Consider the following 56,391-nt stretch of genomic DNA (forward strand, 5'->3'; position numbering starts at 1 on the left):
CGATGTCGGCCTCCATGGCCTCGACGATGCGCTGGTAGCGCGGCCCGCTCAGCTCCGAGATTGTAGGGGTCCAATCCATGCAATTTAGGCCCATATCCTTTGAATGTATGGATGCAAGATATTATTGTATGGATCAGCGAAAAGGAAGAGGTGCTGTCATGGCAACCGGTTCAGTCTCTCTCTCGAAGGCGATGTGGCGCGGCTTTTCGGGCAAGTGCCCGAATTGCGGCGAAGGACATATGTTCGGCCGTTTTCTTAAGGTCGCCGATAGTTGCGACCATTGCGGCGAGGAGCTTTTCCACCAGCGCGCCGATGACTTCCCGGCCTATCTCGTGATGGTCGTTGTCGGCCATCTCGTGGTGCCGGCGATCCTCGCGGTCGAGACCGCCTATGCGCCGGCCGTCTGGCTGCAATTGGCGGTGTGGCTGCCGGTGACGCTGTTCGCCTCGCTCGCGCTGCTGCAACCGACCAAGGGTGCCATCGTCGGCCTGCAATGGCAGATCGGCATGCACGGTTTTGAGGCGAGCAAGCTTCGGCGCGAGCCGGTTGAACTTGCGCCGGTGATGGTGAAGGCGGACAAGCGCGCCGCCTGAGCGGCGCCGGCGTTTACATCGCGCGACCGGCCGCTACACTCCATCGTACAAGCAAGAACGATGGAAACGCCGATGGCCGCAGTCTCGAAGACCTTTTTGCTCTGTCACGGCGCGTGGTCCGGCGGATGGGCCTGGAAGAAGATGCATCCGCTGATGGCGCAGGCCGGGCACCGCCTGGTCGCGCCGACCTATACCGGGCTCGGTGAGCGCGCGCATCTTGCGAATCCAGCGATCGATCTCGAAACGCATATCCAGGACATCCTCAACGTCATCAAATTCGAGGACCTCGACGACATCGTGCTGCTGGGCCACAGCTATGGCGGCATGGTCGCGACCGGCGTCGCCGATCGCGCGCGCGAGCGGGTGACGCAACTGATCTACATCGACGCCTTCGTGCCGCGTGACGGCCAATCGCTGTTCGACCTCAACGAGAGCGGGCGCGAGCCGATGCGCAAGGCGGCAGCTTCAGGCGACGGCTACCGCATCCCGCCCAATCCGCCGCCGCCGGATACGCCGCAGGCCGATCTTGACTGGCTCAACGCGCGCCGGGTCGCCATGCCGGTCAAGTGCTTCGAGACGAAGCTGAAGCTCGAACACGGCGAGCCGGCGATGCCGCGCAGCTACATCTATTGCAAGCGCATTCCGCCGGACGACGTGTTCGGGCAGTTTGCGACGCGCACGAAGAACGAGGCTGGCTGGCGCTATTTCGAGCTCGACGCCAGTCATGCGCCGAACGTGACGGCACCGGAGGCACTGATGACGGTGTTGGCGAAGATCGCAGGCTGATCCACGCTCGTCATTCCGGCTCAAATGGTGAGGGGTCCGATGCGTTAGCATCGAACCCCTCGTCACTTCCTTAGTAAGACGCGTTTTCTTGACGCGAACCGGAAAACCACTTCGCTCGAAAACGCTTTAGAATATCAGCCGGCCTGTAAGCCGGGTTCTGTAAGGCACCGTCCGCTTGCGCGAACGATACGCGACGGCCATTCCTCTGGGACCATGTTTGCACATGGCCTCGAGCAACCTACCCGGACGGCGGGCCTGACATCGCCCCGCGGCGTTATCGCTTTCGCGAACAGCCCGCTATGCCGTCCCTATTCGGTTTTGCTCCCGGTGGGGTTTACCATGCCGGCTCCGTTGCCGGAGCCGCGGTGCGCTCTTACCGCACCTTTTCACCCTTACCTGCCTGCGCAGCTTGCGCTGCGAAGGCGGGCGGTTCGTTCTCTGTGGCACTTTCCCTGAGGTCACCCTCGCCGGACGTTATCCGGCACCGCATGTCAAGGGAGCCCGGACTTTCCTCCCCGGCGGCCTTTCGGCGGTTGCTGGAGCGGCCGTCCGGCCGACTGACGGGGTACGCATGGGGCATTTGTGACGGTTTCGTCAAGCGAAGATCGCCGTGCACGCCGGGACGAAAATAATTATCCTGAAGATGTCGTTTGAGATGCGTTCCATTCGACTGGATGTCGGCGATCCAGCCGAGCCACAGGAGTTAAGCGATGCAATATCTATTGATGATCTACCAGAACGAGGTCGAATACGCGAAGAACGACGCGGCGACCAGCCAGAAGATGCTGGCTGAATACCAGACCTTCACGCAAGGCATCGTCCAGAGCGGCAATTTCAAGGCCGGCGACCGTTTGCAGCCGACCACGACCGCGACGACCGTGCGCGTGCGCGAGGGCAAGACGCTGACGACCGACGGCCCTTTTGCGGAGACGCGCGAGCAACTCGGCGGATATTATCTGGTCGAGGCGAAGGATCTCAACGCGGCTATCGAGATCGCGGCGCGGATCCCCAGCGCGCGGATCGGCTCGATCGAGGTGCGGCCGATCTGGGTGTACGAGAAGTGATGGCGTAGCCGCGCATCGCCGCATGACCCCTTCTGAGATCGAAACAATCTTCCGCGACGAGGCGGGGCGGGCGCTGGCCACGATGATCCGCCTCGTCGGCGATTTCGATCTCGCCGAGGACGCGCTCCAGGATGCCTTTGCCGTGGCGCTGGAGCGCTGGCCGGCATGCCAGGCCCCCGACAATCCGCGCGCGTGGCTGGTCAACGTCGCGCGCAACAAGGCGATCGACCGTATCAGGCGCCACGCCGTCTTCCGCGGCAAGCGGCAGGCGCTCGTGCACGAGCTCGAGCTGAATGCGCAAGCGCCTGACGAGCCGCCGGCCATGCTCGACGACGACATGCTGCGGCTGATCTTCACCTGCTGCCATCCTGCATTTGCGCCCGAAGTCCAGGTCGCGCTGACGTTGCGCACCGTCTGCGGTCTCTCCACCGCGCAGGTCGCGCGCGCCTTCCTTGTCGGTGAGGAGGCGATGGCGCAGCGCCTCCTCCGCGCCAAGCAGAAGATCCGGCTCGCCGGCATTCCCTACGAGGTGCCCGAACGCGCCGCGCTGGCGCCGCGGCTGGATGGCGTGCTCGCCGTGATCTATCTCGTCTTCACCGAAGGCTATGTGGCGACGTCGGGCGCCGATTTGATGCGGCCCGATCTTGCGGCCGAAGCGATCCGGCTCGGCCGCTTGCTCGACCGGCTGATGCCCGATCGGACCGGCATCAAGGGCCTGCTGGCCCTGATGCTGCTGCACGATGCGCGCCGCGCCGGGCGCGAGACCGCCGCCGGCGATATCGTGCTGCTGGAGGAGCAGGACCGTTCGCGGTGGGACCGCGCGCAGATCGAGGAAGGCCTTGTTCTGGTGGACGGTGCGCTACGCATGCCAGGCCGGCCGCAATCCTATGCAGTGCAAGCCGCGATCGCCGCGCTTCATGCGCGCGCGCCGAGCTATGAGCAGACAGACTGGCCGCAGATCGCCGGGCTCTATGAGGTGCTGCTGCGCATCACCCCGTCGCCGGTGGTCGAGCTCAACCATGCTGCGGCGGTGTCGATGGTCGACGGACCCGCACGTGCGCTCGATCTGGTGGATGCGACCGCCGCCCGCGGCGGGCTTGACGGCTACGAGCTGTTGCCCGCGGTGCGCGCGGACCTGCTGCGACGGCTCGGCCGCAAGGACGAGGCGATGGAGGCGTATGTTGCGGCGACGAAGGCGACGCAGCTCGCGCCGCTGCGACGACTTTATGCGCGAAGGATGAGGGAATTGACGTAGTTGCCAGAAACTCCGTCATTGCGAGGAGCCCTTGCGACGAAGCAATCCAGAATCTTTCCGCGGTGACAGTCTGGATCGCTTCGCTGCGCTCGCAATGACGGGCGAGCGTCACTTCGACGCAACGGCCGTCCCATCCGCCGGCAAGCTCGCCAGCAGCGCCTGCAGGGTCGTCAGCGTGGAGTGATCCGCAACACCATCCAGCCGTGCCGGGCGGAAGTGGCGCTGGAAGGCGGTGACGACTTCCATCGTCGCGGCATCGTATTTGCCGGTCAGCGGCACCCCATAGCCGTATCTGGCGAGCGCCTGCTGCAGGCTCAGCACCTCGTCGCTGATGGTGCCGAGCATCAGGCTCTCGCCGCGCACGACCGGTGCGGGCGTCACCCAGTGACCGACGCCGGAATTGGCCAGCGAATGCCAAGGAAATTTTTCGCCCGGATCCTTCTTGCGCGCCGGCGCAACGTCGGAATGGCCGAGCACCCGATGCGCGGGTACCTTGCGGCGCAGCATGATGCCGCGGCATAGCGCGATTACGGCGGCGATCTGGCGCAGCGGAAACTCCGGATAGCCCCAGTCGTGGCCGCGATTGACGATCTCGACCCCGATCGAGCAGGAGTTGATGTCATCCTCTCCGGCCCAGGACGAGACGCCGGCATGCCAGGCGCGCCTCGCCTCCGGCACGCATTGCACGATGCGGCCATCCTCCAGCACGACATAATGTGCCGACACCTCGGTGCCCGCGGAGCAGAGCCGCGCCAGCGCACCCTCGACGTCGGGCATTCCGGTGTAGTGCAGCAAGATCATGTCGGGCTGCCGGCCCTTGTTGCGGTCGCCATGGTTCGGCGAGGGGATGATGTCGGAGACGATCGACGAATCCGGCTCGAACGTCCGCATGTTCGCCGCGGCCTTGGGAACCGGGAGAACGCGTTGACGCTTCGAATCAGATCCAGACGGAGTGGACGAACCGGACGACATAAACAGCTCGAGACGGACAGAGAGCGGGCCAAGCCTTTTTCTTTACCATTCCTTTACCCTCGGCCGTGCGCAATCGCGCGGCGCGGTTAACGGATGCATTTTGGCCCGTGTGTGTGGATGAGGCACCACTGCGGCATCACCTTTTCGACTTGTAATGGGCCGATCAACGCTTTCTTAACGCTAAGGGCCGTTACTGAGAGATGAAGAGCCGACCCGCGTCCGGAGGCGGCCAAAGCGTATTTTGGCTCGAAATCCCATGGCTGCCCGACAAATTCCACTGGGAACACCGGGTTGGCGGCTCAGGGTGACCGGGCTCGGGTACCATGCTGGACGGGGGTTGGGTCGTGGAACCGCCGCGACGCGGAATCATTCGAGGCGTTATGGGCTCGCTCGTCCCCGATCTCACATCTGCGTTCGGCAGGCGTGGCGCATGAGCCCGGCTCCGCACGTCCCCGTTCTCGGCCGCGAGGCCATCGACCACCTCGCGCCGCGCGAGGGTGGTGTCTATGTCGACGCGACCTTCGGCGCAGGCGGCTACAGCCGCGCCATCCTCGACGTGCCGGGAACCCGGCTCATCGCGATCGACCGCGACCACACCGCCATTGTTGGCGGTGCCGAACTGGTCGAACGCTCCGCGGGCCGGCTGACGCTGGTCGAAGACCGCTTCTCCAATCTCGCCGAAGTCTGCGCGGCGCAAGGCGTCGATGCCGTCGACGGCGTCGTGATGGATGTCGGCGTATCCTCGATGCAGCTCGACCAGGCAGGCCGCGGCTTTTCCTTCCGCCTCGACGGTCCGCTCGACATGCGGATGGGGCAGGCGGGACCCACGGCGGCCGACATCGTCGCGCGCGCCTCGGAAAGCGATCTTGCCGACATCATTTATCTCTTTGGCGAGGAGCGGCATTCGCGCCGCGTTGCCCGCGCCATCGTCGCGGACCGGCAGGAAACACCGTTCACGACCACGCGCGCGCTCGCCGATCTCGTCGGCCGGGTGGTTCGTACCAAGCCCGGCGATATTCACCCGGCGACGCGGACGTTCCAGGCTTTGCGCATCTTCGTCAACGAAGAGCTCGAGGAACTCCAGACCGCGCTCGTTGCGGCCGAGCGTGTGCTCAAGCCCGGCGGCCGGCTCGTGGTCGTCTCGTTCCATTCGCTGGAAGACCGCATCGTCAAGAATTTTCTCGCCGAGCGCTCCAGGACCGGCGGCGGTTCGCGCCATCTGCCGGAAATGTCGCAAGCGGTGCCTAGCTTCGAGCTTCTGACGCGGCGGCCCGTCGTTGCAGGCGAGGACGAACTCGCGCACAATCCGCGGGCACGTTCCGCAAAGCTGCGCGCTGCCGAGCGCACCTCGGCGCCTGCGCATGACGATGGCGCGCAATCGTCCTGGCCAAGGCTCTCCGACGTGATGAGGGGCGGCTAGCGCATGCGCTTCATCCACCTCCTCGTCATCGGCGCGCTGATCTTCGCGGCAGCCTATGTCTACCGGATCAAGATGGACTCCACGGCGCGCACGGAGAAAGTGTTGCGGCTGCATGCGGAGATCCGCGAGCAGCGCGACGCGATCGCCTCGCTCCGCTCCGAATGGGCCAAGCTCGATGCGCCGCTGCGCCTGCAAGGCCTGTCCGACCGGCATCTGCAGCTCAAGCCGGTCAACGGCACGCAATATGATGCGCTGAAGAACCTGCCGGAACGACCGCCGCGGATGTTCAGGCCGGGCGAGCCGGATCCGATCGGGGCCATGCTCAACACCATCGAAGCTGCGAGCGATCCCGAGAATGTGACGGGCTCGGTGCCTCAGTCCGAGGACAAGCAATGAGTCCGGCGACGCCTGCAAAACCCACCGAAACTCCGACTGAGCCTTGGCGGCAGCGGCTGATCCGCAGCCTGCTCTACGGGCGCAACGTCGACCGCGCCGCGAAGGCGCGGGCGCGCGTCGGCCTCGCGATGCTCGCCTTTGCCTCGGTCTACGCCCTGATCGGCGGCCGGCTCGTGATGTTCGCGATCGGCGCCGACGCCCACGGCGCGCGCCGCGCCGCGGCGCAGGAGGTGGTCGCGACCGCGCGGCCCGACATCATCGATCGCAACGGCGCGATCCTGGCGACCGACGTCAAGGCGTCGAGCCTGTTCGGCGAGCCGCGCCGCATCATCGACAAGGACGAGGCGATCGAGCTTCTGACCGCCACGGTGCCTGACCTCGACGAGGCCGAAGTGCGCGAGCGCCTGTCGGCGCGCAAGGGCTTCGTCTGGCTCAAGCGCGAGATCACGGCGAAGCAGCAGCAGGACATCCACAAGCTCGGCATTCCCGGCATCGGCTTCCTGCGCGAGAACAAGCGCGTCTATCCGACCGGCAACGAGGTCGCCCACGTCATCGGTCTCGTCAACATCGACAACCAGGGCATCGCCGGGATGGAGAAGTGGCTCGACAATCAAGGGCTCGCCGATCTCCATCGCGCGGGCTTTGCCACCGACCGCCTGCAAAAGCCGATCGAGCTTTCGATCGATCTGCGCGTCGAGCACGCGCTGCGCGACGAACTCTTGAAGGCCAAGGAGAAGTTCCACACCAAGGCGGCATCCGGCATCGTCTCCAACGTCAAGACCGGCGAGATCGTGGCGATGGTCTCGCTTCCGGATTTCGATCCGAACAACCCGAAGGAAGCGCACGACCCCGACCGCATCAACCGCCTGACCACCGGCGTCTACGAGATGGGCTCGACCTTCAAGGCGTTCACGCTGGCGATGGCGCTCGATTCCGGAAAGATCAGCCTGAACTCGATGTGGGATGCGCGCGGAAACCTGCACTACGGCAAGTTCACCATCCACGACAGTCATTCGCTCGGACGTTTCATCAACACCAAGGAGGTGTTCACCTACTCGTCCAACATCGGCGCGGCGCGGATAGCGCTCGGCCAGGGCGTCGAGGCGCACAAGGCCTTCCTCGCCAAGATGGGCCAGCTGACGCGGCTGCGCACCGAACTGCCGGAGAGCGCGGCTCCGCTGGTCCCGCGCCGCTGGAGCGAGCTGAACACGGTCACCATCGCGTTCGGCCAGGGCATGTCGGTGGCGCCGTTGCAGGCGGTGATGGGCATCAACGCGCTGGTGAACGGCGGCTATTTGATTCCTCCGACCTTCATGAAGCGCAGCGAATCCGAAGCGGCGGCAATGGCCAAGCGCGTGATCAAGCCGGAGACCAGCGACAAGATACGGTTCCTGATGCGGCTCAATGCCGAAATCGGCACAGCCAAGACCGCCGACGTCAAGGGCTACTATGTCGGCGGCAAGACCGGCACCTCCGAGAAGGTCATCAACGGCCGCTATGCCAAGAAGCGCGTGCTCAACTCCTTCACCGCGATCATGCCCTGCGACGATCCGAAATATCAGATCCTGATCATGCTGGACGAGCCGCAGGCGATTCCCGAGACGAAGGGTTTCATCACCTCGGGCTGGAACGCGGTGCCGACCGGAGGCAAGGTGATCGAGCGGATCGCGCCGCTTTTGGGCGTCGAGCCGCGGTATGACCTGCCGCCGTCCGAGCGCCTTATTCTTGCAGCATCCAGGACAACCCAGTAATCAACCGGGTGGGCCGTTGCCGCTGCTGAGTCGGGATTTCCCAGGGATTCGGCTTTCCGGTACGGCATGTCGACTGGAAGACCATGAAGCTGCGCGACCTGCTAGGTCAGGATGTTCTGGGCACTGATGCCGCACTCGAGCCCGCTGTCGCGGGGCTCGAGGTGAGCGGCGTTGCCCTCGACAGCCGTGTGGTCCAGCCGGGCGATCTCTTCTTCGCACTTGCGGGCAGCAAGACCGATGGCGCGCGCTTCATCGATGCCGCGATTGCCGCGGGCGCCGTGGCTGTGGCCGGCGACCATGCTCCGGCAGCCGGCCGGGTGCCGTTCGTCACGGTGCCCAATCCGCGCCGCGCGCTGGCGCTGGCCGCTGCGAAATTCTACCCCGCCCAGCCGGCGACCATTGCCGCGGTCACCGGTACCAGCGGCAAGACCTCGGTGGCCGCGTTCACCCGCCAGATCTGGGAGCGGCTGGGGCATGCCTCCGCCAGCATCGGCACCATCGGGCTCGTCTCGCCGAAGCGCACCGTCTACGGTTCGCTGACGACGCCCGATCCGATCGCGCTGCACCGGCAGCTCGACGAGATCGCGCGCGAGGGCGTGACCCATCTCGCCTTCGAAGCCTCCTCGCACGGGCTCGACCAGTATCGCCTCGACGGTGTGCGCGTCTCCGCCGGCGGCTTCACCAATCTCTCACGCGACCACATGGATTACCATCCGACCGTCGCGCATTACCTTGCGGCAAAGCTGAGGCTGTTCCGCGAACTGGTCCTGCCCGATGGAGCCGCCGTGATTTCGGCGGACCACGACTGCTCGGCGGATGCGATCGCCGCGGCGAGGTCGCGCGGCCTGCGCGTGATGGCGGTCGGCCGCAACGGCGACGGGGCAGGCGAGGGCATTCGTCTCGCCGGTGCCGAGGTCGAAGGCTTCTCGCAAGTGCTCGCGCTCGAGCATCGCGGCAAACATCATTCGATCCGGCTGCCGCTGGTCGGCGAATTCCAGATCGAGAATGCGCTGGTGTCGGCCGGTCTTGCCATCGGCACCGGCAGCGACGCCGCAAACGTGTTCGCGAGCCTCGAACATCTCGAAGGCGCCAAGGGGCGGCTCGAGCGCGTCGGCGCGCACAACGGCGCGCCGATCTTCGTCGACTACGCGCACAAGCCGGATGCGCTGGCAAAGGCGCTGCAGGCTTTGCGTCCTTACGCGAGGCGCAGGCTGGTCGTCGTGTTCGGCGCCGGCGGCGATCGCGATGCCGGCAAGCGGCCGATCATGGGCGAGATCGCAGCTGACAACGCCGACGGAATCATCATCACGGACGATAATCCGCGCAGCGAGAAGCCGGAAGTCATTCGCGCCGAAATCCTCGCCACTGCGAAGGGCGCCCGCGAAATCGGCGACCGCGCCGCGGCGATCCGCGCCGCGATCGAGGAATTGCAGAATGGCGATGCGCTGCTCATTGCCGGCAAGGGCCACGAGACTGGACAGATCGTCGGCGGCCAGGTGCTGCCCTTCAGTGATCACGAGGCGGTTGCCGCCGCATTAGCGTCGAGGATTGCATGAGCGCGCCGATATGGACGGTGGCCGAAGTGGCGCGTGCGGTGGGCGCTGCCGGATCATTCCCGGACACGGGAATCGATTTCGTCACCCAGGACAGCCGGCTGGTGAAGCCGGGCAGCCTGTTCGTCGCGCTGAGCGGCACGCCGAGCGGCGGCTTCACCTCGAGCTTCGCCAGCGCGCGCGACGGCTGGGAATTCGCGGACAAGGCGGCGGCTTCGGGCGCGGTCGCGATGATCGTGCCGCACGAGATCGCGGGCATCGGCATTCCGCAGATCGTCGTGAAGGACACGCTGATCGATGGCCTCTGGGGCCTCGCGCGCGCCGCCCGGTCACGCTTCCACGGTCCGGTGATCGGCCTCACCGGCAGCGCGGGCAAGACCAGCACCAAGGAATTCCTGGCGGCCTATCCGAACGCCTATGCCAGCCCGTCGAGCTTCAACAATTTCTGGGGCGTGCCGCTGACGCTGTGCAACGCGAAGCCCGACGCCAGCCTCTGGGTCGTCGAGATGGGCATGAACCAGACCGGCGAGATCGCGCGGCTCAGCGAGCTCACGCGGCCGACGGTCGCGCTCGTCGTCAACGTCCAACCCGTGCATCTGGAGAAGCTCGGCTCGCTCGACGCCATCCGCCGCGAGAAGGTATCGATCGCGCTCGGCCTGCCCTCGGACGGTGTGCTGGTGCTGCCCGCCGGAATCAAGGCGCCGGACTGGAAGGGCAAGGTGTTGCGCTTCGGCGAGAAAGCCGAGGTGCACGAGGTCGCGCATGCGCCGCATGGCGAGAGCTGGCAGGTCGTGGCCGCGCTCGGCAAGAAGGAGATCGCCTTCCGCCTGACGCCGGGCGCGCCACACCGCGTGCAGAACGCGCTCGCCGCGCTCGCTTCGATTCGCGCCGCGAATCTCGATGCGGCGACGCTTGCGATCAAGCTCGACCGGGTCGGCATCATGAGCGGTCGCGGCGTCGAGCAGGCGGTCGGCGGCGTCACCGTGATCGACGACAGCTTCAATGGCAACCCGGCCAGCGTCGCTGCTGCGCTGCAAAGCCTCCAGGCGCGCAACGTGACCGGCGGCCGCCGCATTGCGGTTCTCGGCGACATGCTGGAACTGGGCGATGACGCACCGAGCTACCACACCGGACTCGCCATGCATCTCGACGGCATCGACGGCGTCTACTGTGTCGGCCCGCTGATGCGCCACCTGTTCGAGGCCCTTCCTGCCGGCAAGGGCCTTGGCTGGCACGACGATCCCGTCACGCTGAAGCCGGACGAGGTCGCGAACCTGCTGAGGGCAGGCGATGTCGTGGTTGTCAAGGGCAGCAAGAAGATGTTCTGGGTCAACAAGTTTGTGCCGGGCCTAGTGGCCGCCTTGCAGGCAAAGGCGTAAACTGCTTGGAAGGCGCTGTTCCCGAATCCCACCCTTTTTGCGGCGCGAACCCGACCGTTTTCCCAGAGGTCGCCCGACCCCATGATGAAGACCAGCGAATGCGCATGACGCAGGTTGACAAGGCCAAGATCAAGGCGCGTGCAAAGGCGCCATAGGACCGTCTGAATGTTTTACTGGCTGATCGAGCTCTCGAACACATTTCCGGGCTTTGGTGCCGTCCGCACCTTCCTGAACGTCTTCCGCTACATCACCTTCCGCACCGGCGGCGCGGTGGTCACCGGCGCGCTGTTCGTGTTCCTGTTCGGGCCCTGGATCATCGATCATCTGCGCATCCGCCAGGGCAAGGGCCAGCCGATCCGGACCGATGGCCCGCAATCGCATCTCGCCAAGAAAGGCACGCCCACCATGGGGGGGCTGATGATCCTGTCCGGCCTCACGGTCGGCACGGTGCTGTGGGCCAACCCGCTCAATCCCTACGTCTGGATCGTGCTGGCGGTGACGCTCGGTTTCGGTTTCGTCGGCTTCTATGACGATTACCTCAAGGTGACCAAGCAGACCACGACGGGCTTCGGAAGCAAGCTTCGCCTGCTGATCGAGGCGGTGATCGCGCTGGTCGCCTGCTACGCGCTGGTGCGGCTGAACCGCGATCCGGCGTCGACCGCGTTGACGATCCCGTTCCTCAAGGACACCGTGCTGCATTTCGGCTGGTTCTTCGTCGTGTTCGGCGCCTTCGTCATCGTCGGCGCCGGCAATGCGGTGAACCTCACCGACGGTCTCGACGGCCTCGCCATTGTGCCCGTGATGATCGCGACCGCGAGCTTTGCGATGATCGCCTACCTCGCCGGCAACGCGGTGTTCGCCGACTACCTCCAGATCAAATATGTCGCCGGCACCGGCGAACTCGCCGTGCTCTGCGGCGCGCTATTGGGCGCCGGCCTCGGCTTCCTCTGGTTCAACGCGCCGCCGGCGTCGATCTTCATGGGCGACACCGGTTCGCTCGCGCTCGGCGGCATGCTGGGTGCGATTGCGGTCGCGGTGAAGCACGAGATCGTGCTCGCGGTGATCGGCGGCCTGTTCGTGCTCGAGGCGGTCTCCGTCATCGTGCAGGTGGTGTCGTTCAAGCTCACGGGAAAACGCATCTTCCGGATGGCGCCGATCCACCACCATTTCGAGCAGCTCGGCTGGACCGAGCCGCAGATCGTGATCCGGTTCTGGATCATCTCGGTGATGCTGGCGTTGGCCGGCCTGTCGACCCTGAAGCTGCGGTGACCGGTCGATGATTCCCGTCACCTCCTTCGCCGGCAAGACGGTCGCGGTGTTCGGCCTCGGCGGCTCGGGGCTCGCCTCGTGCCACGCGCTGAAAGCGGGCGGCGCCGAGGTGATCGCCGCCGACGACAATGCCGAGAACGTGGCCAAGGCGGCGCAAGCAGGCTTCATCACGGCCGATTTGCGCAACGTCTCCTGGGTGAATTTCGCCGCGCTGGTGCTCGCGCCCGGCGTGCCGCTGACCCATCCGGTGCCGCACTGGAGCGTCTTGAAGGCGCGCGAGGCGGGCGTCGAGGTGATCGGCGACATCGAGCTGTTCTGCCGCGAGCGGCGGCGGCATGCACCGGATGCGCCGTTCGTCGCGATCACCGGCACCAACGGCAAGTCGACCACGACGGCTTTGATCGCGCATCTCACGAAGGTCGCCGGCTACGACACTCAGATGGGCGGAAATATCGGCACCGCGATCCTGTCGCTGGAGCAGCCAGGCACGGGCCGCGTCCACGTCGTCGAGATGTCGTCCTACCAGATCGACCTCACGCCCTCGCTCGATCCCTCCGTCGGCATTTTGCTCAACGTCAGCGAGGACCACATCGACCGTCACGGCACCATCGCGCATTACGCCGCGGTGAAGGAGCGCCTCGTCGCCGGCGTGCAATCCGGCGGCACATCGATCATCGGCGTCGACGACGGCTATTGCCGCGACATCGCCGACCGGCTCGACCGCGCCGGCAAGGACGTGGTGCGCATCTCCGTCAAGAATCCGCTGGCCTCCGGCATCCATGTCGAACATGGCACCATCGTGCGCACCGCGGGCGGTGCGCGCAGCGAGGTCGCCAAGCTCGGTGGCATCGGTTCGCTGCGCGGCCTGCACAATGCGCAGAATGCTGCCTGTGCCGCTGCCGCCGCGCTCGCGATGGGCATCAGCCTCGATGTGCTGCAGAACGGTCTGCGCAGCTTTCCCGGCCTCGCGCACCGCATGGAGCAGGTCGGCCGCCGTGGCAACGTGCTGTTCGTCAACGATTCCAAGGGCACCAACGCCGACGCCACCGCGCATGCACTGTCGTCCTTTTCGGACATCTTCTGGATCGCCGGCGGCAAGCCGAAGGCGGGCGGTATCACCGGTCTGACAGGCTACTTCCCGCGCATCCGCAAGGCCTATCTGATCGGCGAGGCCGCGCAGGAGTTTTCCGGCACGCTCGGGATGCAAGTGGCGCACGAGATCAGCCAGACCCTCGACGTCGCCGTCGAGCACGCCGCGCGCGATGCGGAAGCATCGGGGCTTGCGGACGCGGTCGTGCTGCTGTCGCCCGCCTGCGCCTCCTTCGACCAGTATCGCAACTTCGAAATCCGCGGCACCAGGTTCCGCGAGCTGGTGCAGGCGCTGCCGGGTGTGAAGCCGGTGGTGTGAGAATGGTGCGGCGACGCTGGATCGGAATCGCCGTGGTTGCTCTTGCTGTTCCGGTCGGTTTCCTTTTTGTTGTATTTTTTGACAAAGTCATGAGCGGTTTCGGCGCGTGCCGCATCGTTCGTCAGAGTGCGTTTGCCTCCCCAAGCGGCAGCAAGTTGGTTGTCGTGGTCTGGAAGGAGTGCGGAGCGACGGTACCCGACAGCACGCAGGCCAGCATCGTGGCTCGCGGTCGGACGTTCTCACCTGAAAGCACGCCGACCTTCGTCAGCGTGCGCGGGCATCTGGACGTGGTCGTCGCTTGGAGTAGTGAGCGGGCGGTCAGGATCGGCTTCATTCCCGGGGCAGACGAAGTCTACAAGCGCGATCAGCACGCGGGGGACATCACGATCAACTACGAATAAGGCCACGGGTCGGTCTATCGCTAAAGATATCCGCTTCCTTAACCCCCCGGTAACCAACCTCGGCGACCAATGGACCGACCTCTGTCCGAAAGCGGCCGCCATGCTCTCCCGTGAAGAACGCACCCCCTTTTCCGAGTGGTGGTGGACCGTCGACAAGCCGCTGATGGGCGCCATTCTGGCGCTGATGCTTTGCGGCGTGATCCTGTCGTTGGCGGCGAGCCCGCCGGTTGCGACCCGCATCGGGCTCGAGCCCTTCCACTTCTTCAGCCGCCATGTGATGTTCCTCGTGCCCTCCTGCCTGGTGCTGCTCGGGGTCTCCTTCCTGTCGCCGCGCGCGATCCGTCGCTCGGCCCTGATCATCTTCGCGGCCAGCATCATCCTGATCGTGCTGACGCTGGCGATCGGGCCTGAGGTGAAGGGCTCGCGGCGCTGGATCACGCTGCTCGGCGTCAACATCCAGGCCTCCGAGATCGCCAAGCCGTCGTTCGTCGTCATCGCCGCCTGGCTGTTCGCCGAATCCACCAAGCGGCCGGAGATGCCGGCGACTTCGATGGCGCTGGTGCTGCTATTGATGCTGGTGACGCTGCTGGTGATGGAGCCGGATTTCGGCCAGACCATGCTGATCCTGATGGTGTGGGGCTCGCTGTTCTTCATCGCAGGCATGCGCATGATCTGGGTGTTCGGACTCGCCGGCCTAGGCGCCGCCGGCCTGTTCAGCGCCTATCTGTTCGTCCCGCACGTCGCAGGCCGCATCAAGCGTTTCATGAACCCGGCTTCCGGCGACACCTTCCAGGTCGATACCGCCATGGAAGCTTTCTACAACGGCGGATGGTTCGGGCTCGGGCCAGGTGAGGGCATCGCCAAACGCAGCCTGCCCGACAGCCACACCGACTTCGTGTTCGCGGTCGCCGCCGAAGAGTTCGGCATCATCCTGTGCCTTGCGATGCTGGCGCTGTACGCCTTCGTCGTCATCCGCACACTGTCGCGGGCCTATGCCAACGAGGACATGTTCTCGCGCTTTGCGGCATCCGGACTTGCGATCCTGTTCGGCGTGCAGGCCGCGATCAACATGTCGGTGAACCTCCAGCTCATCCCCGCCAAGGGCATGACACTGCCCTTCATCTCCTACGGCGGCTCCTCGATCGTGTCGCTGGCCTATGGCGTCGGCATGATGCTGGCCCTGACGCGGCTGCGCCCGCGCACCGAGGTCGAGGCAAGCGGCCGCGCCGAGGCGATGCGCAGCTACGCTTAAGCCGTCATTGCGAGGAGCGGAGCGACGAAGCATTCCAGAGTGTCTCCGCGGAGTGCCCCTGGATTGCTTCGCTACGCTCGCAATGACGGCGGAGGCCCTGTAAAAGGGCAATTATGGACAATTCCCCCCTGATTCTGCTCGCCGCGGGTGGCACCGGCGGCCATCTGTTTCCGGCCGAGGCGCTCGGCGTCGAGTTGATCCGGCGCGGCTTTCGCGTCCGCCTCGTCACCGACGAGCGCGCGCTGCGCTACAGCGGGCTGTTCACCAAGGACATGATCGACGTCGTCTCGAGCGAGACTGCGCGCGGCCGCAATCCGCTGCAGCTCGCTTACGCCGGCCTCACGCTCGCGGCCGGCACGCTCTCCGCCTACAGGCTGATCAAGCGATTGAAGCCGGTCGCCGTCGTCGGCTTCGGCGGCTATCCGACGCTGCCGCCGCTGGTCGCCGCGAAGTTCGCCGGTGTGCCAAGCATCATCCACGATGCCAATGCCGTGCTCGGGCGTGCCAACCGGTTCCTGTCGAGCCGCGTCAGCGCCATCGCGACCTCCTTGCCGGGCGTACTCGATCGCGATCCGGCGCTGGCAGGCAAGGCCACGACCGTCGGCACGCCGATGCGCCCGGCAATCCTCGCTGCGGCTGCCGTGCCATATGTCGCGCCGGAGGTGAACGGACCGCTGCGCCTGCTCGTCGTCGGCGGCAGCCAGGGCGCGCGCATCATGGCCGACATCGTGCCGGGTGCGATCGAGCGGCTCGAGCCTGCGCTGTGGAGCCGGCTGATCCTCACCCAGCAGGTACGCGACGAGGACATGGCGCGCGTGCGCGCGGTCTACGACGGGCTCAAGATCAATGCCGAGCTTGCGCCGTTCTTCACCGATTTGCCGGCGCGGCTCGCTTCCAACCATCTGGTGGTGTCGCGCTCCGGCGCCGGCACGGTCGCCGAACTCGCCGCCATCGGACGGCCCTCGATCCTGGTGCCGCTGCCGGGCGCGATCGATCAGGATCAGTTCGCCAATGCCGGGGTGCTGGCCAAGGTCTATGGCGCGATCCGCATTCCTCAGACCGAGTTTTCCTCCGACCGGCTTGCCGCCGAGATCTCCGCCTTCGCCGCCGAGCCCGCTCGCCTTGCCGCCATGGCGCAGGCCGCCCGCGGCGCCGGCCGGCTCGATGCGGCCGAGCGGCTGGCTGATCTGGTGGTCAAGGTCGCCGGAATCTGACGCGAAAAAGCCCTTGTCTTGGCCTTCCAAAGCGGGGCATCCAGTAGGAAAGGCGCGCGGCTGATTTGGCCGTGACCTTCGCCAGATGCCGCCCTTTCCGGCGGCAAGGTCAGGGAACAGAGCATGAGACTGCCGCGCGAGATCGGACCCATCCACTTCGTCGGGATCGGCGGGATCGGCATGAGCGGCATCGCCGAGGTGCTGGTCAATCTCGGCTACGCCGTGCAGGGCTCGGACGCCTCCGACAATTACAATCTCGACCGCTTGCGCAAGAAGGGCGCCAAGGTCTCGGTCGGCCACAAGGCCGAGAACGTCGACGGTGCCGAGGTCGTCGTCGTCTCCACCGCGATCAAGCGCGACAATCCGGAACTGATGGCGGCGCGCGAACGGCGCATTCCCGTGGTGCGCCGCGCCGAGATGCTGGCCGAGTTGATGCGGCTGAAGAGCTGCGTCGCGATCGCCGGCACCCACGGCAAGACCACGACGACCACGATGGTCGCAACGCTGCTCGACGCCGGGGGGCTCGATCCCACCGTGATCAATGGCGGCATCATCAATGCCTACGGCTCCAACGCCCGCCTCGGGGCCGGCGACTGGATGGTGGTCGAAGCCGACGAGAGCGACGGCACGTTCCTGAAGCTGCCGACCGATGTCGCGATCGTCACCAATGTCGACCCCGAGCATCTCGATCACTTCAAGACCTTCGAGGCCGTGCAGGACGCCTTCCGCCATTTCGTCGAGAACCTGCCGTTTTATGGCTTTGCCGTGATGTGCATCGATCATCCCGTCGTGCAAAGCCTGGTCGGCAAGATCGAGGATCGCCGCATCGTCACCTATGGCGAGAATCCGCAGGCCGATGTGCGGTTCGTCGATCTGACTCCGATGGGCGGCGGATCGAAGTTCAAGGTCGCATTCCGCGATCGCAAGACCGGCGCTGTGCACGAGATCGCCGATCTCATGCTGCCGATGCCGGGCCGCCACAATGCCTCCAACGCGACGGCGGCGATTGCGGTCGCGCGCGAGCTCGGCGTGTCGGACGACGCGATCCGCAAGGCGATCGCCGGCTTCGGCGGCGTCAAGCGTCGCTTCACCAGGACCGGCGAATGGAACGGCGTCACCGTGATCGACGATTACGGCCATCACCCCGTCGAGATCGCGGCAGTGCTGAAGGCGGCGCGGGAATCCACCAACGGCAAGATCGTCGCCGTGGTGCAGCCGCATCGCTATACCCGCCTGCAGTCGCTGTTCGAGGAATTCTGCACCTGCTTCAACGACGCGGATGCGGTGGTCGTCGCCGACGTCTATGCCGCGGGCGAGGCACCGATCGAGGGCATCGACCGCGACCATTTCGTCACGGGCCTGCGCGCCCACGGCCACCGCGAGGTGATCCCGCTGCCGGCGGCATCGGAGCTTGCGGGCATCGTCAAGGGGCTCGCAAAGTCGGGCGATCTCGTCGTGTGCCTGGGTGCCGGCAACATCACGCAATGGGCGTATGCGCTGCCCGGCGAATTGAAGGCGCTGGGGTAGGGCGACCGGATGTCGAGTCATCGTCGATCACCGCCCGTGTGGCCACCCCTCTCCCTAACCCTCCCCCGCAAGGGGGGAGGGAACCCATCCGTCGGTGCCTTCCTGATTCTCGCAAAGGATCAGAGCGTAGCCGTGACGCGAGGTGAGGTGAGCACGCCGGTCAGGCTCCCTCCCCCCTTGCGGGGGAGGGTTGGGGAGAGGGGTAAGCTCCGGCCGCTGGCGGACAACGTCACGCGGCGCAATCTCGATCCAGCTCGCATGTCGGTCAGCGCGCGATGACCTTCCCGGACATCACGCCCGCTCTCAAAGCCGCGATGCCGGAGCTGCGGGGCCGGCTGCTCGCCAACCAGTCGCTTGCCGAACTCACCTGGTTTCGCGTCGGCGGTCCGGCGCAGGTGCTGTTCACGCCGGCGGATGAGGACGATCTCGCCTATTTCCTCGCGCATCTTGCGTCCGACATTCCCGTCTATGTCGTCGGCGTCGGCTCCAACCTGATCGTGCGCGACGGCGGCATTGCGGGCGTGGTGATCCGGCTTGCGCCGCGCGCCTTTGGGGAGGCGAGTGCAAGCGCCGATGTCGTCACCGCAGGCGCTGCCGCGCTCGACAAGCGGGTGGCGGAAGTGGCGGCTGGCGCCAATATCGGCGGCCTCGAATTCTATTTCGGCATTCCCGGCACCATCGGCGGCGCGCTGCGCATGAATGCAGGCGCCAATGGCGGCGAGACCAGGGACGTGCTGATCGAGGCACGAGGCGTCGGGCGCGACGGCACGAAGCACACCTTCTCCAATGCGGACATGAAATTCGTCTACCGCAACAGTGGCGTCGATCCCTCGATCATCTTCACGTCCGCGCGCTTTCGCGGCGAGATCAGGGATACCGAGGCGATCCGCGCGCGGATGGCGGAGGTGCAGACCCATCGCGAGACCGCGCAGCCGATCCGCGAAAAGACCGGCGGTTCGACCTTCAAGAACCCGCCCGGCCATTCCGCCTGGAAGCTGGTCGATGCCGCCGGCTGCCGCGGCCTGCGCGTCGGGGGCGCACAGGTCTCGGAGATGCACTGCAATTTCCTGATCAACACGGGCGATGCCACCGCGCACGACATCGAGACGCTGGGCGAGACCGTGCGTGAACGGGTGAAGGCAAATTCCGGAATTGAGCTGCACTGGGAAATCAAGCGGATCGGAGTTTCCGCGTAAGTGTCATTCCGGGGCGCGACCCAGTCGCGAGCCCGGAATCCATAACCCCGGCTCGTGGTTATGGATTCCGGGCCTGCGCCTAATGGCGCATCCCGGAATGACGACGACTGGCTAGGATAGGTAACAAAGACATGCGCATCACCATCCTCTTTGGCGGCTCCAACAGAGAGCGTCTGGTTTCGGTCGCCTCGGCCCAGGCACTGCACCAGGCGCTGCCCGAGGCGGACCTCTGGTGGTGGGACGTCGAAGACAAGGTGCACACCGTCCAGTCCAGGCAACTGCTCGAACATGCCCGTCCGTTCGAGGACGAGTTCAAGCCGGGCACATCAGGCATTCCGCTGGAGCAGGCGCTCGACCAGGCGAAGACGGAAGACCGCGTGCTGGTGCTCGGCCTGCATGGCGGGCGTGCCGAGAACGGCGAATTGCAGCTGATGTGCGAGACACGCGGCGTGCCTTTCACCGGCTCGGGCTCGGCCTCCTCGCATCTTGCCTTCGACAAGATCGCGGCCAAGCGGTTCGCGGCACTCGGCGGCGTGACGCCGCCGGCAAACCTTGCGCTGGACGAGATCGATCAGGCTTTCGCCGAATACGGCCGGCTGATCGCAAAGCCGGCCAAGGATGGTTCGAGCTATGGCCTGATCTTCGTCAACGCCAAGCAGGACCTCGTCGCCGTCCGCAATGCTGCGAGCCACGAAGAGTACGTGATCGAGCCCTATATCGCCGGCGTCGAGGCAACCTGCGGCGTACTGGAGCGGCCCGACGGCTCGATCATCTCGCTGCCGCCGATCGAGATCATTCCGGGCGAAGGCAATTTCGACTACGCCGCGAAATATCTCCTGAGCACCACGCAGGAGATCTGCCCGGGCCGTTTCACCGCAGAGGTCACCGCCGCGCTCAAGAACCAAGCGATGCTGGCGCATCGGGCGATGTCCTGCACCGGCTATTCCCGTTCGGACTTCATCGTCTCGGACAAGGGCCTGGTCTATCTCGAGACCAACACGCTGCCCGGGCTGACCAAGTCCTCGCTCTACCCAAAGGCGCTGAAGGCCGAGGGCATCGCGTTCGTCGACTTCCTGCGCGGCCTGGTCGAGCTCGCCGGGCGGGGTGTGCGGAAATAGTTAGGACTGGTTAACGGCCAAATCGGCGAAATGGCCGGTTTTGGAACCCAAAACCGGTAAAATGCCGGACATAGCGGCATAAATACCTCACAGGCCTAGGCAAAAAGCGCGCGCCGTTAACGAACTTTACCTTTTGTTTACCAGGACGTCCGAAGGTTAACGCTGGCGGCGCATATGACGCGTTGGCTGCCGGCGTGTGGGCTGTTGCGGGTGTTTCACCTCCAGCGAACGCTTTGAAGGGGAGAGGTTTTCTTCTGCTGAAGACCAGCACCCGGCCCGGCAAGTCCGAGACGTCATGTTCGCCAGGACCCGCGCGATGTCGCGGGCAAACTGTTGACGAGCTCGTGCAATGGATCGTGCAGGAAGCCTCACCCGGTCGCTTTTCAGATCGCTGAGGCCCCAAGCTGACCTGAAGGCGGCCGCTATCGGAGCGGTCGTGCTTCTGCGCGAGTGGGTGCAGGAGAAGCGCGACGACAAGCGCGCTGCCGCCAAGGACAGGATCAAGACCAAAGCGAAGGCCAAGGCCGTCGTCGAGCGCGAGCCGCCGCCGCGCCTGATCGCGCTGGTCGAGCGCTATCTGCCGCGCCGGGTCGGGATCAGCATGACCGTGCTGCTGCTGATCGGAAGCTGCGGCTTCGGTATCGTCAAGGGCGGCCATCTCCAGGATTTCATCACGGCGGTCAACGACACCCGCAACGCGCTGGCCAATTCCGCCGGCTTCCGCATCACCTCCGTCGCGATCAACGGCCGCAAGCAGCTCAGCCAGGACGAGATCCTCGCGATCGGCGGCGTCAGCGGCCGATCCTCGCTGCTGTTCCTCGATGCCGACGCCGTGCGCGACAAGCTCAAGGCCAATCCCTGGATCGCGGACGCGACCGTGCTGAAGCTCTATCCGGGCCGGCTCATGATCGACATCACCGAGCGCCAGGCATTCGCGCTGTGGCAGGAGGCCGGCCGGCTTTCCGTCATCGCTGATGACGGCGCTGTGCTCGAACCCTATGTCTCGCGCCGTTTCCTGTCGCTGCCGCTCGTGGTCGGCAAGGGTGCCGACACGCAGGCCCGCGACTTCCTCGCCCTGCTGGCGCGCTACCCGCAGGTCAATTCGATCACGAAGGCCGCGATCTTCGTCGGTGAGCGGCGCTGGAATTTGAGGCTCAAGGACGGCCTCGACATCCGCCTGCCCGAGCAGGACGTCGGCAACGCGCTGGCGATGCTGTCCAGGCTCGACAAGGAGGACAAGCTGTTCTCCCGCGACATCGTCGCCGTCGACATGCGCCTGCCCGATCGGCTGGTGGTGCAGCTGTCCGACGACGCCGCCAAGGCGCGCGAAGACCTGTTCAAGGACAAGAAGAAAAAGAAGGCCGGGGACGCCGCATGACCGGTCTTGATCGCACCCAGACGCCGAAGACGCGCCCGATGCCGCACAAGCGCGGCGGCCTCGTCGCTTGCCTCGACATCGGCACCAGCAAGATCGCCTGCATGATCGCACGGCTGAAGCCGTCGGCGCCGAGCGACGCGCTGCGCGGCCGCACCCACGCGGTTGAACTGATCGGCTACAGCCAGATCCAGTCGCGCGGCATGAAGGCCGGCGCGGTGGTCGATCTTGGCGAATGCGAGCAGGCGGTGCGACAGGCCGTCGGGCTTGCGGAGAAAATGGCCAAGGTGCGGGTCGAATCCGTGCTGCTGTCGGTCTCCGGCGGCCGGCTCTCCGGTCAGCTCGTTGAAGCTGCGGCCGACATCCGCGGCGGCGCCGTGACGCCGGCCGATGTCAGCCGCGTCACCTCCACCGGTATGCGCCACGCCACCGGCGAGGGCCGCACCGTGCTGCACGCGCTGCCGGTCGGCTACACGCTCGACGGCGTCAAGGGCATCCGCGATCCCCGCGGCATGGTCGCGCACCAGTTCGGCGTCGACATGAACGTCGTCACCTGCGACGCCACCGTGGCGCGAAACCTGATGCTGGCGGTGGAACGCTGCCACATCAATGTCGAAGCCATGGCGGCGAGCCCCTACGTGGCCGGTCTGTCGGTGCTGACCGATGACGAGGCCGATCTCGGTGCCGCCGTCGTCGAGATGGGCGCGGGCACGACCACGATCGCGGTCTATTCCGGCGGCCGGTTCGTGCATGCGGCGGGTTTTGCGGTCGGCGGGCAACACATCACGATGGATCTCGCGCGGGGACTCTCCGCGACCATTGCCGATGCCGAGCGAATCAAGACGTTATACGGCACCGTCATCACCGGCGGATCGGACTCGCGTGAGCTGATGTCTGTGCCGACAGCCGGTGACGAGCAGGATCTGCCGCAGATCGTCTCCCGCGCCACCATCGCCAACATCGTCAAGCACCGTGCCGAGGAAGTCTTCGAAATGGTTCGGGACAAGCTGAAGGATTCGCCCTTCGCCTCAGAGCCGAACGGCCGCGTCGTGCTCTCGGGCGGCGCCTCGCAGCTCACCGGCCTCGTCGAGCTCGGAACGCAAATTCTCGGCCGGCCCGTGCGGGTCGGGCGTCCGCTCGGTTTCGGCCGGCTGCCCAACGAGGCGAAGAACGCCGCGTTCGCGGTGCCGGCCGGGCTCCTCGTCTACCCGCAATATGTTCACCACGAGCATGTCGAACCGCGGCATACGCGGCAGCAGGTCAAGACAGGGACGGGCGGTTATTTTGGAAAGGTCGGACGATGGCTACGCGAGGGCTTCTGATGAACCGGTTCCGCAATCTTCGAATTTCACCAACTCCCGCGGCCGCCGGCCGGGGCGAACCCACGCGCGCGTGATCGAGAGGCAAACATGACCATCAGCATCAATGTTCCTGATATTCACGAGTTGAAGCCCCGGATCACCGTGTTCGGCGTCGGCGGCGCCGGTGGCAACGCCGTCAACAACATGATCACGGCGGGCCTCCAGGGCGTCGACTTCGTGGTCGCCAACACCGATGCGCAGGCGCTGACGATGTCGAAGGCGCAGCGCATCGTGCAGATGGGCACGGCGGTCACGCAAGGCCTCGGTGCAGGCTCGCAGCCGAACGTCGGTGCTGCGGCGGCCGAAGAGGTGATCGACGAACTGCGCGACCATCTCTCGGGCGCCAACATGGTGTTCGTCACCGCCGGCATGGGCGGCGGCACCGGCACCGGTGCAGCGCCCGTGATCGCCAAGACCGCGCGCGACATGGGCATCCTCACCGTCGGCGTCGTCACCAAGCCCTTCCACTTCGAGGGCGGTCGCCGCATGCGCACCGCTGAAGCCGGCATCAACGAGCTTCACAAGGTGGTGGACACGCTCCTGATCATCCCGAACCAGAACCTGTTCCGGGTTGCCAACGAGAAGACCACCTTTGCCGATGCCTTCGCGATGGCCGACCAGGTGCTCTATTCGGGCGTTGCCTGCATCACCGACCTGATGGTCAAGGAAGGCCTGATCAACCTCGACTTCGCCGACGTCCGCGCCGTGATGCGTGAGATGGGCAAGGCGATGATGGGCACGGGCGAAGCCTCCGGCGACAAGCGCGCGCTGACCGCCGCGGAAGCCGCGATCGCCAATCCGCTGATCGACGACAGCTCGATGAAGGGCGCCAAGGGCCTTCTCATCTCCATCACCGGCGGCAAGGATCTCACTTTGTTCGAGGTCGACGAAGCCGCGACCCGCATCCGCGAGGAAGTCGACCAGGACGCCAACATCATCGTCGGCGCGACCTTCGACGAAGCGCTCGACGGCCTGATCCGCGTCTCGGTCGTCGCCACCGGCATCGAGCAGGCGACGATCGCCCGCAACACCCAGGCCACCAGCGCTCCGGTCGCGAACGCGGCGCCGCAGGCGCAGCAGGCTCCCGCTGCTCCGGCCGCGGTTGCCGAGAGCCGCCTCGCCGACCTGACCGCGCGCCTCCGCGCCGACAATCAGCGCATGGCCGAGCGTGCCCAGAAGCTGGAAGCGCAGGTCCCGGCCGCCGCGCCGGCTCCGGCCGCCGCCGCCCCGCGTTCGAACGTCGAGCGCGCCGCGCTCGCCGCCATCGCCGCCGCCGTTTCGGACGTCCCGCAGGCTCCGGCGCCGATGCAGACCTACGGCGACGTCACCGTGCGTCCGATCGCGCAGAAGCCGACCCTGTTCCCGGAGCCCGAGCAGGCGCCGCTCGCCATGCAGGAGCCGATGACGCCGGAAACCTTCATCCCGCCGCAGGCCGAGCGTGCGCCGGTCCGCGCACCGCGGATGCCGCGTATCGAGGAGCTGCCGATGCCGGCCCAGGCCGAGCTTCGCCAGGCCCGCGGCGAGATGGAAGAAGAGACCCCGCAGAAGACCCGCCTGTCGCTGCTCCAGCGGCTCGCCAATGTCGGCCTCGGCCGTCGCGACGAGGAAAGCGAAGCGCCGATCGCGGCCCGTACCGCTGGTCCCGCGATGCCCCCGCTGCCCGATCGCCGCCCCCAGAAGACCGTGGCGCAGCAGATCGCGGCCAGCGAGCCGGTGTCTGAGTATGCCCGCCGTCCCGCGCCCCAGGGCCTGGACATGCATGGCCGACCCGCGCCTGTTGCACCCGCGCCACAGGGAGACGACCATCTTGATATCCCGGCCTTCCTGCGGCGGCAGGCGACCTGAGGATTGTTACAATAAGGCAGACGCAAAAAGGTCCCGGCGGGAAGCTTGCCGGGACCTTTCCTTTTGTCCCGTGCATATCCGGATTGCGAAGGCAAGCAACTGATTTTAAATAATTAATTACGCATTCGATGGTTCAGTAAAACTGCCGATAACGGTCCAAAACTCCGGCCCAATTTGGTTAAGCCTTGGCGCGAATGCGGCAGGTTTGGGGTAACAATCGGTAAAAAAGCGTGAGTTGGCGCTGTTTGAGGCAGTGACTATGGTTTGCCGTGACTTGGGGATACGGATTCGGAGCGAGCGGCCTTGGCCGGTCGATCGGGTTCAGTATAAGTCGCAGTGGTCGTAGTGGGGCGGTTCCTGATGAAATTTAGCCGGCAAACAACGCTTGGTGCGCAAGCCTCCGTGGCAGGCGTCGGCGTTCATTCCGGTCTTCCCGTCACTCTCACCCTTGGGCCTGCGCCTGTCGACGCGGGTCTTATTTTTGTCCGCACCGGGCTCGAGGGAAGTGACCGCGAAGTTCAGGCGACTGCCGAGCAGGTGATCGCGACCGATTTCGCCACTGTCCTCGGCGATCGCAACGGCCCGCTGGTCTCCACTGCCGAGCATGTCCTTGCTGCACTGCGGGGCATGGGTGTCGACAACGCCATCATCGAGATTGACGGGCCGGAAGTGCCGATCATGGACGGCAGCGCCGCGGCTTTCATTGCCGCGATCGATCAGGCCGGTATCGTGACCCAGCCGGCGCAGCGCCGCTTCATTCAGGTTTTGAAGCCGATCTCGGTCAAGATCGGCGATTCCTTCGGCGAGATCAGGCCCCACGCCAGCGGGTTCCGCGCCGAGGTCGAGATCGATTTCAGCAATCCTGTCATCGGCCAGCAGAGCTATGCCTTCGACCTCAGCCCGGAACGTTTCCGCCGCGAAGTCGGCCGCGCCCGGACTTTCGGTCTGATGTGCGACGTCGCGCGGCTCTGGAGCGCCGGCTACGCCCTCGGCGCCTCTTTCGACAACACCGTCGTGTTCGACGAGGAGCGGCTGCTCAACACCGAGGGCCTGCGCTACGCCGACGAATGTGCACGGCACAAGGTGCTGGATGTGATCGGCGACCTCGCGCTGGCCGGTCTGCCGCTGCTTGGCGCCTACCGCTCGGTGCGTGGCGGCCACAAGCTCAACCATGCCGTCCTGACCGCGCTGCTCGCCGACCGTACCGCCTGGCGGGTGGTCGAGGGCGAGGCGGCCCGCCGCACCGCGCGTCCCGTGGCCGAAACCGGTCGCAGCATCGTCGGCGGCCGGATCGCCGCGGCCTACGGGCCGGACGTGTCCTGAACAGACCCGTTACCGCTGGCGTTTGGCGGCGCTTTTCCCCGGGAAACTCCTGGTAATAATGATCGGCTAGGATTGCGGCGCGTTCGCCTTAATCCGGGCGAAATGCCTGCCTATCCGGTTGGTACAAGATCGTTTTTCGGTTACACCGGCGTGGTCGCATGGCAGGCACCACGGCTACATTTCGCGCCCGTGACGGGGTTCATGGGCTGGCGGACACCGCATCACAGGGCGTCAGGGCAATATTCATGTCGGCACAGCGTATGACGCGCGGATCTTTTTCGGCCTCGCCCCGAGCCCGCGGGCTGCTTCAGGCCGCCACCCTCTTCCTGCTCGCGATGCCGCTGGCTGGATGCGGCACCGGCGCGCTCTGGGACAAATTCACCGCCAAGGACGACACCTTCGTCGAGGAGCCTGCCGACAAGATCTACAATGAGGGCCTGTACCTCATGAACGAGAAGAAGGACATGAAGGCGGCGAACAAGAAGTTCGAAGAGGTCGACCGCCAGCATCCTTATTCCGACTGGGCCCGCAAGTCGCTGCTGATGTCGGCCTATGCGTCCTACCAGGGCGGCGACTACGACAGCTGCATCGGCGCCGCGACGCGCTACGTCACGCTGCATCCCGGCAGTCCGGATGCGGCCTATGCCCAATACCTGATCGCCGCCTCGCATTACGACCAGATCCCGGACATCAGCCGCGACCAGACCCGCACCGAGAAGGCGATCGCCTCGCTGGAAGAGGTGGTGCGCAAATATCCGACCTCCGAATATGCGACCTCGGCCAAGGCCAAGATCGAGGGTGCGCGCGACCAGCTCGCCGGCAAGGAAATGAACGTCGGCCGCTATTACGCGCAGAAGCGCGACTACACGGCGGCGATCAACCGCTACAAGGCCGTCGTGACGCAGTACCAGACCACCCGCCACGTCGAGGAGGCGCTGTACCGCCTGACCGAGGCCTATATGGCCATCGGCATCGTCGGCGAGGCTCAGACGGCCGCCGCAGTGCTCGGGCACAATTTTCCTGACAGTCGCTGGTACAAGGACGCCTATAATCTTGTAAAATCAGGCGGTCTCGAACCGAGCGAGAATCAGGGGTCCTGGATCAGCAAGACCTTCAAGAAGATGGGTCTCGGCTAGGAAATAGAGTTTCATGCTGGCGCGTCTGTCGATCCGTGACATCGTCCTGATCGAACGGCTCGATATCGAATTCGCAACGGGCCTCGCGGTTTTGACCGGCGAGACCGGGGCGGGCAAATCCATCCTGCTCGATGCCTTTGCGTTGGCGCTCGGCGGCCGCGGCGATGCCGGCCTCGTGCGCCACGGCGCGGAGCAGGGGCAGGTCACCGCCGTATTCGATATCCCGAAGAATCACCCCGCAGCGAAGATCCTCGCCGAGAACGGGCTGGACGATACCGGCGAGATGATTCTCCGCCGGGTGCAGCTCGCTGATGGCCGCACCCGCGCCTTCATCAACGACCAGTCGATCAGCGTGCAGACGCTGAAGGCGGTCGGTGCCGCCCTGGTCGAGATTCACGGCCAGCATGACGAGCGCGCGCTAGTCGATGCCGCCACCCACCGCCGCCTGCTCGACGCCTTCGCCGGTCTCGAAAAGGATGTCGCGGCGGTCGAAGCGCTCTGGGACGCGCGCCGGACCGCCAACACCGCGCTGGAGGAACATCGCGCCGGCATGGAGCGTGCCGCGCGCGAAGCCGATTACCTCCGCCACGCCTCGGACGAGCTGAAGCAGCTCGCGCCCAAGGACGGCGAGGAAACCTCGCTCGCGTCCCGCCGCACCACCATGATGCAGGGCGAGAAGATCGCCTCCGATTTGCGCGAGGCGCAGGAGGCCGTCGGCGGCAACCATTCGCCGGTCGCGGCGCTGTCGGCCGCCGTGCGCCGGCTGGAGCGCCGCGGCGTCAATTCGCCGGCGCTGGTCGAGCCCGCCGTGAAGGCGATCGACATCGCCATCAACGCGCTGGAGGAGGCCGACCAGCACCTCCAGGCTGCGCTCGCCGCAACCGACTTCGACCCGTCCGAGCTCGAGCGCATCGAGGAGCGGCTGTTCGCCTTGCGTGCCGCGTCTCGCAAATATTCGACGCCGGTCGACGGGCTCGCCGCGCTTGCCGCCCAATATGCCGCCGACGTCGTGCTGATCGATGCCGGTGCGTCGCGGCTGAAGAAGCTGGAGCAGGCCGCGATCGAGGCAGATAGCCGCTATGCCGCCGCCGCCAAGAAGCTGTCGCTGGCGCGGCAGAAATCGGCGGAGAAGCTCAACAAGGCCGTCAATGCCGAGCTCGCCCCGCTCAAGCTCGAACGCGCAAAGTTCATGACCCAGGTCGAGACCGACGAGGCCGCGCCGGGCCCGCAAGGGTTCGACCGCGTCGAGTTCTGGGTGCAGACCAATCCGGGCACCAAGCCGGGCCCGCTGATGAAGGTCGCCTCCGGCGGCGAGCTGTCGCGCTTCCTGCTGGCGCTCAAGGTCGTGCTGTCCGATCGCGGCTCGGCACCGACGCTGGTGTTCGACGAGATCGACACGGGAGTCGGCGGCGCGGTCGCGGATGCCATCGGCGGGCGGCTCGCGCGCCTTGCCGGCAAGGTCCAGGTGATGGCCGTGACCCACGCCCCGCAGGTCGCCGCCCGTGCCGACCAGCATCTGCTGATCTCCAAGGATGCGCTGGACAAGGGCAAGCGCGTCGCCACCCGCGTCAATGCGCTGGGCGCCGACCACCGCCGCGAGGAGATCGCGCGCATGCTCGCCGGCGCCGAGATCACGGCCGAGGCGAGGGCGGCTGCGGAACGGCTGCTCAAGGCGGCGAGTTAGCCTTCGTGTCCCGGACGCGCGCAGCGCAAGCCGGGACCCGGAATGTTGCCCCATGGGCCGCGGCTCTGCAGCGCACCGCCGAAGAGGCGTTGCGCCGCGTCCGGGGCACGAAATTGTAACCGTCTTTACCCTCCCGCCCGCTCCGTCGTATCCAAGCACCATGGCCAGAGCAGCAAGATCCAAAGCAACACCGCTTCGCGACGTCGCCGACCTCACCAAGGCGCAGGCCAAGGTCGAGCATATGCGGCTCGCGCTCGAGATCGAGGCGCATAACGAGCGTTACTATCAGGACGACGCCCCCACCGTCACCGATGCCGCGTACGACGCGTTGCGCCAGCGCTTCAACGCGATAGAGAAGCGCTTCCCGGAATTCGTCAGCGCGGACTCGCCGTCGCAGAAGGTCGGCGCGGCGCCGTCGGGGCGCTTCAGGAAGGTCCGGCATTCCGTCCCGATGCTGTCGCTCGACAACGCCTTTGCCGAGGAGGACGTGCGCGACTTCGTCGGCCGCATCGTGCGCTTCCTGAAGCTCGACGACGACAAGGTCGATTTCTCCGCCGAGCCGAAGATCGACGGCCTCTCGATGTCGCTGCGCTATGAGAGCGGCGAATTGGTCACGGCCGCGACGCGCGGCGACGGCGCGGAGGGCGAGGACGTCACCGCCAACATCCGCACGCTCGAAGACGTGCCGCAGAAGCTGAAGGGCCGCAATATCCCCGATATCTGCGAGGTGCGCGGCGAGGTCTACATGACCAAGAAAGCCTTCCTCGCGCTCAACGAGCGGCAGAAGGCGGAAGGCAGCACCATTTTCGCCAATCCGCGCAACTCGGCCGCGGGATCGCTCCGGCAGAAGGATCCGACCATCACCGCCTCGCGCCCCCTGGGCTTCTTTGCCTATGCCTGGGGCGAGATGAGCGCGATGCCCGCGGATACGCAGAGCGGCATGATCGGTTGGTTCGAGCGCTGCGGCTTCAAGACCAATCCGCTGACGAAGCTGTGTCACACCGTCGAGGAACTGCTCGCGTTTCATCATTCGATCGAGGAGCAGCGCGCCAAGCTCGACTACGACATCGATGGTGTCGTCTACAAGGTCGACCGGATCGACTGGCAGGAGCGACTCGGCTTCGTCTCGCGCACGCCGCGTTGGGGCATCGCGCACAAATTCCCGGCTGAACAGGCCATGACCGTGCTGCGCGACATCGAGATCCAGGTCGGCCGCACCGGCTCGTTCACGCCGGTCGGCAAGCTCGAGCCGGTGGGCGTCGGTGGCGTGATCGTGCAGAACGTCACGCTGCACAACGAGGACTATATCAGGGGCATCGGCAACAAGGGTGAGGTGCTGCGAGAGGGCCGCGACATCCGGATCGGGGACACCGTCGTGATCCAGCGCGCCGGCGACGTCATCCCGCAGATCGTTGACGTCGACCTCGACAAGCGACCGAAGAGCGCCAGGGAATACCTCTTCCCCAAGAAATGCCCGTGTCCGCTGCATACCGACGTCGTGCGCGGGGAGACGGCGGCCGGCGAGGAGGAATCGCGCACCCGATGCACCGGCGAGTTCGCTTGCCCCTATCAGAAGATCGAGCACCTGAAACTGTTCGTGTCGCGGCGTGCGTTCGACATCGACGGTCTTGGCGAGAAGCAGCTCCAGTATTTCTTCGACGAGGGCTTTGTGAAGGAGCCTTCCGACATCTTCACGCTGGAGAAGCGCAACTCGAAACTCAAGCTGGAGGAGATCGAGGGTTACGGCGCGACCTCGGTGCGCAATCTGTTCGGCGCCATCGAGAGCCGGCGCAGGATCGCGCTGGAGCGCTTCGTCTACGCGCTCGGCATGCGCCATGTCGGCGAGACCACGGCGCTGGCGCTGGCACGCGGCTACGGCTCCTGGGAGGCTTTCCACGATGCCTGCCTGAAGGTCGCCAGGGGCGACGAGGAGGCGATGGCGGAGATGGACGCGCTCGACCAGATCGGCGACACCGTGATCAAGAGCATCGCCGATTATTTCGGCGAGAGCCACAATCGCGGCATCGTCGAGCGGCTGACGAAGGAGGTCGAGATCGTCGACGCCGAGAAGCCGAAGAGCAACTCGGCCGTCGCCGGCAAGACCGTGGTGTTCACGGGCTCGCTGGAGAAGATGACGCGCGACGAGGCCAAGGCGACCGCCGAGCGGCTCGGCGCCAAGGTGTCGGGCTCGGTGTCGAAGAAGACCGATCTCGTCGTTGCCGGCCCGGGCGCGGGCTCGAAGCTCGCGGAGGCCAACAAGCACGGCGTCAAGGTGCTGACCGAGGACGAGTGGCTGCAGCTGATCGGGGAGTGAGGATTCCCGTCATTGCGAGGAGCGAAGCGACGAAGCAATCCAGAATCTTTCCACGGCGATAGTCTGGATTGCTTCGCTTCGCTCGCAATGACGGGGAGGCCACTCTGCGCCACTCACATCATCCCGCTCTCTTCCTCCTCCGCCTGTCCGATCAGCGTCTCGCTCACCACCACCTCGCGGCGGGGGACGACGAAGATCATCATGCAGGCGCAGAGCAGCGAGATCGCGAGGACCGCAGCGGTGAGCGGCAGCGTCGTCGAGGAATGGCCGCCGAGATAGGCACCGAATTGCGACATCAGCGCGCCGATGCCCTGCTGGAGAAAGCCCATCGCACCCGACGCGGTGCCGGCGGCCTCGGGACGGATGCTGATCGCGCCTGCGGCGGAGTTCGCCATCACGAAGGCATTGCCGGCCATCACGATCATCTGCGTGCCGAACAGCCAGGCGGGCTCCTCGTTCCAGCCGGTGAAGCTCCAGAGCAGGTTCAGCAGGCTGCCGCAAAGCTGGAGGCCGAGTCCGAACCAGATCAGCCTCTCCAGCGAGTGCCGCGGCGCAAAGCGCACGCAGAGCAGGTTGCCGACGAGATACGCAAAGCCGGTCGTTGCGAACCACGCGCCGTATTCGGCGCTGCTGCGGCCCATCTGCGTCACCACGATGTAGGGGCCGCCGCCGGCAAAGGTGAAGATGATCTGCGAGGCCAGCACCTGGCACATGACGTAACCGACGAAGGCGCGGTTGCGGATGAGCACGCCGACGTCGCCGCGAAAGCCGCTGCCGGCGGCGCGGGTGCGGCGCGTCTCCGGCAGCGCCACCGCGATGCCGACGGCGACGATGATCGCGCCGACGGTGATGGCGTAGAAGATCGCGCGCCAGCCCAAGGCGGTCTCGATCAGGCCGCCGGTGAGAGGCGACACCATCTGCCCGATCATCAGCGCCGCGACCACGAGGCTGATCATCGAGGCGACGCGGTCGCGCTCGTAGATGTCGCGGATGATGGCGCGGCTCACCACCATGCCGGCGGCGCCGCCCAGCGCCTGGAAGAAGCGTGCGGCGATCAGCTGCGGCAGGTTCTGCGCGAAGATGCAGGCGACGCTGGCGGCGACCATCAGCGCGAGGCCGGTGAGCAGCACCGGACGCCGGCCGAAGCGGTCCGACAGCGGCCCCATGATCAGCTGGGACAGCGCGATGCCGACCATGTAGAGCGACACCGTCATCTGCGCGATCGAGATGTCGCTGCCGAAATTCGCCGCCAGCACCGGCAGCGCCGGAACCAGCATGTAGAGCGAGATCGGCGCGATCCCGGTCATGACGACCAGGAGCAGCAACACCACGCGCGAGGTCGCGATGTTCTGTGCCGCTCCCGGCGGCTTGCTGATCATGCCGTGCATGCGTGTCCGTCTCGTTGCAATTCGAATCGGACTGTAGCTTGCTCACGCAAGACGGATATCGGCGTTTCGGAATGCGGCTATACGGATTCCGGGACGGTTGTAATGGCAGCGCGATTGCGACGAATTGGACGCGAGTTGCATCGCAAATTCGCTTTCATGAACCCGGCTTTGCGCGCCATGACGGCTGTGGTGCGAGGAGAGCCTTGCGCAAATCGCCTAGCGCCATGCGCTGCGCTATTTCAGCTCCGCCGTCGCCTCGTCGAGCCAGGCCCTGGTCGCCTCGTCCAGCGCCGGCCGCACCTCGGCGCTCACGCGCGCGTGGTAGGCGTTGAGCCAGTCGAGTTCGTCCTTGCCCAGCATGCCGACATCGATCAGCCGGCGGTCGATCGGTGCCAGGGTCAGCGTCTCGAAGGCGTTCATGGATTTCTCGGCGCCCTCGATGTCGGCGGCGACGACCAGCTCGAGATTTTCGATGCGGATGCCGAAACCGTCGGTCTTGTAGTAGCCCGGCTCGTTGGACAGGATCATGCCGCGCTTCAGCGGCGTGGTGCCGAGCTTCGAGATCCGCGCCGGTCCTTCGTGCACCGAGAGATAGCTGCCGACGCCGTGGCCGGTGCCATGCTCGAAATCGACGCCGGCGGCCCAGAGATATTGCCGTGCGAGCGTGTCGAGCTGTGCGCCATTGGTGCCGTCGGGGAAGATCGCGCGCGCGATCGCGATGTGGCCGCGCAGCACGCGGGTGAAGCGGTCGCGCATCTCGCCCGTCGGCTCGCCCACGGCCATGGTGCGGGTGACGTCGGTGGTGCCGTCTTCATATTGCGCGCCGGAATCGATCAGCAGCAGATCGCCGGGCGCGATACGCCGGTTGCTCTTGCGGGTGACGCGGTAGTGCACGATGGCGCCGTTCGGGCCGGTGCCCGATATGGTCGGGAACGACACATCCTTGAGCGCGCCGGTATCGCGGCGGAACGTCTCCAGCGCCTCGACCGCGTCGATCTCGGTGAGCTTGCCGCTTGCCGCCTCGCGGTCGATGAAGGCGAGGAAGCGCGCCAGCGCGATCGCATCGCGTCGGTGCGCCGTCTGCGTGCCCTTGATCTCGGTCGCGTTCTTCACAGCCTTGAGCAGCGCGATCGGATCGTTGCCGCGAACCGGCTTGCCGCCGGCACCCGCGATCAGCCGGCTTAGCGCGTCGGCCGCGGTCGCATTGTCGAGTGCGATCGCCGCGCCGCTTCTGGCCAGCGCCATCAGCGTCGGCGCCATCGCATCGGGCTCGCGCACGTCTGCCGACTGCTCGATATGGTCGCGCGTCAGGTTCGAGAGCTTGCGGTGGTCGAGGAAAACGGTCGGCCGTCCGTCCTTCGGCACCAGCGCATAGGACAGCGGCAGCGGCGTGTGCGCGACGTCGGCGCCCCGGATGTTGAAGGTCCAGGCCACGGCATGACTGTCGGACAGCACCAGCGCGTCGACGCCGAGCTTGCCGATCTCGCTTCTGATCTGCGTCAGCTTCTCGGCTTCAGAGACGCCGGCATGTTGCAGTCCGTGCACCGCGACCGGCGCAATCGGCGGCTGCGGCCGGTCCTGCCAGACCGCATCGACCGGATTGCTGTCGACGGCGACCAGTTCGGCGCCGGCCTTGGCGCAGGCGGCGGACAGGCGCTCGGCTGCCGCAAAAGTGTGCAGCCACGGATCAAATCCGAGGCGATCCCCGGCTTTCAAATGTGCCGTCACCCAGCTTTCCGGCGGCGGATCGATCAGCGATTCCACCGCCCAGGCCTTTGCATCGACCTGTTTGGCCGCCTGGATCGTGTAGCGGCCGTCGACGAAGACCGCGGCCTCGTGGGTCAGCACCACCGCCAATCCCGCCGAGCCCGTAAAGCCGGTCAACCAGGCCAGACGCTCTTCCGATGGCGGCACATATTCGTTCTGCTGCTGATCGGCGCGTGGGATCACGAAGCCGGTCAGCTTGCGGCGAGCGAGTTCTTCACGGAGCGCGGCCAGGCGCGCCGTCAATGCGACGCCGGCCTCGGGCTCCTCGAATGTCTGGAAGTGCGCTTCGAACATGGTGGATCACTTTAGGATCATGAGGATCAGTCCGCAATGTAGACGCATTTGAGGTCGCATCTGGCATGGACTGTGCTTGAATAGGTTCCATTCGAATTGAGTGGAGTAGGGATGCGGCAGTTGCGCTTCGTCCGGATAACAGGGAAATTCGAGCAGGTGGTTCATCTCAACGGCGAGGGGACACACGATGCCGGCGTTCACGTTTGAGAAGATTTCCCCGCCGGTGCGCCGCGCCCCGGCTGCGGCGACACCGAAGAAGCCGCGCGGCCTCATCGGCCAGATGATCAATCGTTTCGCCGAGCGCCGCGCAAAGCGGGCGTTGCGCGCATCGACGCCCCGTGACGAGAAGCCTGCGAAGTAGCGCGGCGTCGAGCGCAGCGCTCATCGACCTTACGAAAGCTTCCGCAGCAACAGGCTGCTCCACCCCTCGATCCGCAAGTGTCGCAACGGCACGAGGCCGCGCGCGCGGTAGGCCGCGATCACGGCAGGGGCCTGGTGCGTCAACAGGCCGGAAAGGATGACGCGTCCGCCGGGCGCAAGGTGCCGTGCCATCGGACTCGCCAATTGCCGCAACGGATTGGCAAGGATGTTGGCCAGGACGAGGTCGAACGGGACGCGCTTGCCGAAATCAGGCGCGGCAAAGCCGGTGGCGCGGATCACCCGCACATGATGACCAACCTCGTTCAGCGAGGCGTTCTCGGCGGCCACCCGTACCGAGGGCGGGTCGATGTCGGAGGCCAGCACCGCGCGGTGCAGCGCTTTCGCCGCCGCTATGGCCAGCACGCCGGAGCCGGTGCCGAGGTCGAGCAGGTTCCTCGGTCGGGAACTCTTCAGGACATGGTCAAGCAGGAGTAAACAGCCGCGCGTGGTACCATGGTGTCCGGTGCCGAAGGCGAGCGCCGCCTCGATCTCGATGGCGAGCTTGTTCGGCGTCACCCGCTCGCGGTCATGGCTGCCGTGGACGACGAAGCGCCCGGCCGGCACCGGGACAAGATCTTCCAGGCTCGCCTTGACCCAGTCCTTGGCTTCGACGGTATCGAAGGTGAGCGTGTCCGCGATCTGGATTCCTGCTGAGTTTGCAACGAGTTCGCGCAGCCATGCCTGGTCCGGCGGGTCCGCGAAATGCAGCGTGACGTCCCACTGTCCGTCAGGCTGCTCGAAGGCCGCGACTGCCGCATCGCCTTCGAGAAACACCTCGGTGAGCACGTCGACAACGCGCCTGGCGGCGTTCTCGCTGCCGATCGAAAAACTGGCGCGATGGGTGGGGGTCAGCTGCATTCTCGGGTTCCGTCGGGTTCAATTTTTGGAACTTTTGTTCCCAATTTTCCACATAACTTGCAATCTCCGGCTTAACCGAACCTCAGGTTGTGCGTCGTAGATTTACGGATGTTGAGGGCAAGCAACACAGCTTGAGATAGAAATGGAGACGAGTCTTGAAGCACATGGTTTTGAAGTTCTGGTCCGATGAATCCGGTGCGACGGCGATCGAGTACGGCCTGATCGCAGCCGGTATCGCGCTCGCAATCATCACCGTGGTGAACGGCCTGGGCACCACGATGAACGACAAGTTCACTTCGATTAGCACCTCCTTGAAGTAATTTCCGCCTCCCATTTCCCAGCGAGCTAGTTTCTTCATAGGCTATTTCCCGACGATCGCCCGCCCGGAGGATTGCCCCGGGCGGGCTATCCGCTCGTTTTCCGGACCTTGTCCACGGCCTTATCCCGGCACTCATCCCCAGATTTTCCACCGCCTTGTACCCGGCTTGGCCGGATCGGCCGCGAGGGGTTTCCACCGCCGCTTCCACAGCTTTGCCAACAGCCTGTCCACAACTCATCCACAGACCTATCCACGGCTTCCGAACAGCGAGCGGTGGTCCCGCAGGATCGCCTGCGCGGCGTTGTGGCCGGGAGCGCCGGTGACGCCGCCGCCGGGGTGGGCGCCGGAGCCGCAGTGGTAGAGGCCCTTCAGGGGGCCGCGATAATCCGCATGACCCAGCATCGGCCGCGCCGAGAACAGCTGGTTCAGCGTCAGCGCGCCGTGGAAGATGTCGCCGCCCAGGAGACCGAATTGCCGCTCGAGATCGAGCGGTGACAGGATCTGGCGGCCGAGCACGCTCGCCGCAAAACCAGGGGCATATTTGTCCACCGTCGCGATCATGAGGTCGGCGACCTCGTCGCGATGGTCGTCCCACGACTTTCCATCCGGAAGCTCGGGGGCAACGTGCTGGCAGAACAGGCTCGCGACATGCTTGCCCCCTGGCGCGAGCGTGTCGTCGAGCGTCGAGGGGATCAGCATCTCGACCACGGGCTCACGGCTCCAGCCGCGCGCGCGAGCGTCGAGCCAGGCGCGGTCCATGTAGCCGAGATCAGGTGCCAGGATGATGCCGGAGGTAAGGTGATCGCCCTCGCCCGGCAGCGCCGTGAAGGAGGGCAGGCGGTCCAGCGCCACGTTCATGCGGAAGGTGCCGGAGCCGTTCTTCCAATTGCGAATGCGGGCGAGGAAGTTTTCGGGCAGGGCGTCGGCCGCGATCAGCCGGGTATAGAGCAGTTTTGGATTGACGTTGGACGCAACATATTTGGCGCGGATCGTCTCGCCGTTCTCCAGCGCGATTCCGACGGCGCGGTCGCGCTCGACGATCACCTCGCGCACGTCCGCATCGGTGTCGATCGTCACGCCCCGGTCGCGTGCGGCGCGCGCCATCGCCTGCGTGATCGCGCCCATGCCGCCGATGGCGTGGCCCCAGACGCCCTTCTTGCCGTTCACCTCGCCGAAGGCGTGATGCAGCATCACATAGGCCGAGCCGGCGGCGTAAGGGCTGGCGTAGTTGCCGACGATGGCATCGAAGCCGAACAGCGCCTTGACCAGATCGTGCTCGAAGCGCTCGTCCAGCATCTCGCCGGCCGAGCGGGTGAAGAGATCGAGCAGGCTGCGGCTCTGCTCCAGCGTCAGGCCGCGCAGGATGTTGGCGCTCTGGACCGCGTTGAGAGCCTCGCGGATCGCCGCCGTGCCGAAACCAGCGAGCAGGTTCGGCGGTGCGCGCAGCACGAATTGCCTGAGTACGTCGGCGATATCTTCCAGCTCGCGCGAAAATCCGTCGAGCGCGTTGGCGTCATGCGCGCTGAGCCGCGCGACGGACTCCTTCGTCCGTCCCTCGCCGGTGAGGAGATGGATGCCGTCGGGCGCGGGCAGGAAATTCTGCGCGCGCCGCTCGACGATTCGCAGGCCCTGCTCGGCGAGCCCCAGGTCGCGAACCACCTGCGGATTGAGCAGGCTCACGGTGTAGGCCGCCACCGAATTGCGGAAGCCCGGATGAAACTCCTCCGTGACTGCGGCCCCGCCGACCACCTTGCGGCGTTCGACCACTCGCACGCGCAGGCCGGCCATCGCGAGATAGGTCGCGCAGGTGAGGCCGTTATGGCCCGCGCCGATGATGACGACGTCGGTTTCGGTCATGACGAGTTCAATTTGTTCCGATGTCACTCCGGGATGGTCTGAAGGACCGAGCCCGGAATGACATCTGTATATCAGGCATTTCTCGCTGCAACATCACGAGACCCTTTATTGCCCGTTCAGGTGCCCTGTGCTCCATTGCGCGCGGCCGGCGCCCGCCGGGCAGTTATTCGACGCGTTTTCTCGCGCGAACCGGTGCCCACTTCGCTGGAGAACGCTTTTGCTGGAGCTTCCATGGATTCGATCGTGCAACCCGCCGCCACGAAGCAGCCGTCCTCGTCGCGCAACCGGCTGCTGCTGACGGTCTACACCGCCGCGATCTTCGTCAGCGCGCTCCTGCTGTTCTCGGTGCAGCCGCTGTTCACCAAGATGGTGCTGCCGCGGCTCGGCGGCTCGCCGGCGGTGTGGTCGGTGGCGATGGTGTTCTTCCAGTCGCTGCTTCTGGCGGGCTATGCCTATGCGCATCTCTTGATGCAGATCCGGAGCCGCATCGTTCCCGTCGCGGTGCATCTCGTGTTGCTCGTGCTTGCCTTCGCCACGCTGCCGCTCGGCATCGCCTCGGCCTATGGCGAGCCGCCGGCTTCCGGCTACGCGATCTGGCTGCTCGGCCTGTTCGTGATCTCGATCGGCCTGCCGTTCTTCGCGCTCGCCGCCAACAATCCGTTGTTGCAGGCCTGGTTCGTCCGCACCGGACATCCCGCCGGGCACGATCCCTACTTCCTCTATGCCTCCTCCAACATCGGCAGCTTCCTTGCGCTGTTGTCCTATCCGTTCCTGCTGGAGCCGATGTTCACGCTGCACACGCAGAACCGGCTCTGGACCGGCGGCTACGGTCTTCTGATCCTCCTGATCGCCGCGTGCGGCGTACTGCTGTTGCGCTCGCCGAAGCTGGCCACGGTCGATGCGCGAACCGGGGACATCAACGCGCCGGCGCCCGGCGTCCTGACGCGGCTGCGCTGGATCTTCCTCGCCGGCGTGCCGTCCGGCCTGCTCATCGCGGTGACCGCGCACATCTCGACCGACGTTGCGGCTGCGCCGCTGCTGTGGGTGCTGCCGCTGTCGCTGTACTTGCTGACCTGGGTGGTGGTGTTCCAGTCGCGGCCGCTGCTGCCGCACAAATGGATGCTGATGCTTCAGCCGGTTGCGATTGCCGGCGTCGTCGTTCTGCTGGCCTTCGGCGGCGAGCAGAACCTGCTGCTGACCCTCGGCGGCCATCAATTGTGCTTCTTCGTCATCGCGATGGCCTGCCACGGCGAATTGGCGCGGACCAGGCCGGCGGCCAAATATCTCACCGGCTTCTATGTCGCGCTGTCGTTCGGCGGCATGGTCGGCGGCCTGTTCGCCGGGCTCGTTGCGCCCTTTGCATTCTCGTGGATCGCGGAATATCCGATCCTGATTGCGCTTGCCGTGTTGTGCCGGCCGCCCGCGAACGAGCGGCTGGCGGGCATCGTCAAATGGTACTGGCTGGCGCTGGCCGCGCTCGCGGTGGCGCTCGTTGCGCCGTCCACCACGACGGGCGGGATCTCGACCTGGTTCGAGGATCACCGCGTCTGGGTGGCCGGTGCGGTCGGCGTGCTCGCCGCGCTGCTGGTGCTGGCGGTCAATGCCGGCCGCTGGAAGATATTCGCCACCGTCGCGCTCGCACTGGCGTTGATCCGCGTTTATCCGGCGGACGAGGGCCGCGTCACCACGGTGCGCAGCTTCTTCGGGGTGCACAAGATCGTGGTGACGCCCGGCGGCTATTTCCACGTGCTGATGCACGGCACCACCATTCACGGCGCCGAGCGCTTCCGCAACAATGACGGCACGCCTGTTACCGGCCGGCCCGAGCCCATCACCTATTATCACAAGGACGGCGGCATCGGTCAGGCCGTCAGCGCGATCCGCGAGCGCAAGGGCGCACCGCTGAAGGTCGCCGCGATCGGCGTTGGCTCGGGCACGCTCGCCTGTGCGGCCGAGCCCGGGGAGAACTGGACGTTCTTCGAGATCGACCAGTCCATGGTCGACGCGGCGAGTGACCCGAAGAACTTCCGCTACATTTCGAGCTGCATGCCGGGCCTGAAGCCGGTGATTGGCGACGCCCGCCTCACCTTCGCGAAAGAGCCCGACGGCGTCTATGACCTGATCATCGTCGATGCCTATTCGTCGGATGCGATCCCGATTCATCTGGCCACCGAAGAGGCGATGAAGATCTACAAGGACAAGCTCGCCCCGCAGGGCGCCGTGGTGATGCACGTCTCCAACCGGCACCTCGATCTCGAGACCGTCGTGGTCGGCATCGCCGATGCCAACGATCTCAAGAGCTGGGTCTACAACGAGGATTCCGGGCGCGATTCCGATTACATCTTCTCGACCGACGTCGTCATTTCCGCGCGCGAGGATGCCGATGTCGGCAGGCTCGCATCGTCGAAAGTATGGGAGCAGACCGAAGCCGACGACAGGGTGCGGGTCTGGACCGACGATTACTCCAACATCCTGGGCGCGCTCTACCGGCGCCTGAGGGACGGGGAGTAAGGTCGCCTCGTAGCTTCGGGCTACAGGATGGCTGGGAGTTACGGCACCACCGGCGTGCCCACGGGCAACGCAATTCCCTTCTCGCCGGCGATCTGCCGCAGCAGGTCGGGGCGGTCCGAGATGATTCCGTCGACGCCGATCTCGATCATGCGCGCCATGTCTTCGGGCTTGTTGACGGTCCAGACCACGACGTGCAGTCCCAGCGTGTGGGCCTCGGCGACAAGTGCCGCGCTCACGTCGCCGAAATAAGGCGACCAGATCGCGCCACCCGCGGCCTTGATCGTTCGCGGCAACGAGCCGCCGTGATCGGCCGGGCTGAACCCCGCCGTCCAGTTGGTTGCCTGATCCAGCGCCACCGTCCGGCCCGAGCCGCGCTGGAGCGTCAGGTACACCGTCGGCATCGTCGGTGCCCGCTGCTGGACGAGCTGCAGGGTTCGCCAGTCGAACGACTGGATCATGACGCGGTCGGAGAATTTTTCCGTCTCGATCAGGGCGAGCAACCTGGTGACGAAAGCCTGCGGATCGGGAGACTGGTCCGGATGGTTTGGGTCGATCTTGGTCTCGATGTTGAATCGCACACGCGTGTTGCCGGACCTGCGCACCAGCGCAAACAGCTCGCTCAAGGTCGGAATGCGTGTCCCGGGCACGGCGCGCTGATCGGGAAATTGCTTCGCGTAAGGACTGTCCGGCCGGATCTGGCCGACGTCGTAGGTCCTGACGTCGGCGAACCGCATCTTCACGAACGGCGTGCCGGGGGGCGCGACATAGGTGCCGCTCGCATCCCGCGCCAGATCGGGATTGAGCCCGCGCTCATGCGAGACGACGACCTCGCCGTCGGCGGTCACCCCGACGTCGAGCTCCAGCGTGTCCACGCCCATCGAGAGCGCGTTGGCAAAGGCCGGCAGGGTGTTTTCCGGCAGCAGCGCCCGACCGCCGCGATGCGCCTCGAGGTCGAAGGCCGAATCGGATCCCATGGCCTCTCCCGCAATGAGAAATGTCAGCACGGTCAGGAATATCGCAGCAGGTGACGGCATGGTGGCTCGAAGGGCAGGCGGAAAGGACGGTATTTGAACGCATTCGGCGCGGCCGGCCTATTCTATAGGCTTTCGCGGCTGTTGAAAGCTTGGGCGGCGGCTTGGGTTGCGTCCGCCCGGCTTGTATGTACTCATGGTCGCCGCCCTGGAATCCCGCCCGTGCAACAGAAACGCGATCACCGCATCATCCGCAGCCGCCATTTTCATCGGATGCAGCGGCGACATTTCATCATCTTCGACGTGCTGCCATTCGTCGGCACGCTGGTGGCACTCTCCCTGCTGTTCTACCGCCCGATCGGTACGATGGAGCTCGGCCTGTTCTTCGGGTTCTGGCTGGTCACCGGCCTCGGCCTCACTGTCGGCTATCACCGCCTGTTCACCCATCGCGCCTTCGCGACCTCCACGACGATGAGTGCGATCCTGGTCATCATGGGTTCGATGGCGGGGCGCGGTCCCATGCTGTCCTGGGCCGCGATGCATCGCCGCCACCACGAATTGTCCGATCACGATGGCGATCTGCATTCGCCGCGTCTGCATGGCGACGGCCCATTCGGTCGCCTGCGCGGCTTCCTGCACGCGCATCTGACCTGGATGGTCGAGCACGATTATCCCAACGTTGCGCATTACGTGCCGGATTTGATGGCGGACCGCAGGCTGGTTGTCGTCAACAGCTACTATTACACTTGGGCCGGTCTCGGCCTGGTGTTGCCCGCCTTGATCGGCGGCCTCGTCACCATGAGCCTGTGGGGGGCGCTGAGCGGCTTGCTCTGGGGCGGCGTGGTCCGCATGTTCGTGGTCGAGCAGACCATGTCTGCGATCAACTCGATCATGCATACGTTTGGCGCGCAGCCGTTCGCCACCCGCGACGACAACAGCCGCAATCTCGGCGTGATGGCCTGGCTGGCCTGGGGCGAGGGCTGGCACAACAACCACCATGCCTTTCCGTATTCCGCCGCCTTCGGCCTGCGCTGGTTCGAATTCGATCCCGGCTTCGTCTTCATCCGGGCGCTGGAAGCGCTGGGACTGGCTTGGGACGTCAAGGTGCCGAGCGAGGAGAAGATCGCGCGGCGCATGCTGCGGCAGCCGGGCGATGCTGCGCCCGACCTCGAAACGGGCTGAGCATCATCTGCCGGCTAACGCCGGCGATGACGCGGCTTTGAACCGATGCTGTTCAACGACTACCCCTTCCTCCTGGTCTTCCTGCCGGCGGCACTGCTGATCTACCGCCTGGCCGATCCCTATCCGCGACTTCGGATCGGTGTCCAGGTCGCGCTGTCGCTCGCTTTCTATGCCTGGGGCAGCCCGTTCTTCATCCTGCTCCTGATCGCCTCGATCGCGATCAACTGGCTCGCCTCGGTCGCCTATAGCCGTATGAAATGGTCCGGGGTTCTTACGCTCGTGATCGTGCTCGATCTCGCGGTGCTGGCGCTGTTCAAATACGCCAACTTTCTGCTTGCCAATCTCGGCTTCGTGCTCGGCTCGACACTTCCGGCGTTCGACATCGGGCTGCCGCTCGGCATCTCCTTCTTCACCTTCCACCACATCATGTATCTGGTCGATCTGAAGCGGGGGAAGGCGCCGCTCTATGCGCCCGATCGCTACGCGCTCTACATCGCCTTCTTCCCGCAGGCGATCGCCGGCCCCCTGGCGCGCTGGTCGGAGGTGATGCATCAGTTCGGCAGGCAGGTCTATGTGCCGGGCTGGCAGCGCCAGTTCTGCATCGCGACCTGCTTCATCGCGATCGGCCTGTTCGAGAAAGTCGTGATCGCCGACAGCATCGCGCATCTGCTCGATCCGATCTACACGCAGGCCGCGAGCGGACCGCTTCCAAGCGGCGATGCCTGGCTCGCCTTCTGCTTCTCGTTCCAGATATTGTTCGACTTCTCCGGCTATTCCGACATCGCGATCGGACTCGGCCTGCTGTTCGGGGTGCAGCTGCCGTATAATTTCAACGCGCCGCTGCGCTCGACCAACATCCAGGACTTCTGGCAGCGCTGGCACATCACCCTGATGCTGTTCCTGCGCGACTACGTGTTCTATCCGCTGGTCAATCTGCGCCTCTTGCCGCGGCGCTGGCTCCCGGTGCAGTTCTTCGGCGCCATGCTGATCACGATGGCGCTGTGCGGCCTGTGGCACGGTGCGAGCTGGGCTTTCGTGTTGTGGGGCGTGCTGCACGGGCTCGCGCTGGTCGCCTGCACTCTGTGGCGCCGCTACGGCCCGGAGGTCCCGTCATGGCTCGGCTGGGCGCTCACCGTGCTGTTCGTGCTCGCGACCGGGGTGATCTTCCGCGCCGGATCGGTCGAGGCGGCCAGGCATGTTTTTTCCGGGCTTGTCGAGCCGCTGCCGCTGGAGCGTGGAAAGCATCTGTGGCCGCTGATCGCGGCGCCGCTGTTCGCCTTCCTGTTGCCGGCGAGCCAGGACATCGTGGCGGTGCTCACGCGCCGCCCGAATCCGTGGCTCGCCGGTCTGCTCGGCCTTGGGCTGTTCGCATTGCTGCTTCAGATGGGTGGTCGGGATCTCCATGAGTTCGTCTATTTCAAGTTCTGAAACCGATCCCGGCTGGGGCCGGAGCCTGAAGGCGTGCCTGGGCGCGCTAGTCGGCGCTGCGCTGCTGGTGCTCGCTCTGATGGTGCTGGTCGACCCCTACGACAGCGGCAAGCTAGGGCTGCTCGGCATCGACGGCGTCGACAATCGCCTCACCCAGATCACGGCCGCGAGCCGCGCCAGGAATCCGGATTTCAATGCGGCCATCCTCGGCAATTCGACGGCGCAGATGATCGAGCCGGCGGAGTTGTCGCGCGCGACGGGCCTGCACTTCGTGCAGCTCCACATGACCGGTTCAATTCCGCGTCAACAGCTTGCGGTGCTCCACTTCTTCCTGCGACATCACAAGCAGGTCGGCGCATTGGTGATCGTGGCCGATCCCGGCTGGTGCGAGCATGCGCGGCCGAAGGAGGAGGGCGGGGTCCCGTTTCCCGATTGGCTCTACGACAGAAGCGTCGTCACCTATGCGGTGCGGCTGATCTCCTGGCAGGCGATCGAGCAGGCATTTCAGCGCTTGAGCATCGGGCTTGGCCGGCGGCAGCGGATGAATCCCGACGGGTATTTCAGCTACGAGGACATCTGGCCGCCCGGCCAATTCAGGGAGATCAACTGGCCCAGGGATCCCCCGCCCGCCGCCTCGGCCGAGATACGAACGCGTTTTCCCGAGATCGATGCGCTGGCCGATATCGTCAAAGGCCTGCCGGCCGATGCGCCCGTCGTGATCGTCGTGCCGCCGACCTTCGCGGCCACCGTGCCGAAGCCCAGCACCGAGACAGCCTTGGAGCGCAGCGCCTGCGACGCCGCACTGAAGCAGGTGGTTGCGGGCCGACCCCGCAGCAATTTCATCAGCTATCGGGTCGACAACGATCTGACGCGCGATCGCGCCAATTTCGCCGACTTCATTCACTACCGCCCGAAGCTCGCGCGCAGGATCGAGCAGGGCATCGCCGCGAGTCTGCGTGACGGGGAGAGCGCGCGGATCGATTTCTGAACAACTGGCGGCTCAAGCAAGCTGTTCGAATCCGCCCTCGAGCCAGAGCTTGCGGGCCAGCTTGCGCTGGATCTTGCCACTCGTGGTCTTCGGCAGCGCGCCGGGCCGGATCAGCGCGATGTGCCGCGCGGAAATCTCGTGGTTGTCGGCGACGGCCTCGCGGATCCGGCCCTTGATCTCTTCGGTGTCGATCGTGTGGCGCGCGGTGCGCTCGACCTCCTGGACGATGACGAGGGTCTCTTCGCCGCTCTCGTCCGGCACCGAGAACGCCGCGCCGCAGTTTTCGCGCAGCGGGCCATCGAGGGACTGCACCGTGCGCTCGATGTCCTGCGGATAATGGTTGATGCCGCGGATGATGAGGAGGTCCTTGATCCGGCCAGTGACGAACAATTCGCCTGTCACGTCGACGAAGCCGAGGTCGCCCGTGCGCAGCCACGGCCCGCCCTCGCCGGCGATCTCCGCATTGAGCCCCGCGCGCGTCGCTTCGGCGTTGCGCCAATAGGCGCGGGCGATGTTGGCGCCATTCACCCATATCTCACCGACGCGGTCGGCGGGCAGGCGTGTGCACTTGTCCGCGTCCACGATGGCGATCCTCTCGCCGGTGAGCGCGCGCCCGCAGCCGACGGCGATTTGCGTATCCCCTGCGTCGGAAGGTTCTTCCATCGCATGTTCCTGCAGCGCCGCACGGCTGACAGGGCGCGTGACATGGCCGCCGCCGCGCCGTCCGCCGGAAATCAGCAGCGTCGCCTCCGCCATGCCGTAGGCCGGATACATCGCGCGCGGATCGAAGCCGTGCGGCGCGAATGTCGCGATGAATCGTTCGATGGTCTGCGAGCGCACCGGCTCCGCACCGTTGAGCGCGATCTTGAGCGAGGACAGGTCGACGCCCTCCATCTGGTCGGCGCGATAGCGACCGACGCAGAGGTCGAAGCCGAAATTGGGGCTGCAGGCGACTTCGGCGCGATAATGCGAGATCGCGCGCAGCCAGCCGAGCGGCCGCTGCATGAACGCGTTCGGCGCCATCAGCACGCAAGTCGCCCCGACATAGAGCGCCTGCAGCGCGTTCAGGATCAGTCCCATGTCGTGATAGAGCGGCACCCAGTTGACGTAGGTCGATCGGCTGGTGTTGCCGAGCGCGAGCCGGATCATCTCGAGATTGGCGAGCAGATTGGCATGGCTCACCATCACGCCCTTCGGCTCGGAAGTGGAGCCCGAGGTGTATTGCAGCAAGGCGACGTCGTCCTGCGCCGGCTCGGGAAGTGCAACTGTCTCGGCGTCGGCCGCGCTCGGACCGACCTCGATCCAGCGAATGTTCTCCTGCGCGAAGCGCGCTTGCAGATCGCCACGGAGCGCGACGGCTGATGTGGTCAGTGCTACCGCCGGCGTGCAATTGGCGAGGATCGCGGCGCTGGCGTCGCGCGCGCCGTTTCGCCGCGGCATCATCATCGGCACGGCAATGATACCCGCCATCAGGCAGCCGAAGAACGCCACCATGAACTCGATGCCGGGTGGAAACACCAGGACGGCACGCTCACCGGGCCGCGCGGTCGCGATCAGGCGCGCGGCGAGCATGCATGCGGAGTGATGCAACTGGCGGAAGGTCAGGACAGCTTCCTCCGTCCCGCGATCGGAAACGAAGACATAGGTACGGTCGTCGCCCTGCTCCTCCGCGCGCCGGGCCAGCAGTGCCACGAGCGAGCGGAAGCTTTCCATGTGGGGTGCGCGGCTTCAGCCGCCCTCAGGCGGCGGAGCGGATGGCGCGCTTGTCGGCGAGAAATCGCGACAAGGCCTCAACGGTCGGATGGTCGTAGAAGTCGTCCGTCGACAGTTCGAGGTCGAGCTTCTCCTCGAGCTCCATCATGAGGTAGACCAGCATCGCCGAATCGAGGCCGAGACGGTTGAATTTCGTGCCGGTGTCGACGCGGTCCCTCGAAATTCGCAGGATATTCGCCAGGGCGGTAACGCAGAAATCCGAAATCTGCTCGCGTGTCATGTCATGTCCCAGAAACAACGGGAACGACAATACGGGCGACCCCCTGGTTGTCAATTTGCCCGGAACGCCGCTGCGTTGAAGGTTGGGGACTGTTGCTTTCCTGCGTCGTCCGACTGCTCAATTCAGGCGCAAACAGGCGCGACGTTCCGCAGTCGCGTCCCCAAATGACGATTTGACGGGGGAGGAGCAGCCGCGCTCGCGCTGAACGAATCAGCAGTCACGGCGCTCTTGCGTGCCGAAGATCGTCGAGCGCGGCAAGCGCTGCGCTCGGACGCGTCAGTTCTGATAGTAATAGCCGCGCGGCTGATAAACCTGCCGGGGCTGTGGCTGATAATAGTAGCCCTGCTGGCCGGTGCCTTGATTGTAGTACTGCTGCGGCTGCTGCTGATAGACCTGCGCGTCATAGAGCGGGCGGCTGCCGCGCGGCGCCGGATAGCGCGCGCCGGTATCGCTGCCGTCGGCCGGGTAGATGTAGTTGTCGTCCTGCGGCATGTAGCGGCGGGCGGGCGCGGCCTGAGGCATCAGGTTCACGGGATCGCCTGACGTTGCGTACTGGTTTTCGGCCGGCTGTGGCGCACGGGCCACCGCCGTGGGGTTGCGGCCGCGCGGATTGCGGGCCAGCGCCACCTGCGCCGAGCCGGTCAACGTTACCGTCGTGTTGAGCACGCCCTGCTGCTGCACCAGCGCGTAGAGCGTCGAGGCATTCTGGCGCGACAGCCGTACGCAGCCGTGCGAGGCGGGCGAGCCGAGCCGGCCGACCGAGTCGGTGCCGTGGATGGCGTGGCCGACCTTGGTGAAGAAGATCGCGTGCGGCATCGGCGCGTCGTCGAATTCCTTGGAGTAGTGATCCTCTTCCATGCGGAAGGCGCGGAACGCGCCGCTCGGCGTCTCGCGTGAGGGGATGCCGGTCGACACCGGCCAGCGATAGCGCGCGACGCCGTCGACTGCGACGGTCATCTGCTGATTGTCCTTGTCGACGGTGATCTCGACCTTGGCCTGCGCGGCGCCTGCGCTCAAAAGCATCAGGGAGGTGAAAGCGATGAAAAATGAACGCATCTGGAAACGCATTTGAATCCTGGCCTCCGGCCTGTTCACGCCAGGCGCTGCGGCTCTCCGTCCCCCGGCCTGCAATATGCCTGCAATCCGGCTTTCGTTCCAGCGGCCTGGGCACCCATCGTTAACGTGGCGCCGGGCGTAAGCAAGGCCGCTTGTGCCGTGCCGCGTGCGGCAGCGGTGACATTTTCGCGAGCGCGGCTGTTCATGATGGCGCCAATTTGTCACGAAGGCGCAACCAATTGGCCGCATCGGCGTTGACACTGAGCCCACCTTTGCCAGCGGCTTTCGTCGCGGGCTTACCCATTAGGAAACGTGATGAACAAAGCTCGTGTCACCGCCGCTTCGTTGCCGGCCGGTTTACCCGGCCGCCTGCTCCTTGCAGGCGCCGCTATCGTTCTGACCCTGACGTGCCTGCCGCATCCCGGCCACGCCCAAGGCATCGTGCGCGGCGCCCAGGAAGGTTCGTATGAAGGCAACCGCATCGCCGGACCGGTGGGCGGCGCGGTCGGGGGTGTCGTCGGGGCCGGCGTTGGCGGAGCCGTAGGTGCCGTGGATGGTATCCTGGGCATTCCCTATCACGGCCATCGCCGCTGCCGCGGCTATTACGACGGCCACAACCGCTTCCACTGCTACCGGTAATCCGCAGCAGTCATCCGGGGCTCGCGCTTGTCGCGCCCCGGAATGACGGTCAGTTCTTCAGCCGATACCCTGTCCGGAAGATCCACCAGATCACGACCAGGCAGATCACGAGGAACGCGGTCGTCATGCCGATGCTGACGGCGACGCTGACGTCGGCGATCTCGTAGAAGCTCCAGCGGAAGCCGGAGATCAAATAGACGACCGGGTTGAGCAGCGCCACCGTGCGCCAGGCGGGCGGCAGCATGTCGATGGAATAGAAGCTGCCACCGAGGAAGGTCAGCGGCGTCACCACCAGCATCGGGATCATCTGCAGCTTCTCGAAGCCGTCGGCCCAGATGCCGATGATGAAGCCGAACAGACTGAACGTCACCGCCGTCAGCACCAGGAAGGCGAGCATCCAGACCGGATGATGGATGTGCAGCGGGACGAACAGGCCGGCTGTCGCCAGGATGATGAGGCCCAAAATGATCGACTTGGTCGCGGCCGCGCCGACATAGCCGAGCACGATTTCGTAATAGGAGATCGGCGCCGACAGGATCTCGTAGATCGTTCCGGTGAATTTCGGAAAGTAGATGCCGAACGAGGCGTTCGCGATGCTCTGGGTCAGCACCGAGAGCATGATCAGGCCGGGCACGATGAAGGTGCCATAGCTCACGCCCTCGACCTGGCTGATGCGCGAGCCGATCGCGGCGCCGAACACCACGAAATACAGCGAGGTCGAGACGACCGGCGAGACGATGCTCTGCAGCAACGTACGCCAGGTGCGCGCCATTTCGAACAGATAGATGGCGCGGATGGCGCGGTGATTCATGACGTCCTCACGAGATCGACGAAGATATCCTCGAGCGACGATTGGGTCGTGTCGAGATCGTTGAAGCGGATGCCGGCGGTGCGGAGGTCGCCGAGCAGGCTGGTGATGCCGGTGCGCTCGCCCTTGGTGTCGTAATCGTAGATCAGCGTCGCGCCGCCGTCGCAGAGGTCGAGCTCGTAATGCCTGAGGCTCTCCGGCAGCGCATCGAGCTTGCCCTGCAGGTGCAGCGTCAGCCGCTTCTTGCCGAGCTTCTGCATCAAGGTGGCCTTGTCCTCGACCAGCACGATCTCGCCCTTGTTGATGACGCCGATGCGGTCCGCCATCTCCTCGGCTTCCTCGATGTAGTGCGTGGTCAGGATGATGGTGACGCCGGATTGCTGGAGGGTCCGTACCACCTCCCACATGCCCTTGCGCAGCTCGACATCGACGCCGGCGGTCGGCTCGTCCAGGAACAGGATCTGCGGCTCGTGCGACAGCGCCTTGGCGATCATCACGCGGCGCTTCATGCCGCCGGAGAGCGTGATGATCTTGTTGTCCTTCTTGTCCCACAGCGAGAGGTCCTTCAGCACCTTCTCGATATGCGCAGGATTCTTCGGTTTGCCGAACAGGCCGCGGGAGAAGCTCACGGTCGCCCACACGCTCTCGAAGGCGTCGGTGTGCAATTCCTGGGGCACCAGGCCGATCAGCGAGCGTGCCTTGCGATAGGAGGTCTGGATGTTCTCGCCGCCGACCAAAACCTTGCCTTCGCTCGGATTGGCGATGCCGCAAATGATGGAGATCAGCGTGGTCTTGCCGGCGCCGTTGGGGCCGAGCAGCGCAAATATCTCGCCGCGCTGGATATCGAGATTGACGTTCTTGAGCGCCTTGAAGCCGGACCCATAGGTCTTCGACAAATTGGCGACGGAAATGATGGAAGACATGATGGCCGCAAGCCTGAGGGGCAAATGGTGGGGGAGGGAGGCTGGAACCTGCCGGTAACGGGGGGCCAGCGGAGCCCTGAGATAGGAATGCCCTTACCGGGCCGCAATCGGCTGGAGAAAAATGGTCTCAAAACAGGCCCTTACGTGGCAGGTTTCGGGCAAGTGTTGCGCGATGGTCACTGCTTGCTGCTAAGATTGCTGCTCACGCGGCTCTTTGTTGCGTCTGCGAGCAGGCCATGGCTACGATTCCGGCCAATCGCAAAGCGCATCGTCCCCAGGGAAAACATCGATGAGACCGAACGGCCGTCACACCGCGGGCGCCAGCCAGCTGTCCGCCCTCCGTGCGTGGGCGATGGGCCTGCTCCTGCTGTCAGCTGTTGCCATCAGCCCGACCACCGCCAAGGCGGCGCCGAGCCAGGCGGCCGCGACGACGCACGTCTATCTGCTCCGCGGCGTGCTCAACATCTTCTCGCTCGGGCTCGACACCATCGGCGCCCGGCTCCAGGCGCAGGGCATTCCGGTGACGGTCGCGAATTTCGTGTCCTGGTCCTCGCTCGCGGATGAAGCCGCGACCGCCTACAAGGCCGGCCGGCTCAAGACCATCGTCCTGGTCGGGCATTCCTCGGGTGCGACCGCGCTGCCGGACATGATTGCCAAGCTCAACCAGCTCGGCGTGCCCGTGAAGCTCGCGATCGGCCTCGATTCCGTGTTCAAGACCAAGCTCTCGACCGGCGCCGAGCGCTACATCAACATCTATATCGGCGACGGCCCCGGCGAGCCGGTGCGGGCCGCGGCGGGCCTGCGCGGCAAGCTCGACAATGTCGACGTCCGCGGCTCCGGCGTCGGTCACATCTCGATCGACAAGAACGAGGCGATCCAGCGCCGCGTCATCGCCGAGATCGACGCCGCCATCATGCGCTCGCGCGCGCCGGCTGCTCACGTCGCCGAACCCGGCGCCCCCGCCGCGCCGCGGCAGGCGCGCTCGGCGGCGGCAACGGCGCCGCGGAACTGATCGTTAGCCAGGAATAGCCACTCATCACGCCGCCGTCGACTTCGTTGTCGGCGTCGTCGTCGTTTTGTCTTTCGCGAATGTGCCATCGCCAAAGAAGAGAAAGGCCCGCCGCGGTAGCGGCGAGCCCTTTCGAAGCGTTGAGCCCAGCTGCGGTTACTTCTTCTCGGGCACCCAGGTCGTGCTGGCCTTGTCGTACTTGAAGCCCGGGGCCTCCTTGAGGCTGTCCTTGGACTCGTCGAGCGTCAGCCACCATTTGTCGTTCTTCTTGGTGGTCTTGACCGCGCTGAAGGGAATGATGACGTCCTTCTCGCCGGCGCCCAGGAAGCCTCCGACGCCAAGGACAAGCCCAGTGATCTTGCCGGACTTGTCGACGAGCACGTCATCGATGTCGCCGATCTTGCTTTCCTTGGGATCGTAGACGGCCTGCTTGTAGTAGTTGGTCACCGTCCAGCTTTCCGACGGCGCCGATTTCACGGTGGTCGTTGCTGCATGGGCGGCAGTCGCGGCGGCAGCAGCGAGAGCACATGCCAAAGCCAGCTTTTTCATTTCGGTCTCCTCAGCTTGATCGATCGCGGTGGCAACATGCGGTTCAAGCGAAGGTTCCTGTCCGTCGAATTCAAGGAACTCGGCCCACAATCTGGTGTTGTTACACCATGGCAAAGAGACGAGACGTTGGCCCAATGACGGTTCAGCCCGAGCGAAACTGGGCCGCTCGGCCGGTCGCCGAAAATGCGCCTGAGAAAAAGCCGCGGCCACGATCGGACCGGTTGAGCGCGACGCGGGCCACCTCGTTAAGGCAGCATGCGCTCCGAACGCAGCGCGCGTTGCTCGCCGGCAAGAGCGACGGTCGCAGGAGCACCTCGAAATGATAAGCCGGTCTTTCGGCGTGCCGGCTGTTTGGGGTCAGAACACGTGAAGATATTTCAGTGCCCGTCATGTCGCCAACCTGTTTCGTTCGAGCACGTCGCGTGCGCGAATTGCAGCACCGAGCTGGTGTTCGATTCCGCGCGCATCGACATGACGAAACTTGCATCCAATCAGTCTTGCCGTAACCGCGAGATCATCGGCTGCAACTGGTGTGTCGAGGGTGCGGACTGGTATTGCGGCTCATGCCGCCTTACGCGCACCACACCAGACCTCGGCAGCACCAGAAACATCATGCTCTGGCGGCGCATGGAGGAAGCCAAGCGCCGTCTCCTCTACGACCTCGCTCGCCTGGGGCTTCCGCTTGCATCCCGCAGTGGCGCGCAATTGGCGTTCGACATACTCTCGGACGAAGCCAATCCGATTTTGACGGGGCATCTCTCGGGCCTGATCACGCTCAATCTCGCGGAGGCCGACGACGTCGAGCGCGAAGCGCGCCGCGTGGCGTTCCGGGAGCCGTACCGCACCCTGCTCGGACATTTCCGGCACGAGATCGGTCACTTCTATTGGGACCTCCTCGTCGACGGCACCACATTCCAGGCGCCGTTCAAGCTGATTTTCGGTGACGAGACCCAGGACTATCAGGCCGCGATCACCGGCTATTACGGCCGCACCGATCGTTCATACGACCGGCGCGGCTTCATCAGCGAATACGCCACCTCCCATCCCTGGGAGGATTGGGCGGAAACGTTCGCGCATTTCCTGCATATCGTGTCGACGCTCGACTCGCTGGCAGGTCTGCCGTTGTCCCTTGACGAGCGCGCCCGCCAGACCCTGACGGATCCCTATCTGGAGAGCGATTTCGAAGCGCTCCTGGCATTGTGGACGCCGCTCTCCCGCGGCATCAACGCGCTCAATCGCTCGCTCGGAATGAGCGACGCCTATCCGTTCGACATATCGCCGGCGGTGAAGGGCAAGCTGCATCTCGCGCACATGGCGATCAGCGCATTTCGTGATCAGCAGAGATTGGCGGCATAGCGCCGCGGAGAATGGCCCCGGTCATCTCAAGAACGCGCGAATGCTCTCCGCGATCTCCCGTGCATGCGTTTCCAGCGCGAAATGACCGGTGTCGAAGAACTGCACCACAGCGTTGGGATTGTCGCGCTTGAACGCCTCGGCGCCGGGCGGAATGAAGAACGGATCGTTCTTGCCCCAGACCGCGAGGAACGGCGGTTTGTGCGTGCGGAAATACTCCTGGAATGACGGATAGAGCGCGACGTTACTTTTGTAGTCGCCGAACAGATCGAGCTGTACGTCGTCCGAGCCCGGACGCGCCAGGTAGAAATTGTCGAGGTTCTGGCCGTCCGGCGACACCAGGGTCGCATCGGGAACGCCATGAGTGTACTGCCAGCGGGTCGCCTCCGGCGCGAGGAAGCCGCGCAGCGCCTCGCGATTGGCCGGCGACGGATCCTGCCAATAGGCCTTGATCGGCGTCCAGCCATCGCTGAGGCCGTCCTCATAGGCGTTGCCGTTCTGCGAGATGATCGCCGTGATCCGCTCGGGGTGGCGCAGCGCGAGCCGGAAGCCGGTCGGAGCGCCGTAATCAAACACGTAGACAGCGAAGCGATCGAAGCCGATCACCTCGGTGAAGCGCTCGATGACGTTCGCGATCTTGTCGAAGCTGTAGCGGAAGGTTTCGCGCGGGGGCATGTCGGACTGGCCGAAGCCGGGCAGGTCGGGCGCAACGATATGAAATTTGTCGGCGAGCAGCGGGATCAGGTCGCGGAACATGTGGCCGGCGCTCGGGAAGCCGTGCAGAAGTAGAAGCTTTGGCGCGCCCGAAGGCCCGGCTTCGCGATAGAACACCTTGAAGCCATCGACGTCTGCGGTGCGGTAGGTGGTCTGGGTCATGGCCGTCTCCGTTGCTCGAAGTAACCTGTTAAATGCCTAAAAATAGGTTATTAGTCCATATCGTAACTTGTCAATAGTCATTTTACAGGTTACTTGGTCGAGCCATCGTTCGAACCGGCCAGGGACCGCTCATGGACAGACCGCCTGCCATGTTCATCGCCGACTCGCTCGGCCTCGATTTCCTCAACTCGGTGGCGACACCGGTCGAAACGCCCGTCGATTGGATCGACGATGGTGACGGCCTGATCGACTGGCTCGCCCAGTCGAAGCTGGTGCCGGTCGATGAGCTCGCCGCGTTGCAGGCGCGCGCGGTGCCGGGAGAGCTGGACAAGGTCGCAAGCGAGGCGCGCGCCTTGCGCGAATGGTTCAGGGGCTTCGTGCGCAAGCATGCGGGCAGGCCGCTCACGGCGGCGGCTCTCAAAGAACTCGGTCCGTTGAACAGCTTGTTGGAACGCGACGAGACCTTCAGCCGGATCGAATCCGGACACGGCGATGGCGGCGCTCTTTCGCTGCATAGGAAGCGGCGATGGCGATCGCCCGAAGCGTTGCTGCTGCCGGTTGGCGAGGCGATGGCGAAGTTCGTCTGCGAGGAGAATTTTGCCGACGTGAAGGCGTGCGAAGGCCATCACTGCACGATGTTGTTCGCCGACCACACCCGCAGGCGCGCACGGCGGTGGTGCATCATGGCGGTCTGCGGCAACCGCGCCAAGCAGGCCGCGCATCGCAACCGGCTCAAGAGCAGGCAGTAATCGACGACGTCCCGGCGCCTCTGTAGCGGCCGACCTATCGCTTCCTGACCAGCTTGAGAGGACGAGCGGTTCTCTGGGTGCGGGGCTTGATCGCTTCAATTTGCGCATCGGGTGGGCCCAGGAAGCGGACGAGCATCGTCTTCAGGTGCGCCGCGCTCTGCTTGATATCCAGCGTCGGGTTGCGGATCGGCATCGCGCGGGATCCGTCGATGAGGGCGATCAGGACGTCCGCCGTCGCATCCGGATTCAGTCCCGGATCGACCCGTCCCTGGCTTTGTGCCTGCCGCAGGAAATCGCTCCACATGCGGCGCACCGTCTCGGTGTGGCGTTCGATGAGCTTGGCGAATTCCGGATTGCGGGCGGCCTCCGCGAGACCGTCCAGGTTGAGGATCTGCGCAGGGCGAAACCGCAGGCTGGTTTCCTCGATGTCGGTCAGCAGCGCCTCGATCACGTCGGGGGCGGCGAGAATTTTTTCGAAGCGCTCCGCCGCATGCGCGAGGCCCAGGTCGATCATCGCCTCGATGATCGCCTCCTTGCTCGGAAAGTAGTGATAGAGGTGGCCGGGACTGATGCCGGCCGCGGTGCAGATGTCTGTCGTGCTGGCGCCGCGGAATCCGTCTCTGATGAAGCAGCGGATCGCCGCGCCGAGGATCTCGCCGCGCTTCTGCTCATGCTTGACGGGGTCGACTTTCCTCAAACCGGACATCTCCATTCACACTCGCCCCGTTTAGCACGACGATTCGCCACGAGAAAATCAAAATTAGAGAGTTCCATCTATTTATGTTGACGGATGTTGCTGAACATGGGAGTGATTATTAGAGTGATCTATCTAATAATCTGTCGTTGCGGGAATGGGACCAT

At 65.2% G+C, this 56,391-nt stretch carries 49 protein-coding genes and 1 other RNA gene (1 of these 50 running past the window's edge); 34 read left to right on the top strand and 16 right to left on the bottom strand.

Annotated elements, in window-relative coordinates; all coding sequences use genetic code 11:
• A protein-coding gene (locus tag JQ572_RS19775; protein ID WP_211384490.1) for an aminotransferase-like domain-containing protein crosses the window boundary here: on the bottom strand, positions 1–79 show its 5' portion. 1,292 nt of this gene lie to the left of the window's left edge; only the first 79 of its 1,371 coding nucleotides appear in the window; its start codon is at positions 77–79; the stop codon falls past the left edge of the window.
• Between the two features lie 49 nt (positions 80–128).
• Between JQ572_RS19775 and JQ572_RS19780 the strand changes: the two genes are divergently transcribed.
• Together JQ572_RS19780 and JQ572_RS19785 are read left to right on the top strand one after the other, a co-directional pair.
• The gene (locus JQ572_RS19780; protein WP_211384491.1) at positions 129–593 is read left to right on the top strand and encodes a DUF983 domain-containing protein; all 465 of its coding nucleotides are present in this window, start codon (positions 129–131) and stop codon (positions 591–593) included.
• A gap of 72 nt (positions 594–665) precedes the next feature.
• On the top strand, positions 666–1,379 hold the full coding sequence (locus JQ572_RS19785) for an alpha/beta fold hydrolase (protein WP_211384492.1): 714 nt from the start codon (positions 666–668) through the stop codon (positions 1,377–1,379).
• A 130-nt stretch (positions 1,380–1,509) separates the two neighbouring features.
• On the opposite strand, the gene rnpB is transcribed toward JQ572_RS19785, so the two are convergent.
• An RNA gene (gene rnpB / locus JQ572_RS19790) (RNase P RNA component class A) lies at positions 1,510–1,940 on the bottom strand.
• Positions 1,941–2,089: 149 nt separating this feature from the next.
• Between rnpB and JQ572_RS19795 the strand changes: the two genes are divergently transcribed.
• Positions 2,090–2,443, top strand: coding sequence for a YciI family protein (locus JQ572_RS19795; RefSeq protein ID WP_211384493.1), 354 nt, complete (start codon positions 2,090–2,092; stop codon positions 2,441–2,443).
• Positions 2,444–2,465: 22 nt separating this feature from the next.
• On the top strand, positions 2,466–3,698 hold the full coding sequence (locus tag JQ572_RS19800; protein ID WP_211384494.1) for an RNA polymerase sigma factor: 1,233 nt from the start codon (positions 2,466–2,468) through the stop codon (positions 3,696–3,698).
• Positions 3,699–3,806: 108 nt separating this feature from the next.
• On the opposite strand, the gene JQ572_RS19805 is transcribed toward JQ572_RS19800, so the two are convergent.
• A complete protein-coding gene (locus JQ572_RS19805) occupies positions 3,807–4,589 on the bottom strand; it encodes an N-acetylmuramoyl-L-alanine amidase (RefSeq protein ID WP_249129126.1) in 783 nt (260 codons plus the stop codon).
• 511 nt (positions 4,590–5,100) lie between these two features.
• On the opposite strand from JQ572_RS19805, the gene rsmH reads away from it, so the two are divergent.
• The 20 genes from rsmH to ligA all read left to right on the top strand — a co-directional run bounded on the left by rsmH (position 5,101) and on the right by ligA (position 31,592).
• Complete coding sequence (gene rsmH / locus JQ572_RS19810; protein WP_211384496.1) at positions 5,101–6,090, top strand: 16S rRNA (cytosine(1402)-N(4))-methyltransferase RsmH; 990 nt, start codon at positions 5,101–5,103, stop codon at positions 6,088–6,090.
• Between the two features lie 3 nt (positions 6,091–6,093).
• Positions 6,094–6,486, top strand: coding sequence for a cell division protein FtsL (gene ftsL, locus JQ572_RS19815; protein WP_211384497.1), 393 nt, complete (start codon positions 6,094–6,096; stop codon positions 6,484–6,486).
• Positions 6,483–8,237, top strand: coding sequence for a peptidoglycan D,D-transpeptidase FtsI family protein (locus tag JQ572_RS19820; RefSeq protein WP_211384498.1), 1,755 nt, complete (start codon positions 6,483–6,485; stop codon positions 8,235–8,237). The genes ftsL and JQ572_RS19820 overlap by 4 nt, the downstream gene beginning before the upstream one ends.
• Positions 8,238–8,320: 83 nt before the next feature.
• Positions 8,321–9,793, top strand: a complete 1,473-nt coding sequence (locus tag JQ572_RS19825; protein WP_211384499.1) for a UDP-N-acetylmuramoyl-L-alanyl-D-glutamate--2,6-diaminopimelate ligase — start codon at positions 8,321–8,323, stop codon at positions 9,791–9,793.
• Positions 9,790–11,169 (top strand): UDP-N-acetylmuramoyl-tripeptide--D-alanyl-D-alanine ligase, encoded by a 1,380-nt coding sequence (locus JQ572_RS19830; protein WP_211384500.1) that lies wholly within the window; start codon positions 9,790–9,792, stop codon positions 11,167–11,169. The genes JQ572_RS19825 and JQ572_RS19830 overlap by 4 nt, the downstream gene beginning before the upstream one ends.
• Before the next feature lie 165 nt (positions 11,170–11,334).
• Positions 11,335–12,438 (top strand): phospho-N-acetylmuramoyl-pentapeptide-transferase, encoded by a 1,104-nt coding sequence (gene mraY / locus JQ572_RS19835; protein WP_024339539.1) that lies wholly within the window; start codon positions 11,335–11,337, stop codon positions 12,436–12,438.
• 7 nt (positions 12,439–12,445) lie between these two features.
• On the top strand, positions 12,446–13,846 hold the full coding sequence (murD, locus tag JQ572_RS19840) for a UDP-N-acetylmuramoyl-L-alanine--D-glutamate ligase (protein WP_211384501.1): 1,401 nt from the start codon (positions 12,446–12,448) through the stop codon (positions 13,844–13,846).
• 2 nt (positions 13,847–13,848) lie between these two features.
• Entirely contained in the window at positions 13,849–14,247 is a 399-nt protein-coding gene (locus JQ572_RS19845) for a hypothetical protein (RefSeq protein ID WP_211384502.1), read from the top strand.
• A gap of 100 nt (positions 14,248–14,347) precedes the next feature.
• On the top strand, positions 14,348–15,499 hold the full coding sequence (ftsW, locus tag JQ572_RS19850) for a putative lipid II flippase FtsW (protein WP_211384503.1): 1,152 nt from the start codon (positions 14,348–14,350) through the stop codon (positions 15,497–15,499).
• Between the two features lie 113 nt (positions 15,500–15,612).
• Positions 15,613–16,713, top strand: coding sequence for an undecaprenyldiphospho-muramoylpentapeptide beta-N-acetylglucosaminyltransferase (gene murG, locus JQ572_RS19855; protein ID WP_249129127.1), 1,101 nt, complete (start codon positions 15,613–15,615; stop codon positions 16,711–16,713).
• 123 nt (positions 16,714–16,836) lie between these two features.
• Positions 16,837–18,240, top strand: a complete 1,404-nt coding sequence (gene murC, locus JQ572_RS19860) for a UDP-N-acetylmuramate--L-alanine ligase (protein WP_211384504.1) — start codon at positions 16,837–16,839, stop codon at positions 18,238–18,240.
• Positions 18,241–18,515: 275 nt separating this feature from the next.
• Positions 18,516–19,436 (top strand): UDP-N-acetylmuramate dehydrogenase, encoded by a 921-nt coding sequence (murB, locus tag JQ572_RS19865; RefSeq protein ID WP_211384505.1) that lies wholly within the window; start codon positions 18,516–18,518, stop codon positions 19,434–19,436.
• 131 nt (positions 19,437–19,567) lie between these two features.
• The gene (locus tag JQ572_RS19870) at positions 19,568–20,554 is read left to right on the top strand and encodes a D-alanine--D-alanine ligase family protein (protein WP_211384506.1); all 987 of its coding nucleotides are present in this window, start codon (positions 19,568–19,570) and stop codon (positions 20,552–20,554) included.
• A gap of 349 nt (positions 20,555–20,903) precedes the next feature.
• Positions 20,904–21,932, top strand: coding sequence for a cell division protein FtsQ/DivIB (locus JQ572_RS19875; RefSeq protein ID WP_211384507.1), 1,029 nt, complete (start codon positions 20,904–20,906; stop codon positions 21,930–21,932).
• Entirely contained in the window at positions 21,929–23,251 is a 1,323-nt protein-coding gene (ftsA, locus tag JQ572_RS19880) for a cell division protein FtsA (protein ID WP_211384508.1), read from the top strand. The genes JQ572_RS19875 and ftsA overlap by 4 nt, the downstream gene beginning before the upstream one ends.
• Positions 23,252–23,338: 87 nt before the next feature.
• A complete protein-coding gene (ftsZ, locus tag JQ572_RS19885; protein WP_211384509.1) occupies positions 23,339–25,135 on the top strand; it encodes a cell division protein FtsZ in 1,797 nt (598 codons plus the stop codon).
• 360 nt (positions 25,136–25,495) lie between these two features.
• Positions 25,496–26,458 carry a UDP-3-O-acyl-N-acetylglucosamine deacetylase gene (lpxC, locus tag JQ572_RS19890; protein WP_211384510.1) on the top strand — a complete coding sequence of 321 codons (963 nt, stop codon included), beginning with the start codon at positions 25,496–25,498 and terminating at the stop codon, positions 26,456–26,458.
• A gap of 245 nt (positions 26,459–26,703) precedes the next feature.
• Positions 26,704–27,594 carry an outer membrane protein assembly factor BamD gene (locus JQ572_RS19895; RefSeq protein ID WP_211384511.1) on the top strand — a complete coding sequence of 297 codons (891 nt, stop codon included), beginning with the start codon at positions 26,704–26,706 and terminating at the stop codon, positions 27,592–27,594.
• Positions 27,595–27,607: 13 nt separating this feature from the next.
• Complete coding sequence (gene recN, locus JQ572_RS19900) at positions 27,608–29,278, top strand: DNA repair protein RecN (RefSeq protein WP_211384512.1); 1,671 nt, start codon at positions 27,608–27,610, stop codon at positions 29,276–29,278.
• 160 nt (positions 29,279–29,438) lie between these two features.
• On the top strand, positions 29,439–31,592 hold the full coding sequence (ligA, locus tag JQ572_RS19905) for an NAD-dependent DNA ligase LigA (protein WP_211384513.1): 2,154 nt from the start codon (positions 29,439–29,441) through the stop codon (positions 31,590–31,592).
• A gap of 113 nt (positions 31,593–31,705) precedes the next feature.
• Here ligA and JQ572_RS19910 read toward each other — a convergent pair whose 3' ends face one another.
• Positions 31,706–32,980: a multidrug effflux MFS transporter gene (locus JQ572_RS19910; protein WP_211384514.1), complete on the bottom strand. Its 1,275-nt coding sequence runs from the start codon at positions 32,978–32,980 to the stop codon at positions 31,706–31,708.
• Positions 32,981–33,214: 234 nt separating this feature from the next.
• The gene (locus JQ572_RS19915; RefSeq protein ID WP_211384515.1) at positions 33,215–35,041 is read right to left on the bottom strand and encodes an aminopeptidase P family protein; all 1,827 of its coding nucleotides are present in this window, start codon (positions 35,039–35,041) and stop codon (positions 33,215–33,217) included.
• 187 nt (positions 35,042–35,228) lie between these two features.
• Here JQ572_RS19915 and JQ572_RS19920 point away from each other — a divergent pair, with 187 nt between their 5' ends.
• A complete protein-coding gene (locus tag JQ572_RS19920; RefSeq protein ID WP_211384516.1) occupies positions 35,229–35,402 on the top strand; it encodes a hypothetical protein in 174 nt (57 codons plus the stop codon).
• A 29-nt stretch (positions 35,403–35,431) separates the two neighbouring features.
• Here the strand turns inward: JQ572_RS19920 and JQ572_RS19925 are convergent, their stop codons facing one another.
• The gene (locus JQ572_RS19925; protein WP_211384517.1) at positions 35,432–36,319 is read right to left on the bottom strand and encodes a 50S ribosomal protein L11 methyltransferase; all 888 of its coding nucleotides are present in this window, start codon (positions 36,317–36,319) and stop codon (positions 35,432–35,434) included.
• A gap of 164 nt (positions 36,320–36,483) precedes the next feature.
• Between JQ572_RS19925 and JQ572_RS19930 the strand changes: the two genes are divergently transcribed.
• Positions 36,484–36,639 (top strand): Flp family type IVb pilin, encoded by a 156-nt coding sequence (locus tag JQ572_RS19930; RefSeq protein ID WP_049823422.1) that lies wholly within the window; start codon positions 36,484–36,486, stop codon positions 36,637–36,639.
• 245 nt (positions 36,640–36,884) lie between these two features.
• Here the strand turns inward: JQ572_RS19930 and JQ572_RS19935 are convergent, their stop codons facing one another.
• Positions 36,885–38,495 carry a phytoene desaturase family protein gene (locus tag JQ572_RS19935; protein WP_211384519.1) on the bottom strand — a complete coding sequence of 537 codons (1,611 nt, stop codon included), beginning with the start codon at positions 38,493–38,495 and terminating at the stop codon, positions 36,885–36,887.
• Between the two features lie 231 nt (positions 38,496–38,726).
• Here JQ572_RS19935 and JQ572_RS19940 point away from each other — a divergent pair, with 231 nt between their 5' ends.
• Complete coding sequence (locus tag JQ572_RS19940; RefSeq protein ID WP_211384520.1) at positions 38,727–41,006, top strand: spermidine synthase; 2,280 nt, start codon at positions 38,727–38,729, stop codon at positions 41,004–41,006.
• A 38-nt stretch (positions 41,007–41,044) separates the two neighbouring features.
• Here JQ572_RS19940 and JQ572_RS19945 read toward each other — a convergent pair whose 3' ends face one another.
• Positions 41,045–41,980 carry a glycerophosphodiester phosphodiesterase gene (locus JQ572_RS19945; protein ID WP_249129128.1) on the bottom strand — a complete coding sequence of 312 codons (936 nt, stop codon included), beginning with the start codon at positions 41,978–41,980 and terminating at the stop codon, positions 41,045–41,047.
• A gap of 219 nt (positions 41,981–42,199) precedes the next feature.
• Here JQ572_RS19945 and JQ572_RS19950 point away from each other — a divergent pair, with 219 nt between their 5' ends.
• Genes JQ572_RS19950 through JQ572_RS19960 form a run of 3 tightly spaced genes read left to right on the top strand, consistent with a single transcriptional unit; the run spans position 42,200 to position 45,575 of the window.
• Positions 42,200–43,159, top strand: coding sequence for an acyl-CoA desaturase (locus JQ572_RS19950; protein WP_349643104.1), 960 nt, complete (start codon positions 42,200–42,202; stop codon positions 43,157–43,159).
• 45 nt (positions 43,160–43,204) lie between these two features.
• A complete protein-coding gene (locus tag JQ572_RS19955; RefSeq protein WP_211384522.1) occupies positions 43,205–44,587 on the top strand; it encodes an MBOAT family O-acyltransferase in 1,383 nt (460 codons plus the stop codon).
• Positions 44,562–45,575 carry a hypothetical protein gene (locus JQ572_RS19960; protein ID WP_211384523.1) on the top strand — a complete coding sequence of 338 codons (1,014 nt, stop codon included), beginning with the start codon at positions 44,562–44,564 and terminating at the stop codon, positions 45,573–45,575. Before JQ572_RS19955 ends, JQ572_RS19960 begins: the two co-directional genes overlap by 26 nt.
• 12 nt (positions 45,576–45,587) lie before the next feature.
• Here JQ572_RS19960 and JQ572_RS19965 read toward each other — a convergent pair whose 3' ends face one another.
• The 3 genes from JQ572_RS19965 to JQ572_RS19975 form a co-directional block, all read right to left on the bottom strand.
• Positions 45,588–47,288: a fatty acyl-AMP ligase gene (locus JQ572_RS19965; protein WP_211384524.1), complete on the bottom strand. Its 1,701-nt coding sequence runs from the start codon at positions 47,286–47,288 to the stop codon at positions 45,588–45,590.
• Between the two features lie 25 nt (positions 47,289–47,313).
• Positions 47,314–47,568: an acyl carrier protein gene (locus JQ572_RS19970; RefSeq protein WP_148744638.1), complete on the bottom strand. Its 255-nt coding sequence runs from the start codon at positions 47,566–47,568 to the stop codon at positions 47,314–47,316.
• 276 nt (positions 47,569–47,844) lie between these two features.
• A complete protein-coding gene (locus JQ572_RS19975) occupies positions 47,845–48,624 on the bottom strand; it encodes a L,D-transpeptidase (protein ID WP_249129129.1) in 780 nt (259 codons plus the stop codon).
• A gap of 315 nt (positions 48,625–48,939) precedes the next feature.
• On the opposite strand from JQ572_RS19975, the gene JQ572_RS19980 reads away from it, so the two are divergent.
• The gene (locus JQ572_RS19980) at positions 48,940–49,263 is read left to right on the top strand and encodes a hypothetical protein (protein WP_211384526.1); all 324 of its coding nucleotides are present in this window, start codon (positions 48,940–48,942) and stop codon (positions 49,261–49,263) included.
• A gap of 49 nt (positions 49,264–49,312) precedes the next feature.
• Here the strand turns inward: JQ572_RS19980 and JQ572_RS19985 are convergent, their stop codons facing one another.
• Positions 49,313–50,074: an ABC transporter permease gene (locus JQ572_RS19985; RefSeq protein WP_211384527.1), complete on the bottom strand. Its 762-nt coding sequence runs from the start codon at positions 50,072–50,074 to the stop codon at positions 49,313–49,315.
• Positions 50,071–50,994, bottom strand: a complete 924-nt coding sequence (locus JQ572_RS19990; protein ID WP_211384528.1) for an ABC transporter ATP-binding protein — start codon at positions 50,992–50,994, stop codon at positions 50,071–50,073. Before JQ572_RS19990 ends, JQ572_RS19985 begins: the two co-directional genes overlap by 4 nt.
• A gap of 289 nt (positions 50,995–51,283) precedes the next feature.
• On the opposite strand from JQ572_RS19990, the gene JQ572_RS19995 reads away from it, so the two are divergent.
• Positions 51,284–52,006 carry a hypothetical protein gene (locus JQ572_RS19995; protein WP_211384529.1) on the top strand — a complete coding sequence of 241 codons (723 nt, stop codon included), beginning with the start codon at positions 51,284–51,286 and terminating at the stop codon, positions 52,004–52,006.
• 153 nt (positions 52,007–52,159) lie between these two features.
• On the opposite strand, the gene JQ572_RS20000 is transcribed toward JQ572_RS19995, so the two are convergent.
• Positions 52,160–52,552 (bottom strand): PRC-barrel domain-containing protein, encoded by a 393-nt coding sequence (locus JQ572_RS20000; RefSeq protein ID WP_211384530.1) that lies wholly within the window; start codon positions 52,550–52,552, stop codon positions 52,160–52,162.
• A 366-nt stretch (positions 52,553–52,918) separates the two neighbouring features.
• Here JQ572_RS20000 and JQ572_RS20005 point away from each other — a divergent pair, with 366 nt between their 5' ends.
• Entirely contained in the window at positions 52,919–53,908 is a 990-nt protein-coding gene (locus JQ572_RS20005; RefSeq protein WP_211384805.1) for a zinc-binding metallopeptidase family protein, read from the top strand.
• A gap of 21 nt (positions 53,909–53,929) precedes the next feature.
• On the opposite strand, the gene JQ572_RS20010 is transcribed toward JQ572_RS20005, so the two are convergent.
• A complete protein-coding gene (locus tag JQ572_RS20010) occupies positions 53,930–54,781 on the bottom strand; it encodes an alpha/beta fold hydrolase (protein WP_211384531.1) in 852 nt (283 codons plus the stop codon).
• A 131-nt stretch (positions 54,782–54,912) separates the two neighbouring features.
• Between JQ572_RS20010 and JQ572_RS20015 the strand changes: the two genes are divergently transcribed.
• Complete coding sequence (locus JQ572_RS20015; RefSeq protein WP_211384532.1) at positions 54,913–55,530, top strand: CGNR zinc finger domain-containing protein; 618 nt, start codon at positions 54,913–54,915, stop codon at positions 55,528–55,530.
• 34 nt (positions 55,531–55,564) lie between these two features.
• Here JQ572_RS20015 and JQ572_RS20020 read toward each other — a convergent pair whose 3' ends face one another.
• Positions 55,565–56,242 carry a TetR/AcrR family transcriptional regulator gene (locus tag JQ572_RS20020; protein WP_211384533.1) on the bottom strand — a complete coding sequence of 226 codons (678 nt, stop codon included), beginning with the start codon at positions 56,240–56,242 and terminating at the stop codon, positions 55,565–55,567.
• Positions 56,243–56,391 lie beyond the last annotated feature (149 nt).

The sequence above is a fragment of the Bradyrhizobium sp. SZCCT0153 genome, from assembly GCF_018129995.1.
Lineage (GTDB): Bacteria > Pseudomonadota > Alphaproteobacteria > Rhizobiales > Xanthobacteraceae > Bradyrhizobium > Bradyrhizobium japonicum_G.

What these genes read in the sequence shown, in the direction of transcription:
- ftsA (WP_211384508.1), top strand. Translation starts at nt 21,929, where the DNA reads ATGACCGGTCTTGATCGCACCCAGACGCCGAAGACGCGCCCGATGCCG.
- JQ572_RS19990 (WP_211384528.1), bottom strand. Translation starts at nt 50,994, where the DNA reads ATGTCTTCCATCATTTCCGTCGCCAATTTGTCGAAGACCTATGGGTCC.
- ftsL (WP_211384497.1), top strand. Translation starts at nt 6,094, where the DNA reads ATGCGCTTCATCCACCTCCTCGTCATCGGCGCGCTGATCTTCGCGGCA.
- rsmH (WP_211384496.1), top strand. Translation starts at nt 5,101, where the DNA reads ATGAGCCCGGCTCCGCACGTCCCCGTTCTCGGCCGCGAGGCCATCGAC.
- JQ572_RS19980 (WP_211384526.1), top strand. Translation starts at nt 48,940, where the DNA reads ATGAACAAAGCTCGTGTCACCGCCGCTTCGTTGCCGGCCGGTTTACCC.
- JQ572_RS19995 (WP_211384529.1), top strand. Translation starts at nt 51,284, where the DNA reads ATGAGACCGAACGGCCGTCACACCGCGGGCGCCAGCCAGCTGTCCGCC.
- JQ572_RS19960 (WP_211384523.1), top strand. Translation starts at nt 44,562, where the DNA reads ATGAGTTCGTCTATTTCAAGTTCTGAAACCGATCCCGGCTGGGGCCGG.
- JQ572_RS20020 (WP_211384533.1), bottom strand. Translation starts at nt 56,242, where the DNA reads ATGGAGATGTCCGGTTTGAGGAAAGTCGACCCCGTCAAGCATGAGCAG.
- murG (WP_249129127.1), top strand. Translation starts at nt 15,613, where the DNA reads ATGGACAATTCCCCCCTGATTCTGCTCGCCGCGGGTGGCACCGGCGGC.
- JQ572_RS20000 (WP_211384530.1), bottom strand. Translation starts at nt 52,552, where the DNA reads ATGAAAAAGCTGGCTTTGGCATGTGCTCTCGCTGCTGCCGCCGCGACT.
- JQ572_RS19820 (WP_211384498.1), top strand. Translation starts at nt 6,483, where the DNA reads ATGAGTCCGGCGACGCCTGCAAAACCCACCGAAACTCCGACTGAGCCT.
- lpxC (WP_211384510.1), top strand. Translation starts at nt 25,496, where the DNA reads ATGAAATTTAGCCGGCAAACAACGCTTGGTGCGCAAGCCTCCGTGGCA.
- JQ572_RS19925 (WP_211384517.1), bottom strand. Translation starts at nt 36,319, where the DNA reads ATGCAGCTGACCCCCACCCATCGCGCCAGTTTTTCGATCGGCAGCGAG.
- JQ572_RS19940 (WP_211384520.1), top strand. Translation starts at nt 38,727, where the DNA reads ATGGATTCGATCGTGCAACCCGCCGCCACGAAGCAGCCGTCCTCGTCG.
- JQ572_RS19875 (WP_211384507.1), top strand. Translation starts at nt 20,904, where the DNA reads ATGGATCGTGCAGGAAGCCTCACCCGGTCGCTTTTCAGATCGCTGAGG.
- ftsW (WP_211384503.1), top strand. Translation starts at nt 14,348, where the DNA reads ATGCTCTCCCGTGAAGAACGCACCCCCTTTTCCGAGTGGTGGTGGACC.
- mraY (WP_024339539.1), top strand. Translation starts at nt 11,335, where the DNA reads ATGTTTTACTGGCTGATCGAGCTCTCGAACACATTTCCGGGCTTTGGT.
- ligA (WP_211384513.1), top strand. Translation starts at nt 29,439, where the DNA reads ATGGCCAGAGCAGCAAGATCCAAAGCAACACCGCTTCGCGACGTCGCC.
- JQ572_RS19935 (WP_211384519.1), bottom strand. Translation starts at nt 38,495, where the DNA reads ATGACCGAAACCGACGTCGTCATCATCGGCGCGGGCCATAACGGCCTC.
- JQ572_RS19800 (WP_211384494.1), top strand. Translation starts at nt 2,466, where the DNA reads ATGACCCCTTCTGAGATCGAAACAATCTTCCGCGACGAGGCGGGGCGG.
- JQ572_RS19915 (WP_211384515.1), bottom strand. Translation starts at nt 35,041, where the DNA reads ATGTTCGAAGCGCACTTCCAGACATTCGAGGAGCCCGAGGCCGGCGTC.
- JQ572_RS19870 (WP_211384506.1), top strand. Translation starts at nt 19,568, where the DNA reads ATGCGCATCACCATCCTCTTTGGCGGCTCCAACAGAGAGCGTCTGGTT.
- JQ572_RS19965 (WP_211384524.1), bottom strand. Translation starts at nt 47,288, where the DNA reads ATGGAAAGCTTCCGCTCGCTCGTGGCACTGCTGGCCCGGCGCGCGGAG.
- JQ572_RS20010 (WP_211384531.1), bottom strand. Translation starts at nt 54,781, where the DNA reads ATGACCCAGACCACCTACCGCACCGCAGACGTCGATGGCTTCAAGGTG.
- JQ572_RS20015 (WP_211384532.1), top strand. Translation starts at nt 54,913, where the DNA reads ATGGACAGACCGCCTGCCATGTTCATCGCCGACTCGCTCGGCCTCGAT.
- JQ572_RS19795 (WP_211384493.1), top strand. Translation starts at nt 2,090, where the DNA reads ATGCAATATCTATTGATGATCTACCAGAACGAGGTCGAATACGCGAAG.
- recN (WP_211384512.1), top strand. Translation starts at nt 27,608, where the DNA reads ATGCTGGCGCGTCTGTCGATCCGTGACATCGTCCTGATCGAACGGCTC.
- JQ572_RS19945 (WP_249129128.1), bottom strand. Translation starts at nt 41,980, where the DNA reads ATGGGATCCGATTCGGCCTTCGACCTCGAGGCGCATCGCGGCGGTCGG.
- JQ572_RS19830 (WP_211384500.1), top strand. Translation starts at nt 9,790, where the DNA reads ATGAGCGCGCCGATATGGACGGTGGCCGAAGTGGCGCGTGCGGTGGGC.
- JQ572_RS19785 (WP_211384492.1), top strand. Translation starts at nt 666, where the DNA reads ATGGCCGCAGTCTCGAAGACCTTTTTGCTCTGTCACGGCGCGTGGTCC.
- JQ572_RS19985 (WP_211384527.1), bottom strand. Translation starts at nt 50,074, where the DNA reads ATGAATCACCGCGCCATCCGCGCCATCTATCTGTTCGAAATGGCGCGC.
- JQ572_RS19845 (WP_211384502.1), top strand. Translation starts at nt 13,849, where the DNA reads ATGGTGCGGCGACGCTGGATCGGAATCGCCGTGGTTGCTCTTGCTGTT.
- JQ572_RS19910 (WP_211384514.1), bottom strand. Translation starts at nt 32,980, where the DNA reads ATGCACGGCATGATCAGCAAGCCGCCGGGAGCGGCACAGAACATCGCG.
- JQ572_RS19895 (WP_211384511.1), top strand. Translation starts at nt 26,704, where the DNA reads ATGTCGGCACAGCGTATGACGCGCGGATCTTTTTCGGCCTCGCCCCGA.
- JQ572_RS19805 (WP_249129126.1), bottom strand. Translation starts at nt 4,589, where the DNA reads ATGCGGACGTTCGAGCCGGATTCGTCGATCGTCTCCGACATCATCCCC.
- JQ572_RS19825 (WP_211384499.1), top strand. Translation starts at nt 8,321, where the DNA reads ATGAAGCTGCGCGACCTGCTAGGTCAGGATGTTCTGGGCACTGATGCC.
- JQ572_RS19930 (WP_049823422.1), top strand. Translation starts at nt 36,484, where the DNA reads ATGGTTTTGAAGTTCTGGTCCGATGAATCCGGTGCGACGGCGATCGAG.
- murD (WP_211384501.1), top strand. Translation starts at nt 12,446, where the DNA reads ATGATTCCCGTCACCTCCTTCGCCGGCAAGACGGTCGCGGTGTTCGGC.
- ftsZ (WP_211384509.1), top strand. Translation starts at nt 23,339, where the DNA reads ATGACCATCAGCATCAATGTTCCTGATATTCACGAGTTGAAGCCCCGG.
- JQ572_RS19975 (WP_249129129.1), bottom strand. Translation starts at nt 48,624, where the DNA reads ATGCGTTCATTTTTCATCGCTTTCACCTCCCTGATGCTTTTGAGCGCA.
- JQ572_RS19970 (WP_148744638.1), bottom strand. Translation starts at nt 47,568, where the DNA reads ATGACACGCGAGCAGATTTCGGATTTCTGCGTTACCGCCCTGGCGAAT.
- murC (WP_211384504.1), top strand. Translation starts at nt 16,837, where the DNA reads ATGAGACTGCCGCGCGAGATCGGACCCATCCACTTCGTCGGGATCGGC.
- JQ572_RS19780 (WP_211384491.1), top strand. Translation starts at nt 129, where the DNA reads ATGGATCAGCGAAAAGGAAGAGGTGCTGTCATGGCAACCGGTTCAGTC.
- JQ572_RS19955 (WP_211384522.1), top strand. Translation starts at nt 43,205, where the DNA reads ATGCTGTTCAACGACTACCCCTTCCTCCTGGTCTTCCTGCCGGCGGCA.
- murB (WP_211384505.1), top strand. Translation starts at nt 18,516, where the DNA reads ATGACCTTCCCGGACATCACGCCCGCTCTCAAAGCCGCGATGCCGGAG.
- JQ572_RS19920 (WP_211384516.1), top strand. Translation starts at nt 35,229, where the DNA reads ATGCCGGCGTTCACGTTTGAGAAGATTTCCCCGCCGGTGCGCCGCGCC.